Annotated in this window: 53 protein-coding genes (2 of these 53 running past the window's edge); 32 read left to right on the forward strand and 21 right to left on the reverse strand. The window is 71.2% G+C overall.

All coding sequences use genetic code 11. The annotated features are described in order from the left end of the window. The 3 genes from GTY96_RS13795 to GTY96_RS13805 all read left to right on the forward strand — a co-directional run. Positions 1-362 carry the end of a queuosine precursor transporter gene (locus tag GTY96_RS13795; RefSeq protein WP_143903153.1) on the forward strand. Its footprint begins 385 nt before the window's first position, so the window shows 362 of its 747 coding nt (coding positions 386-747); its start codon lies beyond the left edge, outside the window; its stop codon occupies positions 360-362. Positions 363-397: 35 nt separating this feature from the next. Beyond that, a complete protein-coding gene (locus tag GTY96_RS13800) occupies positions 398-1,393 on the forward strand; it encodes a hypothetical protein (RefSeq protein ID WP_143903151.1) in 996 nt (331 codons plus the stop codon). Between the two features lie 73 nt (positions 1,394-1,466). Then, a complete protein-coding gene (locus GTY96_RS13805) occupies positions 1,467-2,129 on the forward strand; it encodes a glutathione S-transferase family protein (protein ID WP_161664952.1) in 663 nt (220 codons plus the stop codon). A 65-nt stretch (positions 2,130-2,194) separates the two neighbouring features. On the opposite strand, the gene GTY96_RS13810 is transcribed toward GTY96_RS13805, so the two are convergent. Together GTY96_RS13810 and GTY96_RS13815 are read right to left on the reverse strand one after the other, a co-directional pair. Further along, positions 2,195-2,533: a hypothetical protein gene (locus GTY96_RS13810; RefSeq protein WP_161664953.1), complete on the reverse strand. Its 339-nt coding sequence runs from the start codon at positions 2,531-2,533 to the stop codon at positions 2,195-2,197. 86 nt (positions 2,534-2,619) lie between these two features. Continuing rightward, the gene (locus GTY96_RS13815; protein ID WP_161664954.1) at positions 2,620-5,229 is read right to left on the reverse strand and encodes a peptidase U32 family protein; all 2,610 of its coding nucleotides are present in this window, start codon (positions 5,227-5,229) and stop codon (positions 2,620-2,622) included. Positions 5,230-5,502: 273 nt separating this feature from the next. Between GTY96_RS13815 and GTY96_RS13820 the strand changes: the two genes are divergently transcribed. From GTY96_RS13820 to GTY96_RS13835, 4 genes are all read left to right on the forward strand, one after another. After that, entirely contained in the window at positions 5,503-6,648 is a 1,146-nt protein-coding gene (locus GTY96_RS13820) for a heparan-alpha-glucosaminide N-acetyltransferase domain-containing protein (RefSeq protein WP_143903143.1), read from the forward strand. A 72-nt stretch (positions 6,649-6,720) separates the two neighbouring features. Then, positions 6,721-6,999: a glutaredoxin 3 gene (gene grxC, locus GTY96_RS13825; RefSeq protein ID WP_161664955.1), complete on the forward strand. Its 279-nt coding sequence runs from the start codon at positions 6,721-6,723 to the stop codon at positions 6,997-6,999. Positions 7,000-7,137: 138 nt separating this feature from the next. Then, entirely contained in the window at positions 7,138-9,096 is a 1,959-nt protein-coding gene (locus tag GTY96_RS13830) for a PAS domain S-box protein (RefSeq protein WP_328700866.1), read from the forward strand. Between the two features lie 10 nt (positions 9,097-9,106). Next, the gene (locus tag GTY96_RS13835; RefSeq protein WP_143903139.1) at positions 9,107-11,008 is read left to right on the forward strand and encodes a GAF domain-containing sensor histidine kinase; all 1,902 of its coding nucleotides are present in this window, start codon (positions 9,107-9,109) and stop codon (positions 11,006-11,008) included. Positions 11,009-11,020: 12 nt separating this feature from the next. Here GTY96_RS13835 and GTY96_RS13840 read toward each other — a convergent pair whose 3' ends face one another. Further along, positions 11,021-11,893 carry a GspE/PulE/PilB domain-containing protein gene (locus GTY96_RS13840; protein ID WP_143903137.1) on the reverse strand — a complete coding sequence of 291 codons (873 nt, stop codon included), beginning with the start codon at positions 11,891-11,893 and terminating at the stop codon, positions 11,021-11,023. Between the two features lie 314 nt (positions 11,894-12,207). On the opposite strand from GTY96_RS13840, the gene GTY96_RS13845 reads away from it, so the two are divergent. The 4 genes from GTY96_RS13845 to GTY96_RS13860 all read left to right on the forward strand — a co-directional run bounded on the left by GTY96_RS13845 (position 12,208) and on the right by GTY96_RS13860 (position 14,966). Further along, on the forward strand, positions 12,208-12,948 hold the full coding sequence (locus tag GTY96_RS13845) for a MotA/TolQ/ExbB proton channel family protein (protein ID WP_143903135.1): 741 nt from the start codon (positions 12,208-12,210) through the stop codon (positions 12,946-12,948). A 161-nt stretch (positions 12,949-13,109) separates the two neighbouring features. Continuing rightward, positions 13,110-13,598 carry an ExbD/TolR family protein gene (locus GTY96_RS13850; RefSeq protein ID WP_143903133.1) on the forward strand — a complete coding sequence of 163 codons (489 nt, stop codon included), beginning with the start codon at positions 13,110-13,112 and terminating at the stop codon, positions 13,596-13,598. A gap of 16 nt (positions 13,599-13,614) precedes the next feature. Next, on the forward strand, positions 13,615-14,193 hold the full coding sequence (locus GTY96_RS13855) for an ExbD/TolR family protein (protein ID WP_143903131.1): 579 nt from the start codon (positions 13,615-13,617) through the stop codon (positions 14,191-14,193). 113 nt (positions 14,194-14,306) lie between these two features. Further along, positions 14,307-14,966, forward strand: coding sequence for an HAD family hydrolase (locus tag GTY96_RS13860; protein WP_161664956.1), 660 nt, complete (start codon positions 14,307-14,309; stop codon positions 14,964-14,966). Between the two features lie 84 nt (positions 14,967-15,050). Here GTY96_RS13860 and GTY96_RS13865 read toward each other — a convergent pair whose 3' ends face one another. Further along, positions 15,051-16,166 (reverse strand): fatty acid desaturase family protein, encoded by a 1,116-nt coding sequence (locus GTY96_RS13865; RefSeq protein ID WP_255442309.1) that lies wholly within the window; start codon positions 16,164-16,166, stop codon positions 15,051-15,053. 380 nt (positions 16,167-16,546) lie between these two features. Here GTY96_RS13865 and GTY96_RS13870 point away from each other — a divergent pair, with 380 nt between their 5' ends. Together GTY96_RS13870 and GTY96_RS13875 are read left to right on the forward strand one after the other, a co-directional pair. Further along, entirely contained in the window at positions 16,547-16,753 is a 207-nt protein-coding gene (locus GTY96_RS13870; protein WP_143903125.1) for a cold-shock protein, read from the forward strand. 94 nt (positions 16,754-16,847) lie between these two features. After that, complete coding sequence (locus GTY96_RS13875) at positions 16,848-17,039, forward strand: hypothetical protein (protein ID WP_143903123.1); 192 nt, start codon at positions 16,848-16,850, stop codon at positions 17,037-17,039. Between the two features lie 97 nt (positions 17,040-17,136). On the opposite strand, the gene GTY96_RS13880 is transcribed toward GTY96_RS13875, so the two are convergent. Then, on the reverse strand, positions 17,137-17,358 hold the full coding sequence (locus tag GTY96_RS13880; protein WP_143903121.1) for a hypothetical protein: 222 nt from the start codon (positions 17,356-17,358) through the stop codon (positions 17,137-17,139). Positions 17,359-17,569: 211 nt separating this feature from the next. Between GTY96_RS13880 and GTY96_RS13885 the strand changes: the two genes are divergently transcribed. After that, positions 17,570-20,041, forward strand: coding sequence for an MASE1 domain-containing protein (locus GTY96_RS13885; protein ID WP_328700867.1), 2,472 nt, complete (start codon positions 17,570-17,572; stop codon positions 20,039-20,041). A gap of 7 nt (positions 20,042-20,048) precedes the next feature. Here GTY96_RS13885 and GTY96_RS13890 read toward each other — a convergent pair whose 3' ends face one another. Next, positions 20,049-20,642, reverse strand: coding sequence for a YqaA family protein (locus tag GTY96_RS13890; RefSeq protein ID WP_143903117.1), 594 nt, complete (start codon positions 20,640-20,642; stop codon positions 20,049-20,051). A gap of 117 nt (positions 20,643-20,759) precedes the next feature. Here GTY96_RS13890 and GTY96_RS13895 point away from each other — a divergent pair, with 117 nt between their 5' ends. The 5 genes from GTY96_RS13895 to trxA all read left to right on the forward strand — a co-directional run bounded on the left by GTY96_RS13895 (position 20,760) and on the right by trxA (position 25,670). Continuing rightward, complete coding sequence (locus GTY96_RS13895) at positions 20,760-21,416, forward strand: LON peptidase substrate-binding domain-containing protein (protein ID WP_143903115.1); 657 nt, start codon at positions 20,760-20,762, stop codon at positions 21,414-21,416. A gap of 126 nt (positions 21,417-21,542) precedes the next feature. Then, entirely contained in the window at positions 21,543-23,435 is a 1,893-nt protein-coding gene (gene nadE, locus GTY96_RS13900) for an NAD(+) synthase (RefSeq protein ID WP_161664957.1), read from the forward strand. Between the two features lie 191 nt (positions 23,436-23,626). Next, the gene (locus tag GTY96_RS13905) at positions 23,627-24,772 is read left to right on the forward strand and encodes a hypothetical protein (RefSeq protein ID WP_235685581.1); all 1,146 of its coding nucleotides are present in this window, start codon (positions 23,627-23,629) and stop codon (positions 24,770-24,772) included. A 180-nt stretch (positions 24,773-24,952) separates the two neighbouring features. Then, positions 24,953-25,276, forward strand: coding sequence for an FKBP-type peptidyl-prolyl cis-trans isomerase (locus GTY96_RS13910; RefSeq protein WP_143903111.1), 324 nt, complete (start codon positions 24,953-24,955; stop codon positions 25,274-25,276). A gap of 10 nt (positions 25,277-25,286) precedes the next feature. Then, positions 25,287-25,670, forward strand: coding sequence for a thioredoxin (gene trxA / locus GTY96_RS13915; RefSeq protein WP_143903108.1), 384 nt, complete (start codon positions 25,287-25,289; stop codon positions 25,668-25,670). A 37-nt stretch (positions 25,671-25,707) separates the two neighbouring features. Here trxA and GTY96_RS13920 read toward each other — a convergent pair whose 3' ends face one another. Then, entirely contained in the window at positions 25,708-26,595 is an 888-nt protein-coding gene (locus GTY96_RS13920; RefSeq protein ID WP_161664958.1) for a hypothetical protein, read from the reverse strand. Positions 26,596-26,713: 118 nt separating this feature from the next. Here GTY96_RS13920 and GTY96_RS13925 point away from each other — a divergent pair, with 118 nt between their 5' ends. Genes GTY96_RS13925 through GTY96_RS13935 form a run of 3 tightly spaced genes read left to right on the forward strand, consistent with a single transcriptional unit; the run spans position 26,714 to position 30,860 of the window. Next, complete coding sequence (locus GTY96_RS13925) at positions 26,714-29,152, forward strand: TonB family protein (protein WP_161664959.1); 2,439 nt, start codon at positions 26,714-26,716, stop codon at positions 29,150-29,152. Then, on the forward strand, positions 29,149-29,970 hold the full coding sequence (locus GTY96_RS13930; protein WP_186001954.1) for a hypothetical protein: 822 nt from the start codon (positions 29,149-29,151) through the stop codon (positions 29,968-29,970). Before GTY96_RS13925 ends, GTY96_RS13930 begins: the two co-directional genes overlap by 4 nt. Before the next feature lie 41 nt (positions 29,971-30,011). Continuing rightward, positions 30,012-30,860, forward strand: coding sequence for a hypothetical protein (locus tag GTY96_RS13935; protein WP_161664960.1), 849 nt, complete (start codon positions 30,012-30,014; stop codon positions 30,858-30,860). 16 nt (positions 30,861-30,876) lie between these two features. On the opposite strand, the gene GTY96_RS13940 is transcribed toward GTY96_RS13935, so the two are convergent. The 6 genes from GTY96_RS13940 to GTY96_RS13965 form a co-directional block, all read right to left on the reverse strand. Then, positions 30,877-31,413: a Uma2 family endonuclease gene (locus tag GTY96_RS13940; protein WP_161664961.1), complete on the reverse strand. Its 537-nt coding sequence runs from the start codon at positions 31,411-31,413 to the stop codon at positions 30,877-30,879. A 114-nt stretch (positions 31,414-31,527) separates the two neighbouring features. Next, positions 31,528-32,499 (reverse strand): hypothetical protein, encoded by a 972-nt coding sequence (locus tag GTY96_RS13945; protein WP_161664962.1) that lies wholly within the window; start codon positions 32,497-32,499, stop codon positions 31,528-31,530. A 107-nt stretch (positions 32,500-32,606) separates the two neighbouring features. After that, complete coding sequence (locus GTY96_RS13950; RefSeq protein WP_161664963.1) at positions 32,607-33,356, reverse strand: putative metal-binding motif-containing protein; 750 nt, start codon at positions 33,354-33,356, stop codon at positions 32,607-32,609. Positions 33,357-33,480: 124 nt separating this feature from the next. Beyond that, positions 33,481-34,125 carry a hypothetical protein gene (locus tag GTY96_RS13955; protein ID WP_161664964.1) on the reverse strand — a complete coding sequence of 215 codons (645 nt, stop codon included), beginning with the start codon at positions 34,123-34,125 and terminating at the stop codon, positions 33,481-33,483. A gap of 118 nt (positions 34,126-34,243) precedes the next feature. Continuing rightward, positions 34,244-34,849, reverse strand: coding sequence for a hypothetical protein (locus tag GTY96_RS13960; RefSeq protein ID WP_235685582.1), 606 nt, complete (start codon positions 34,847-34,849; stop codon positions 34,244-34,246). Continuing rightward, the gene (locus GTY96_RS13965) at positions 34,846-35,583 is read right to left on the reverse strand and encodes a hypothetical protein (RefSeq protein WP_161664965.1); all 738 of its coding nucleotides are present in this window, start codon (positions 35,581-35,583) and stop codon (positions 34,846-34,848) included. Before GTY96_RS13965 ends, GTY96_RS13960 begins: the two co-directional genes overlap by 4 nt. Positions 35,584-35,814: 231 nt before the next feature. On the opposite strand from GTY96_RS13965, the gene GTY96_RS13970 reads away from it, so the two are divergent. Next, positions 35,815-36,678, forward strand: coding sequence for an exonuclease/endonuclease/phosphatase family protein (locus GTY96_RS13970; protein ID WP_143903090.1), 864 nt, complete (start codon positions 35,815-35,817; stop codon positions 36,676-36,678). A gap of 6 nt (positions 36,679-36,684) precedes the next feature. Beyond that, complete coding sequence (locus GTY96_RS13975) at positions 36,685-38,397, forward strand: carboxypeptidase regulatory-like domain-containing protein (protein ID WP_161664966.1); 1,713 nt, start codon at positions 36,685-36,687, stop codon at positions 38,395-38,397. Positions 38,398-38,504: 107 nt separating this feature from the next. On the opposite strand, the gene GTY96_RS13980 is transcribed toward GTY96_RS13975, so the two are convergent. The 5 genes from GTY96_RS13980 to GTY96_RS14000 form a co-directional block, all read right to left on the reverse strand. Then, on the reverse strand, positions 38,505-39,044 hold the full coding sequence (locus GTY96_RS13980; RefSeq protein ID WP_143903087.1) for a MarR family transcriptional regulator: 540 nt from the start codon (positions 39,042-39,044) through the stop codon (positions 38,505-38,507). A gap of 772 nt (positions 39,045-39,816) precedes the next feature. Beyond that, positions 39,817-40,449 (reverse strand): EcsC family protein, encoded by a 633-nt coding sequence (locus GTY96_RS13985; RefSeq protein ID WP_143903085.1) that lies wholly within the window; start codon positions 40,447-40,449, stop codon positions 39,817-39,819. Positions 40,450-40,486: 37 nt separating this feature from the next. Further along, complete coding sequence (locus GTY96_RS13990) at positions 40,487-40,924, reverse strand: hypothetical protein (RefSeq protein ID WP_143903083.1); 438 nt, start codon at positions 40,922-40,924, stop codon at positions 40,487-40,489. A 116-nt stretch (positions 40,925-41,040) separates the two neighbouring features. After that, positions 41,041-41,433, reverse strand: coding sequence for an aspartate 1-decarboxylase (gene panD, locus GTY96_RS13995; protein ID WP_161664967.1), 393 nt, complete (start codon positions 41,431-41,433; stop codon positions 41,041-41,043). A gap of 99 nt (positions 41,434-41,532) precedes the next feature. Further along, positions 41,533-42,378 (reverse strand): LEA type 2 family protein, encoded by an 846-nt coding sequence (locus GTY96_RS14000; RefSeq protein WP_143903079.1) that lies wholly within the window; start codon positions 42,376-42,378, stop codon positions 41,533-41,535. A gap of 87 nt (positions 42,379-42,465) precedes the next feature. Between GTY96_RS14000 and GTY96_RS14005 the strand changes: the two genes are divergently transcribed. From GTY96_RS14005 to GTY96_RS14025, 5 genes are all read left to right on the forward strand, one after another. Further along, a complete protein-coding gene (locus GTY96_RS14005; protein ID WP_370456591.1) occupies positions 42,466-44,028 on the forward strand; it encodes an alpha/beta hydrolase in 1,563 nt (520 codons plus the stop codon). Positions 44,029-44,043: 15 nt separating this feature from the next. After that, positions 44,044-44,778 (forward strand): ABC transporter ATP-binding protein, encoded by a 735-nt coding sequence (locus GTY96_RS14010; RefSeq protein ID WP_143903077.1) that lies wholly within the window; start codon positions 44,044-44,046, stop codon positions 44,776-44,778. Further along, positions 44,775-45,947 (forward strand): ABC transporter permease, encoded by a 1,173-nt coding sequence (locus tag GTY96_RS14015; RefSeq protein WP_143903075.1) that lies wholly within the window; start codon positions 44,775-44,777, stop codon positions 45,945-45,947. Before GTY96_RS14010 ends, GTY96_RS14015 begins: the two co-directional genes overlap by 4 nt. 94 nt (positions 45,948-46,041) lie before the next feature. Continuing rightward, positions 46,042-47,115, forward strand: a complete 1,074-nt coding sequence (locus tag GTY96_RS14020) for a DUF2804 domain-containing protein (protein ID WP_143903073.1) — start codon at positions 46,042-46,044, stop codon at positions 47,113-47,115. A gap of 144 nt (positions 47,116-47,259) precedes the next feature. After that, entirely contained in the window at positions 47,260-48,345 is a 1,086-nt protein-coding gene (locus GTY96_RS14025) for a zinc ribbon domain-containing protein (protein ID WP_143903071.1), read from the forward strand. Here GTY96_RS14025 and GTY96_RS14030 read toward each other — a convergent pair. Beyond that, complete coding sequence (locus GTY96_RS14030) at positions 48,337-49,695, reverse strand: DUF6986 family protein (protein WP_201756036.1); 1,359 nt, start codon at positions 49,693-49,695, stop codon at positions 48,337-48,339. The genes GTY96_RS14025 and GTY96_RS14030 overlap by 9 nt on opposite strands. A gap of 19 nt (positions 49,696-49,714) precedes the next feature. Then, positions 49,715-52,267, reverse strand: coding sequence for a M1 family metallopeptidase (locus GTY96_RS14035; protein WP_143903067.1), 2,553 nt, complete (start codon positions 52,265-52,267; stop codon positions 49,715-49,717). A 297-nt stretch (positions 52,268-52,564) separates the two neighbouring features. Between GTY96_RS14035 and GTY96_RS14040 the strand changes: the two genes are divergently transcribed. The 3 genes from GTY96_RS14040 (at position 52,565) to GTY96_RS14050 (ending at position 55,165) form a co-directional block, all read left to right on the forward strand. Next, positions 52,565-53,407, forward strand: a complete 843-nt coding sequence (locus GTY96_RS14040; RefSeq protein ID WP_143903065.1) for a hypothetical protein — start codon at positions 52,565-52,567, stop codon at positions 53,405-53,407. A 155-nt stretch (positions 53,408-53,562) separates the two neighbouring features. Continuing rightward, on the forward strand, positions 53,563-54,267 hold the full coding sequence (locus GTY96_RS14045) for a CHAP domain-containing protein (RefSeq protein WP_161664968.1): 705 nt from the start codon (positions 53,563-53,565) through the stop codon (positions 54,265-54,267). A 13-nt stretch (positions 54,268-54,280) separates the two neighbouring features. Further along, positions 54,281-55,165: a biosynthetic peptidoglycan transglycosylase gene (locus tag GTY96_RS14050; protein WP_235685583.1), complete on the forward strand. Its 885-nt coding sequence runs from the start codon at positions 54,281-54,283 to the stop codon at positions 55,163-55,165. Between the two features lie 61 nt (positions 55,166-55,226). Here GTY96_RS14050 and GTY96_RS14055 read toward each other — a convergent pair whose 3' ends face one another. Then, a protein-coding gene (locus tag GTY96_RS14055) for a hypothetical protein (protein WP_161664969.1) crosses the window boundary here: on the reverse strand, positions 55,227-55,433 show its 3' end. Its footprint extends 378 nt past the window's final position; the window shows 207 of its 585 coding nt (coding positions 379-585); the start codon falls outside the window, past its right edge; its stop codon occupies positions 55,227-55,229.

Raw genomic sequence — 55,433 nt, forward strand, 5'->3', positions numbered from 1 at the left:
CGTATCTGGTGGGGCAGTTCTCGGACATCGCGGTCTTCAACCTGCTCAAGCGGGTGACGAACAATCGGATGTTGTGGCTGCGGGCCACGGGTTCGACGGTGGTGTCGCAGCTCATCGACACGGTGGTGGTGCAGTTCGTCGCGTGGACGGGGGTGTTGCCCCGGGAGGTCATCTTCCGGATCATCTTCACGTCGTACGCGGTGAAGCTGTTGATAGCGATTGGCCTCACGCCGCTCGTCTACCTGGGGCACACGCTGGTGGAGCGCAAGCTGGGCATTTCGCCGGTGGTGCTGGGCGCGGACGGTGAGCCGGTGAACCTGACGCCCGCCAGCCCCGAGCCCCCGCCAGCGGCCATGGCCTGACATGCGGTAGACTGCGGGGGACAGGAGGGAGTCCCATGCAGTTCACGCTGACAGACGATCCGCCGCCCATGTTCGGGTTATTGGCAACTTTTCTGCTGATGTTTCTCTTCCTGGTGCCGTGGGTCGCGCTGCCGCTGGTGCTCTGGCTGAGGCGGGGCGCTCGGGACAGTCATGACGTATTGAGCCTGAAGGCTCCGTCGCCGTGGACCCGCACCCTGGGCATCCGCGAACTCATGGGTTGGGCCTGCTCGGGCGCCGTATTCATGGGACCGCTGTTGTGGCTTGCCATCATCGTTGTGAAGGAATACCGGAAGCTCGGCCTGGGCGAAGCACGCTTCGACATCCAGCCGTGGAGCATCGAGGCATTCTTCTCGGGCCTCGTCGTGGCCACGCCGGTGATCGTGTTGCTGTTCATGCGTTGGCTGGGGCAGGGGGCTGGAATGTCCCGAGACGGCTCTCGTGGACGCGTCAGTCTCGCGCAGCGTTTGGGTGACCTGGTGGGCTGGACTGGAGTGACGGCGATGCTCGTCGTCCCCAGCTTGTTCAGTGTGCGGGCTCTTATCGGCGTCTTGGTCACGATCGGGCAGTGCTACTACTTCCAGTTCGGACCGCCGCCGGCTCGGATCCTCGTGCTCCTGGGACTGGATCGTGCCGGGCCTTGGGATTTCGCGATGATTCTCGTCGTCTTTGTGACCACTGCGATTCTGCTCGCGTCGTGGCGACGACTGGATGTCTCCCCTCAAGATGTCCTGCGGTCGGTGACGCAGTCGGGTCGAAGCTTCTTTTCGGCCTTGCAAGACTTCATGTCATGGGCCTGCATCGCGGCCCTGTTCATCGGGCCATTGCTGCTCGGCATGGCGTTTCTCATCAACGTGGATGGCATGTTTCTGGACCACTTCGACGAGACGCTTGTTGGCGTCGAACCCAACTCCTGGGGCTGGTTCGCCGCGATGACGCTGCTGCTCGGCCTGCTGCGCGTGCGGTGGCTGCGCACGGCTTCGACGCGTCAGGACGTGCTCCACATCGCGTGAGTCAGCAGCGGCGCAGGAGCCGGAGCGAGGTGATTCCTCGACAGCGGGCGGGTCCGCCAAGGAGAATGATCGAATGATCACGCTCTACGGCTTCGGCCGCGTCAACTCGAAGGTCGTGGGGCTCACGCGCGACTTGCGCGTCCTGTGGACGCTCGAGGAGCTGGGTGTGCCCTACCGGGTGCATGGCGTGGATCACCCCGCGGGGGAAACCCGGAGCGAGGAGTACCGGCGGCTGAACCCCTTCGCTCAGGTGCCGGTGCTCGAGGACGAAGGCTTCGTGCTCACCGAGACGGGGGCGATCCTGCTGTACCTGGCGGAGAAGACGGGCCGCTTGATGCCCGCGGATTTCCAGGGCCGGGCCCAGGTGACGCGCTGGTGCTTCGCCGCGCTCAACACCGTGGAGCCCCCGCTGTTCCAGATCGTGATGATCGATCTGCTCGGCGACGCCGACCCCACCGGCGCGCAGCGGCGTCCCGGGATGGTGAACCATGCCGAGCTCCATCTGACAGCGCTCGAGGACTGGCTTCGGGGGCGTCCGCATCTCGCCGGTGAGGCGTTCACCGTGGCGGACATCCTGATGACCACGGTGCTGCGCGAGGTGCGCAACGCGGGCGTGCTCGACCGCTTCCCCCGGGTCTCCGCCTACCGCGAGCGCTGTGAGGCACGGCCCGCCTGGCGGCGGACCTTGGATGCCTATGAGCAGCGGCTCGGGGCCCCGGCGGGCAGCGCGCGTTAGCGTGTGCCCGCGAAGGACCTCCTCGCCGGGCCCCCTCGACCTGTCTCGCGGAGATGCCCTGGGGCCTAGCACGGCTCCGGCGCATCCACGCAGCACTGCTCCGGCTCATCCACGCACTTGCCGGCGGGGTGATTCAGACAGCAGAGCAGGCCCGAATAACAGTACATGGTCCCATTCGGAGTGCTCTCCCTGACGCCACAGGGCAGATCGTTCGGCGTCACAGGCCTGCACGCGGAGTCGATGCAACCCAGGCCCTCCTCACAGTCGTCGTTGTCCGCGCAATACTTCAGGCCCTGCTCCACCGAGGCCGTCTCCGGCGCGGCGCTGTCCTTCACCCCGCCACAGCCCGTCAGCGCACCGAAACCCAGCACCGCGAACATCACCAGTCCACGCAGCTTGTTCATGCCCATCTCGCTTGTCCTTGAAGGAGGGGCTGACAAGTCTAGAGGGCCGGGTCTGCCATTGATAGGGGACCCGGCCCCCATGAACCTCAGCGTGTGTTTGGAGCTGGGTGCTTGAGGACCTGCATGGTGCCGCGCGTGACCCCGAACTGCTCATGCACCGCCGCGCGCTTCACCGCCTCCGCGGGTGCCAGCCGGCCCGCGAGCAGCTCCTGATACGCGGCCAGCACGCGCGCGGCCTCCTCCCGCGTCTCGCGCACGAACTCCACGCGGAAGCGCCGCACGCCGCGCTCCAGCAAGCGCGGCACCAGCGACGCCGCGCTCTGGGCCTGCGCGTTGAACACCGTGTTGCGGCACCCCACGTCCACGATGACCGGGTGCTCCAATCCCAGCCGGTCCTTGAGCGCGATGGCGTGCTTCTCACAAGGCCGCCCACAGGCCTTGTAGTCGCGCCCGTTGGACAGCGTGTGCGAATACACGCAGTGCTCCGTGTGGAACGTGGCGATGTGGTGATGCAGCGCCACCGCGAACCGGTGCGCTGGCGCCTTCTCCAACAAGGCGAAGAGCTGCTCCGAGTCCAGGTCGTGCGACACCGTCAGCGTGTCCAACCCCAGCCCCAACAGGTGGGAAGCCGTCAGCGAGTTCGTGACGTTGAGGGAGAAGTCCCCGTGCAGCACCGGCCGCGCCGCGCCCGCCGGCTGCTCCAGGAAGTGCATCATCGCGCCCCAGTGCCGCACCAGCACCGCGTCGGGTCGCAGCCGGTCCAGCCGCGTGTCGTAGCCCTCCTCGCCCGGCTTCTGCACGCGCACCGTCGCGATGGTGACGCGCAGCCCCGCCGCGCGCGCCCGCTCCACCGCCTTCTGGAGCCCCACCATCTCCATCCAGTCCAGCTCCACCTCGCCCAGCCCGGCCGCGATGGCCGCCTCCAACTGCGCCGCGTTCCGGCACAGCGGCAGCAACCGCGGCGCCTCCGGCTCCGGCCGCGCCACCACCCGCGCCAGCAATCCCTGGCGCACGCCGTCCTCCACCGCCTCCGTGCTCACGGTCCGCGCGGGCCCGCGCTCCACGTCCGCCGTCAGCTCCGCCACCAGCTGCCGGCGCAGCGCCTTCAGCTCCGACACCGGCAGGTGCAGCCCCGGCGCCAGTCCAGACGCGTCCAGCGCCGCCAGATGGAACGACGTCCCACCCAGCGCGGCCAGCTTGTCCTTGAGCAGCGCCGCATCCACGCCCGCGCCGCGTGAAGGCGCCAGCAGCGTCGTTCCCACCGCCTCCCGCGTGTAGCGCCCGGTGCTCATCCGCACGCGCAGCGGGGTGCCCTCCGCGCCCGTCACCCAGAGCGACAGCGCGATGCGGCCCTCGGGCTCGCCCTCCGCGAGCAGCCCCTCCGTGCGCCGCGCGAGCGCCGGGTCGCTGTTGAGCCACACGCGCTGCCCCGGCGCCACCCGGCCCAGGTCCGGCCCGGGATGGCCGAAGCCCAGCACCCACGCGTCGCCCTCGCGCTCCACGCGGAAGATGGGGCCGCCCGGCTCGTGCTTGTCCTCGGGCGCGCCCGCGTCGAACACCACGCCCATGCCCGGGCGCGGATCCACGTCCGCGGGGTCCGGCTCGCCGGTCAGCGGCGCCGACACCGCGCCCGAGGGCGCCTCCGGCCGCGCATCCCCCAGGCCCAGCGCGCCCGTCCACGGCCGGTCGTCCGGCACCACGAGCACGTCCTTGCCCGCCACGGCGTGCACCCGGCCCAGGTACAGCCCCCGGTGCTTGGGAAAGCGCCCCTCCACCAGCGTCTGGTGGTCCGACCCCGCCAGGAACCCGTGCGAGAACCCCCGGCTGTATGACAGCGACATCTCCGCCAGGTCCTTCGCCAGCCGCGCCCCGTCGGGCCTCCCCTCCATCACCCCGTCCAGCCACCGACGGTAGCCCTGCACCGTGCTGGAGACGTACTGCGGCCCCTTGAGCCGGCCTTCAATCTTCAGGCTGTGCACGCCGATGTCCGCCAGCTCCGGCACCGCCCTCACGCCCGCCAGGTCCTTGGGGCTGAGCAGGTACTTCACCTCGCCCAGGTCGCGTGTCTCACCATCCACCACCAGGTCGTACGGCAACCGGCAGGACTGCGCGCACTGGCCCCGGTTGGCGGACCGGCCCCCCCACGCCTCGCTCGTGAGGCATTGGCCGCTCCACGACATGCAGAGCGCCCCGTGGATGAAGACCTCCAGCTCGATGTCCGTCTGTGACGCGAGCCGGCGAATCTCCGCCACCGACAGCTCCCGCGGCACCACCATCCGCGTGAAGCCCAGCCCCGTGGCGAACCGCGCCCCCTCCGCGCTGGACAGCGTCATCTGCGTGGACGCGTGCAACTCCAACTGCGGGCACACCGCCCGCGCCAGCAGCGCCACCGCGGGGTCTTGCACGATGAGCGCGTCCACTCCCGCCCGCGCCACCCCGCGCAGCAGGTGCTCCACCACCGGCAGCTCCGGCTCGAACACCAACGTGTTCAGCGTCACGTAGGCGCGCGCGCCCGCCCGGTGGATGAGGCCCACCGTCTCGGACAGCCGCTCCAGTGAGAAGTTTTCCGCGCGGGCCCGCGCGTTGAACCCCTCGTCGAGCCCGAAGTAGACAGCGTCCGCGCCACTGGCGAGGGCGGCACGCAACGACTCCAGGTCACCGGCGGGGGCGAGGATTTCGGGGCGTCGGGGAGACATGGCTCCTACCTAGCACGACCTCCGCTGTCCCTCTCCCCCCGGTGTCTGCCCACCCCCCAGACAGGCGTCCGGCGCACCCCGTCAATCTCCACCCAAAGCGATACGGGTGATTGGCGCGACAATGATTCCAGTGGGAGAGGTTTAGCAGGCCAAATGTTTGTCATTAATCATGGGGGTGATATCCCCTGAGGCAGGCGCGCCGGGCAGGCACCCGCGACTTGCGGGTGGGGGATGCCATCAACGCCGCGCGCCATCTTCCGAAAGGGATAGCCAATGGAACGCGAGCGGATGTCGGGGGCGCGGTCCGCCTCTGGACGGCTGGAAGCGGTGGATGCCATGCGGGGCACGGTGATGTTGCTCGTGTTCCTGTCGCACTTCGCGGATGCGTATCTGTATCCGCTGGGCGGCGAGGCCGCGCACCTGCGCGAGCGGATGAACCTGCTGACGATGATGGCCACGCCCGGCTTCATGGTCATCAGCGGCCTGATGCTGGGGCTGCTGCACTCGCGAAGCCGGGACTTCGGTCCCCTGCGAGAGCGGCTCCAGCGCCGGGGCCTGTTCCTGCTCACCGTGGGCCACCTGCTCATCGTGCCCACCTGCCGCTTCTGGGCGAACGAGCCCCTGTACCTGCTGCGCATCCTGCCGGTGACGGACACCATCGGGCTGGCGCTGCTCGTGGGGCCGTGGGTGGTGACGCGGCTGGACGGACGCGCGCGCGCCTGGCTGGGCGTGGGCCTGTTCGCGCTGAGCTGGACGGTGAGCCTGTGCTGGTGGCCGGAGGCGGCCGTGGCCCGCACCCTCAAGGAGGCGCTCTTCGGGCAGCGCGAGCTGTCCGTGCTCCTCTCCAGCTTCCCGGTGGTGCCGTGGCTGGGCGTGTACCTGGTGGGCAGCATGTTCGGGGAGTGGCTGGGGACCTGGGGCCGCGCGGACGTGAAGGGCGTGGCGCGGCGCTTCGAATTCGTGGGCCTGGGCATCGCCACCTTCGGCGGCGGCCTGGTGGTCCTCCACATCGCGGTGCGCCACCTGTGGCAGGGCGCCGGCTTCACCACGCTGATGGCGCTCACCTCCCAGGCGCAGAAGTACCCGCCGGGGCCCGCCTACGTCGCGCTCTACGGCGGCACGGTGCTCGCGGTGATGGGCCTGCTGATGCGCGCGGAGCAGGCCGGGTACCTGTCGCGCTACCTGCGCGCGGCGAGCGTCATCGGTCGGCACTCGCTGTTCGCGTTCATGCTCCAGTTCTACGTTTACTACGTGGGCCTGTACCTGCTGCGCCTGCACTACACGCCGCTGTGGCCGCTGCTGTTCGTCTTCAGCGCGGTGCTCCAGTGGAGCGCGCTGTACGCGTGGGACCTGCGCGGCCGTGCCCGCGAGGCCTCCGCGCGTCTGCCGGCGGGTGTCCCCGTGCCCGGCGCTCGCTGAGGCGGGCAGGCAGGGGAGCGAGCCCTGGCGAAGGGCCTCGGGCGTCCCCATCCTTCGGGACAGGAGGCCGTGATGCTCGAGGTCGTCGTCTACATGAAGCGCACCTGTCCCTATTCGCGCCAGGCCATGGACCTGCTCAACGAGAAGGGCTGCGAGTTCCAGAAGGTGGACGTCGCCGCGAACGAGGAGCGGCGCGCGGAGATGGAGGAGCGCTGCGGCCGTCACACCGTGCCGCAGATCTTCATCGCGGGCCGCCACGTCGGCGGCTGCGACGACCTGTATGCCTTGGAGGAGCGCGGGGAGCTGGACGCGCTGCTCTGCGGGAGCGCTGAGGACTCCACCGCGCCCTGACGCGTGCCTTGAAGCCGTGCCCCGGGCGGGAGCCATCCCGGGGGCGCGGCGCCGGACCCGGGGCTTTCGAGGCGGGCTGCCCCTGACCCCGGGGGTTGTGTAGACTCCGGGGCCCCTCGCTCCGGAGTCCTCCGAACCGTGTCGGCCCCGTCGGAACCCGCCTTCGGCATCGTCCTGGTCCCCCCGGGCTCGGTGGCCCGAGAACCCCTGAACGCCGCGGCCGAGCGCGCGGGCCTCCGCGTGGTGGACGACCCGGACGACGCCGCCCTCGCGCTGGTGGACCTCACCGCCCCCGGCTGCGGCCCCGCCGTGGTGGAGCTGCTCACCTCGCTCAACGGGCCGCACCTCACGCTCATCGCGCTGGTGTCGCCGGATCCGCGCGGCTTCGCCGCCGTGGACACGCTGCGCCCCACGGACATCCTCACCCACCAGGGGCTGCCGCACGAGCTCACCTGGCGCCTGCAGCGCGCCGCGGAGCGACACCGCGAGCGCGAGGAGCAGGCCCGCAGCCAGACGGACCTGGCGCTGCTCCTGGAGCTCACCGCCGACTACGCGGAGAGCTCCGACGTGGAGGCGCTCCTGCACGGCGTCACCCGGCGCCTCGCGGAGCAGCTGGACATCGCGCGCGCCACGCTGGTGATGGTGGGCGGTGGCGTGGACGAGGGCGTCATCGTCGCCGCCAGCGACGACCCGGGCATGAAGGACCTGCGCATCGACCTGGCGCGCTACCCCGAAATCCGCGAGGTGGTCCGCACCGGCAAGCCGGTGGTGATGCAGGAGGCGGCCACGCACCCGCTGCTGGGCGACCTGGAGCGCCGCGCCGTGGCCGCGCGAGGCATCCACGCCATCGCCGCGCTGCCCCTGCCCATCCGGGGCGAGGTGCGCGGCGTGCTGCTGCTGCGCGCGGCCGGCCGCCGGCGGGCCTTCAGCACGCGCGAAATCGACTTCCTCACCACGGTGGCGCACGCGACGGCGGTGGCGCTCCGGAGCGCGTCGGTGCTCCAGTCGGTGCAGACCGCGCGGCTGGCGGCGGAGGAGAAGGCCGCGTCCTTCAAGCCCTACCAGCTCTTCTTCGCCCACGTGAGCGAGGGCGTGGCCATCCTCGACGACGAGGCGGGCGTGCTGTCGCTCAACCCCTCCGGCGCGATGATGCTGGACACGACCGCCAGCGAGGCGCGGGGCAAGCACCTGAATCAAATCACCCAGCCGGTGGACGACGGGGTGCTGATGGAGCTGGTGACCTCCGCGTCGCGCGGCGAGGCGCGCATGGGCGTGGACGTGGTGGTGCGCACGCCGGCGGGCCGCTGCCTCACGCTGTCCATGTCCGCGGCGCCCCTGCGCGACGAGGACGCGGCCACCATCCTGTCCTTCCGCGACGTGACGCACGCGCGCAAGCTGGAGGACGAGCTGCGCAACACGAAGGACTTCCTGGAGCGGCTCATCGACTCGTCGGTGGACGCCATCATCGCCGCGGACCTGAAGGGGCGCATCATCCTCTTCAACAAGGGCGCGGAGGCGATGTGCGGCTACACCGCCCAGGAGGCGCAGGAGAAGCTCACCGCCCTCCAGCTGTACCCGCCCGGCGTCGCCCAGCGCATCATGGCGCAGATCCGCAGCCCGGAGATGGGGGGGCGCGGCCGGCTGTCCCTCACGCGCCAGGAGCTGATGCACCGCTCCGGCGAGCGCGTGCCCGTCAACATGACGGCCTCCATCGTCTACGAGGGCGGCCGCGAGTCCTTCAGCGTGGGCATCTTCACGGACCTCCGGGACCGGGTGCAGCTGGAGCGCAAGCTGTCGGACGTGGAGACGCGCCTGGAGGAGAGCGAGAAGAGCGCTGTCATCGTCGCGCTCGCCGGCACCGCGGCGCACGAACTCAACCAGCCCCTCACCTCCGTGATGGGCTACGCGGAGCTGCTCAAGCGCAAGCTCAAGGAGGAGGACTTCGCCTGGAGGCCGGTGGACATCATCTACCGCGAGGCGGAGCGCATGGCGGAGATCGTCCGCAAGATTGGGAAGATCACCCGCTACGAAACGAAGTCGTACGTGGGCGCGCAGCAGATCCTCGACCTCGACAAGGCGACCTCCCATGAAGAGTGAGGTCCGTGCCATGCGTCCCTCCGGAACCCTGGCCCCCGACGCCTTCCAGGCCTTCTTCGACGCGCTCGACGAGCCCGTGGCGGTCTGCGACGCGGCCCTGCGCATCGCGGCGGTGAACCCCGCGCTGCGCCGCTTCTGCGCCGAACACGACGTCACCGTGGACGGGATGGCGGAGGCCCTGGTGGGCGCCACCCCGCCGGAGGATGGCGAGTCCCACGAAGTGGACCTGGTGCTCCCGAGCGGCACCTCCCTGGTGCTCACCCTGTCGCGCAAGGCGGACACCGTCGCGGTGCGCGCCCGGCTGGACACGGAGATCATCAGCGGCCGGCTGGTGGTGGCGGAGCGGGCCCTGCTGGAGCAGGCGCGCACCGAAGGCGTGCTCCTGGACCTGGGCCGCAGCGTGGCGGAGGCGGGCGGCGAGGAGGAGCTGGTGGCCGCGGTGGCGCGCGGCGTGAAGGAGCTGTTCCCCGCCCGCGCCTTCTGCATCCGCATCGTGGATGCGCGCACCGGCGGCCTCACGTCGCTCTACGCGGAGGGGCGCCTCAAGGAGGGCGCGCATGAACCGCTGGTGCTCTTCCAGCGCTCGGTGGAGAAGACGAACCTGACGGTGACGTCGCTGCCGCAGGGCCGCGTGACCATCTCGGAGGAGGTGCCGCTGCTCTTCCACGGGAGCACCCGCGCGGTGAGCGCCCCCCTGGTCGCGAGCGGCCAGCTCTTCGGCGCCATCAACATGGAGTACCCGGAGGGGCTGGACGCGGACCCCGCGCACGACGAGCGCGTGCTGCTCCAGCTGGCCAGCCAGGTCGCGGTCGCGGTGAAGAACGCGAAGCTCATCGACGAGCTGACGTTCGTGCGCAAGTACCTGGAGGAGCTGCTGGAGAAGGCCAACGCGCTCATCCTGGTGGTCAACCGGGACAAGCAGGTGGTGGTCTTCAATCAGGCCCTGAGCGCGCTCACCGGCCTCTCCAAGGAGCAGGTGCTGGGGCGGGACCTGTCCTCGCTCGTGCCGGACAGTGAGCACCTGCGCATGGCGCCCGTGCTGGCCGCGGCCATGCGCGGCGAGTCCGTGAACAGCTTCGAGACGCGCCTGCTCACCCGCGACGGCGGCGAGGTGCGCGTGTCCTTCGCCACCTCCTCCATGCTCACCCAGCCCGGGGAGGTGGAGGGCGTCATCGCCATTGGCCAGGACGTCACGGTGGTGAAGGAGCTGGAGAAGCGCATCATCCACGCGGAGAAGCTGGCCTCCATTGGCCAGCTGGCGGCCAGCGTGGTGCATGAAATCAACAACCCGATGACGGCGGTGGCCACGTACGCGGACGCGCTGCTCCAGCGCTCGCGGCTGACGCCGGGCGCGAACCCGGCGGACCAGGAGAAGCTGAAGAAGATATTGGAGAGCAGCCACCGCATCCTGCGCTTCACCCGCGACCTGGTCAGCTACGCGCGGCCCGCGCAGGACCGGCCGGAGCGGGTGTCGCTCAACGCCGTCGTGGACATGGCGGTGGGCTTCTGCGAGCACGTCGTGTCCCAGGCGCGCGTCACCGTGCACCGCGACTACGCGGAGGACGTGCCGCCGGTGGCCGCCGTGAGGGCCAACCTGGTGCAGGTGTTCGTCAACCTGGTCACCAACGCCTGCCACGCGATGCCGCCGGGCGGACAGGTGCACCTGTCCACGGTCCAGGAGGGGCAGGAGGCGGTGGTGCGCGTGCGCGACACCGGCACCGGCATCGAGCCGCGCAACCTGTCGCGCATCTTCGAGCCCTTCTTCACCACCAAGCCGGAGGGGCGCGGCACCGGCCTGGGCCTCTCCATCTGCCAGGGCATCGTGGAGAACCACGGCGGACGGCTGAGCGTGGAGAGCACCGTGGGGCAGGGCACCCTCTTCACGGTGCGGCTGCCGCTGGCGGAGGACTGAGCGGGCGGGGCCTCAGTCCTCGCCGGCTTCGTCGTCCAGCTCGCGCCGGAACTCCTCGTTCGTCAGCAGGCCCTTGCGCGCCATGATGCGCATCAGCGCCCAGAAGCGCCGCTCCAGCTCCTCCAGCCGGTCCGGCTCCTCGCGCGCCGCCTGGCCGAAGAGGTAGTCCAGGTCGTCCAGCACGCCGCCCCCGGAGGAGGCCGGGCGCGCCTTGGCCTTGTCCCCCGCGGCCCCCGCGCCGCCGCGCTTGCGCTTCGCCTGCTCCTCGCGCTCGCGGATGAGGTCCGCCAGCGACGTGCGCTGCGTCTTCTCCGACGCCGGCAGCTCCTCGCCGACGATGACCTCCTCGTCGTCGTCCTCCACCGACGAGGGGCGCGCGGGCGGCGGAGCGGGCCGGGCCGGCCGCGCCGGGGACGGGCTGGGACGGGGGCCCGTAGCCACGGGCACCTTGTGGTAGTAGCGCAGGATGGCGCCCCGCACCGCGGACAGCGCCGTCACCCGGCCGCTCACCTTCATGCCGCTGGTGAACTCGATCTCCTCGATGGCGGTGATGTTGAGCGGATCCGCCATGGCCACCACCAGCTGGCGCCGGCCGCCCACGTTCTCCAGCGCGTAGGGGAACAGGTCGTGCTGCTCGCAGAACCGCGCGCGCAGGAAGTGCACCGCCGCCCAGTCCGGGGTGATCGCCGCCAGGTCCACCTGGGGCATCTCCAGCGCCTCGCTCAACGCCTGCGCGAGCGTCGCCTCCGTGATGGCGCCCTGCCCGATGAGCGTCACGCCCAGCCGCTGCCGCGTCTGTCGCTGCGCCGCGAGCCCCGCCTCCAGCTGGGCGGGGGTGATCGCGCCGCGTTCCACCAGCAGCTCGCCAATGCGCTTTCGGGCCATGGTTTCCTCGCCTAGCACGCCGCCTGGAGACGCCCAAAGGGGTGGCACGCGCGTTGCGCAATCAACGGTGGAGTGCCCGCCATGTGCCCTGTCCAGCGACTTGGCAAGCCGCGCGCCAACGCAAAATTCCTGTGAGATTTCAGTAACTAACGCAGAGGGTGGCTGCCTTGACACGCTTGGGAGCGGTTCCTAGACTCGCCGCCACCGTGATCCAATATTCCTGCCGCTGACCTGGGTGGATGTCCACCCGGCTGGCAGCAGTCCGGAATGGTTCGCAAGCGCGAGCCGCGCCGGCCATCTGGAGGCCATCAGTGATGAACCTGGGGTTTGTGACCAATCTGTCCGTTCTCGCCAACGCCGCCAGCGGCAACGAAACCTTCTTGCAGGAACTGGGGCGCCGCTGGGAGTCCGGTCAGGCCGGCATGTACCCCATCGCGGTGTGCCTGGTGATCGCGCTGTCCATCATCATCGAGCGCAGCATCGTGCTGTTCTTCAAGGCCTCCATCAACAAGGAGGGCTTCCTGCGCGGCCTCAAGAAGCACATCTACGCGGGCGACCTGGACAAGGCCATCAACTACGTGGCCGGCCAGAAGAACACGCCGCTGACCAACGTCATCAAGGCCGGCCTGATGAACGTGCCGAAGGGCCAGGACGAGGTCCAGGCGGCGCTCGACGAGGCCAGCCTGCGTGAGACGCCGCGGCTGGAGGCGCGCACGGGCTACCTGGCGATGCTCGGCAACGCGGCGATGCTCGCGGGCCTCCTGGGCACGGTGAACGGTCTCATCACCTGCTTCGAAGCGGTGGCGAACGTGAACCCGGCCGACAAGGCCACCATTCTGGCGAACGGCATCTCCGAAGCCATGAACTGCACGGGCTTCGGTCTGCTCACGGCCATCCCGGCGCTCATCGCCTTCTCCGTGCTGATGGGCCGCACCCAGGGCCTCATCAACGACATCAACGAGACCAGCGTCTCCGTGCTGAACCTCATCGTGGCCAACCGCGACAAGTTCAAGAACCTGAACATCCCGGCCTCCGCCCACCACGCCGAGGAGTAGTCCTCCTCCGGCAGGCGCGGTCCGCGGTGGATGTGGAACCGGAAGCACCGGCGCGCTGTCTGGACGCCCCGAAGCCGGGGAGCCGCCAGCGCGCCTTTCCTGTAGCCTTCTTGAAACGTCGTGCATGCGCGAAGCGCGCTGTCAGCTAGGAGGTAGTCGCCATGGCCGGCGGAATGGACCTGGGCAACTCGGGCAAGGGTGGCAAGAAGCCGCTCGATGTCGCCATCAACCTGGTCCCCTTCATTGACCTGATGGCAGTGACCATCAGCTTCCTCATCATGACGGCGGTCTGGACGCAGATTGGCCGTCTCCAGGTGTCGCAGGCCGGCGGGGCCTCCACGGAGGAGCAGCAGGAGGAGGAGAAGACCAAGACGGTCCAGCTCACCCTCCTGGTGTCGCCCACGGAGATGCGCCTCACCGCGGACCAGAGCGCCTTCGACCCCATCCCCCTCACCCGGGACGACAAGGGCCGGCCGGACCTGTCCAAGCTGGTGGCGCGCTTCAAGGAGTTGAAGGCGCAGCTGCCGGACCAGTCCGCCATCACCCTTCAGACCGAGGACCTGGTCCGCTACGAGGACCTGGTCCGCATCATCGACGAGTGCATCGGCTCCGGGTTGCCCCAGGTGTCGGTCTCCGCGGCGATGGGCTAACAGGAGCACTCAAGCCATGGGCATCAAGGTTCCCGGCAAGCGGTACGGCAAGCGGCTGGAGCACTCCAAGGTCTTCGGCCACGGCGGGCACGGCAAGAAGAGCGGGTTCGCGGACCTGCTCATCACCCCGCTCGTCGACATGTTCGTCATCATCGTGCTCTTCCTCATCGCGAACTTCTCCGCGACGGGTGAGGTGCTGATGATGACCAAGGACATCGTCCTTCCCGAAGCGGTCAACGTGAAGGAAGTGGAGATGCACCCGGTGGTGATGGTGTCCAACGACCAGGTCAGCGTGTCGGGCACCATCGTGGGCCGGGTGGAGGACCTCACCAAGGACGAGTACCTCAACATCCCCGCGCTGGAAGAGAAGCTGCGGGACATGAAGAAGCAGTTCGAGGACCTCCACTCCATGGCGGGCGGCACGGACGGCTTCAAGGGCGACGTGAACATCCAGGCCAACAAGGACGTCCAGTTCAAGGTCATCAAGCGGGTGATGTTCAGCTGCGCCACGGCCGGCTACAACAACATCAACTTCGCCGTCATCCAGGGCGGTGGCGCCGCGAGCGGTGAGAAGGCCGCCGCCGCCACGCCGTAGGCTTCTCGCGGCGGACCCCGGCCGGTTCCGGGGTCCGCGCTTTACAAAAGACGCCCTGACCCTGCATGGGTCGGGGCGTTCGCGTTTCTTCCGATGAAAGGCTTCCCGCCGTCATGCCCCTGCGCGCCGTGCTCTTCGACCTGGATGGGACGCTGGTGGACTCGCTGGGGGACATCGCCACGGCGATGAACCACGCGCTCGTCGCGCACGGCCTGCCGCCGCACCCGGAGGCCGCCTACCTGCGCTTCGTGGGCGAGGGCGTGGCGATGCTGGCGGAGCGGGCCACGGGGGGCGCCATCCCGGAGCTCCAGCGCCGCGTGCTGGCCACCTACCACGCGTACTACGACACCCACCTGTTCGACCGGACGGTGGCCTACCCGGGCGTGGCGGACGCGCTCCTGGCGCTGGCGCGGGACGGCCTCCGGCTGGGCGTGCTCAGCAACAAATCCGACGACTTCGTGAAGCGGCTGGTCGCCCGGTTCCTGCCAGGCGTGCCCTTCGCGGGCGTGTACGGGGAGCGGCCGGGCATCCCGCGCAAGCCGGACCCCACGGCGGCGCTGGCGCTGGCCCGAGAGCTGGGCGCGGCGCCAGACGCGTGCGGCTTCGTGGGGGACACCTCCGTGGACATGGACACCGCGAGGGCCGCGGGCATGTACGGCGTGGGCGTCACCTGGGGCTTCCGCACGGAGGCGGAGCTGCACGCGCACGGGGCGCGGGCGGTCGTCTCCTCGGCGGACGCGCTGCTCACCGCGCTGCGGACCGCGGCCCCTTGAAACGCGGCAGGGGCCGCCTCCCGGACACCCGGAGGACAGCCCCTGAGGTGGAGCGCCACGGGGCGCTCCGTGCCACGGCGCGAATCAGGCCGCCACGGCGAGCTTCGGCTTGGGCTGCTCGGGCACCGCGGCCGCGGCGGGCGCGCGGCCCAGCCGCTTGAGCATCCGGTAGTGCGACGCCACGGCGCTCCGGAAGGTCTCCGCCTCCAGGTAGGGCAGGCCGTGCTCGTGGGCGGTGGCCTTCACGATTTCACTGAGCGCCGGGTAGTGGATGCTGCACACCTTGGGGAACAGGTGGTGCTCCACCTGGAAGTTGAGCCCGCCCACGTACCAGCTCAGCAGGCGGTTCTTGCGGGCGAAGTTCGCCGTGGTGCGCAGCTGGTGCACCATCCACGCGTCCTCCACCTTGCCGTCCGTGTCCGGCACGGGGAACTCCGCGTCCTCCACCACGTGGGCCAGCTGGAAGACGATGCCCAGGATGAAGCCCGCCGTCAGGTGCATGGCCAGCTGCCCCAGCACGAACTGCCACCAGGTGACGTTCAGCACCATCCACGGAATCACCAGCGTCCAGGCGTAGTACAGGGCCTTCATCGCGATGAGGCGGCCCCACTCGCCGGCCGCGTGCTTCTTGTCCTTGTAGGGGCCCAGGTCCTTCTGGAAGAAGTACTTGTAGTCCTTCGCGAACACCCAGAAGACCGTGGTGAAGGAGTACGCGGTGAACGCGTACAGGTGCTGCAGGCGGTGGTACGGCTTCCACTCGGAATACGGCGACAGCCGCAGCTGCGGGCTCACCGTCAGGTCCTCGTCCATCCCCTGGATGTTGGTGTACGTGTGGTGAAGGACATTGTGGGTGATCCGCCACATGTAGCTGTTCGCCCCGATGAGGTCGAACGCGAGGCCCACCACGCCGTTCACGCGCGCGTTGTCGCTGTACGAGCCGTGCACGCCGTCATGACCGATGCAGAACCCGATGCCCGCGATCGCCACGCCCATCAGCACCGCCAGGCCCAGCATGGCCCAGAGGCCGAACCGCCCGCTGAGCAGCAGCCCATAGACGCCCGCGGTGAAGCCCAGGATGCAGAGGGCCTTCACGTACATGGCCCCGTTGGCCCGCTGCGAGAGGTTCCGGGTCTCGAAGTATTCGGAGACCCGCCGCTTCAGGTCCTCCGCGAAGGAGGCATCGCGTTGGCCAAAGGTCACACGGGTAGGGTTTGTCACTGGGAGGGACGCCTCACGAAATGGAAACGACGGGGAGGTGGAGCGGGACGGGCGGCCCCACGATAGGACACGTCCAGGCGGAAGTGTTCAGGGGTGGAAACTATTCCGAAACACCGGGGGGCCCCCGGGCCTGTCACCCCTGGCTGCTTGGAGCGTCACCCAGCGGGAAATGCCCCGGCCCGCGAAGGCGTTTCACCGCGAGATCGAGGTTGTTACCTTCGACGACGTGAAGGAGGGGCCGGGAGTGGTTCCCGGCTCGACTTCATGCCTGTTCAGGGTTAAGGCGCGGTCTTCGCCCCAAAATATGGGGGCGGGCAGTCCGGCGATGACGCCGGGTTGCCAGTGGGACAAGGAAGCAGATCATGGCAAGTGGTACGGTGAAGTGGTTTAACGATGCGAAGGGCTTTGGCTTCATCACGCAGGACAGCGGTGGTCCGGACGTGTTCTGCCACCACACGGCGATCCAGGCGGATGGGTTCCGCACCCTGGCCGAGGGCCAGAAGGTGGAGTTCGACGTGAAGAAGGGCCCCAAGGGGCTCCAGGCGGAGAACGTCCGCCCGGTCGGCTGAGCCCTTCCCGGCTCGGTTGCTTTTCACGCATCCACGAGGTCCGGCCTTGACGGGGCCGGGCCTCTTTTTCGGTCAATATTTCCCCGGAGGCTCCATGCAGGGAAGGTCCACGAAGCGGCAGAAGGAGATGGCGCGCCAGCAGAAGCAGCGCGAGAAGGACACCAAGAAGGCCGAGCGCAAGACCGAGAAGGAGCAGCGTCCTGCGCGCATGCCGGGCGAGGAGGATCCCGACATCGCCGGCATCGTTCCGGGCCCGCAGCCGCTGCCCGATGCGTTCAACACCTGACGCAAACGCGGCACCGCCCCGGTCCATCAGGGCACCGGGGCGGTGGGGTTGGGGCCGGTAAGGCCCTTTTTCATGTCCGCGAGCGGGACCGGGCGCTTCAGCCCATCCCGTATCTCAGGCGTTCCTTGTCCTCCGCGCGGTTGTACGCGGTGGCCGCGGCGATGACGTGGCACACCCAGCCCAGGATGCCGCCCGTGCCCAGCCAGAAGCCGGGCGTGATGATGAGCCAGAAGACCCCGCGCAGGATGTCACCGTTGTAGATCTGCCCCACGCCGGGGATGAAGAACGACAGCAGCGCAGCAAGACCGGGACGCGACATGGATTCGTTCCTCCTTGTCCTCATCCTACGGTCCCGTGGGGCGCCCATTGCATCCTCCGACGGACACGCCTGTCTGCCTGGTGTCCCTGCGCGGTGGATGGGGTGCAACGCCTCGCGGTCCCCGCTAGCATGACGCATGTTCCTCCAGCCCCGGGGTCACGGCGCGGAAGGGACGGGGGGAGTCATCATCCAAGGTCGGCATCCAGCCCGTGTGGCGGCGTTCCCGGTCCGGGGCCTCGTGGAGGTCCTGGCGTTGGCGGGCGTGTACCTGCTGGCCGCGCGGGGCGCGCTGTCGCTGGCGGCGGAGGACAGCCACATCTGTCCCGTGTGGCTGCCCTCGGGGGTGGCGCTGGGGGGACTGCTGGTGCTGGGCGTGTCGCGCTGGCCCGCGGTGCTGCTGGCCTCCTGGGCGGTGACGCTGTCGATGGACGTGTCGCCGGGCGTGGGGCTGGGCGTCGCCGTCGGGTCCACGCTGGAGGCCGTGCTGGGGGCCCTGCTGCTGCGGCGCGTGGAGTCCTCCCAGGAGCTGCACAGCGTGCGGGACGTGGCGTGGCTGGGCGCGGCGGCGGCGCTGGGGGCCCTCCTGGGCGCGGGGCCGGGCGCGCTGAACCTGGTGCGGGGCGGGCTGGTGCCCGGCGAGCAGTGGGCGCCCGCGGCCTGGCTGTGGTGGATGGCGGACCTGCTGGGGATGCTGCTGGTGGCGCCCGTGCTGCTGCTGGTGCGCAGGGGGCGGCTGGGGGCGCGCTCCTGGGAGGCCGCGGTGCTGCCGGCGGTGACGCTGGCGGTGAGCGTGGGCGTCTTCGCCTTCCCGCAGCCGGGCTCCAGCATGGCGCACGCGCTGGCGTTCCTGCTCTTCCCGCTGTCGGCGTGGGCGGCCCTGCGCTTCGGCCTGCGGGGCGCGGCGCTGTCCTCGCTCTTCGTCGCGCTGGCGGCCATCGCCGGCACCGCGCGGGGGCTGGGGCCGTTCGCCACGCCGGACTCGCCGCCGCGGGGCCTGGTGGTGCTGCAGCTCTTCATCGGCATCACCACGCTGACGGGCCTGCTGCTCGCGGCGGCGCGCGCGGAGCGCCGCCAGGCGGTGGCGCTGCTGGAGCTGCTGGCCACCACCGTGCGCGCGGTGCACGAGGGCGTGCTCATCTGCGAGGTGCGCGAGTCCGGGGCCCTGCGCACGGTGTTCGTCAACGAAGCCCTGTGCGGGTTGGTGGGCCGGCGGCGCGAGGAGCTGGTGGGCGCGGCGCCCGGGGCGCTGCTGGCGTCCGACGATGACGGGGAGCGGCAGCGGCTGGCGGAGGCGCTGCGCGAGGAGCGCTCGCTGCGCGCGGAGGTGGCGCTCACGCGGCCGGACGGCACGCGGGTGTGGAGCGAGATGCAGCTGTCCCCGGTGCGCGCCGACGGCCGGGGCGTGACGCACTTCGTGGCCACCCACCGCGACGTCACCGCGACGAAGGAGCTGCAGGCCCGGCTGGTGGCCGCCGAGCGCGTGGCCGCGGTGGGCACGCTGGCCGCGGGCGTGGGCCATGAAATCAACAACCCGCTGGCCTACCTGGCGCTGAACCTGGACGCCGCCGAGCGGAGCCTGACGGCGGAGGGCGAGGCGCCTCCCCCGGCCATGCGCGACGCGCTGGACAGCGTGCGCCACGCCCAGGAGGGCGCGGAGCGGATCCGCCTCATCGTGAAGGACCTGCAGGTGTTCAGCCGGGAGGACGCCCCGGAGCGGGGACTGCTGGACCTGAACGCGCTGGTGCCGCCCGCGGTGCGCGTCGTGCTCCATGCGCTGCGCTCGCGCGCCCGGCTGGTGGAGGACTTCGGGCCGGTGCCCCGCGTGCTCGGCAGCGAGGCGCGCCTGGGGCAGGTGCTGCTCAACCTGCTGGTGAACGCCCTGCAGGCCATCCCGGAGGGCGAACCGGGCCGCCACGAGGTGCGCGTGCGCACCGGCACGGACGCGTCCGGTCAGGCGCGCGTGGAGGTGGAGGACACCGGCGGCGGCATCCCCCCGGACGTGCTGCCGCGCATCTTCGACCCGTTCTTCACCACCAAGGGCCGCGAGGAGGGCACGGGCCTGGGGCTGGCCATCTGCCAGCAGATCGTCCGCGCGCACGGGGGCGAGCTGCGCGTGCACAGCGTGCCGGGGCAGGGCGCCACCTTCACGCTGCTCCTGCCACCCGCGCCGGTGCGGAGCGCCGGGCCCGGCTCCTCCGCGCCTTCCCTGCGCGCGGTCTCGTGGAGCGGGGCGGCCTGCCGGACGGAGTTCGCGTCCTCCGGGCGGCGCGGCCGGGTGCTCATCGTGGACGACGAGCCCCGGCTGGCGCAGTCCATGCGCCTGCTGCTGGAGCCCGCGCACGACGTGGTCACCGCCACGCGCGGCGAGGACGCGCTGGCGAGGGTGGCGGCCGGGGAGGCCTTCGACGTGGTGCTCTGTGACCTGCAGATGCCGGGCATGGACGGCATCGCGGTGTACCGGCGGCTGGTGGAGGACGCGCCCGCGCTGGTGGCCCGGCTGGTGTTCATCTCCGGCGGTGCGTCGTCGCCGGAGGCGCGGGCGTTCGTGGAGACCCTGGCCCACCGGGTGCTGGAGAAGCCGGTGCGCCCGGACGTGCTGCTGGCCACGGTGGAGGCCATGCTGGCGGGCGGCCTCCCCGGGGAGGCCGCGCGCGGCGCGGTGGGCGGCACGCGCCGCGGCTAGGCGGGCGTCAGACGCGCAGCCACTTGCGGGCGGTGGGGCCGAAGAAGCGCACCACGCTGCCCACCAGGAAGAAGCGCACCGACCGGCCAATGACGGACGCGAGCAGGAAGCGCTCCAGCGGCACGGACACCAGACCGCTGCCGATGGCGACGATCTTGAACGGCGTGGGCAGGATGGAGCACAGGAGCGCCAGCACCCAGAAGTTGCGCCCCAGCAGCTCGCCCACCGTGCCGGACACGCCGAAGCGGTCCACGCGCACGTTCAGGTCGATGTGCAGCAGCTGCGTGATGCCCTCGCCCACGCCCGCCCCCAGCCCGTAGCCGATGAGGCCGCCCACGAGGCTCGCCAGGGTGCCCATCAGGCAGTAGCGCACCCACTTCTTCGGCTGGGCGAGCACCATGGGGACCAGGACGGCGAAGGGCGGGATGGGGAAGACGGACCCGTCCACCACCGACACGGCCATCATCGTGGCGAGCGCGTGCGGCGTGGAGGCGGCGGCCTCCACGCGCAGGTACAGCCGGCGGTACCAGGACGACTTCGGGGCTTCGGCGGCGGCCGGGGTGGCTGGAGAGGACGGGGCAGGAGGCTCGGTAGGGGACATGCGGTGGCGCACCCTAGCGGAACCCGGCGCCCTTGCCAGTGGGACACCGGGCCTGGATGCCTGCCTGATTGGAATGCGCCCTGGACCCTGGGGGCTTACAAACGTGGAAGGGTGACCATGACCGCTCTTGAAACCGTGGAACGCGCCGCCAGCGCGCTGAAGGTGTTCCCCCTGCCGTCGGCGGTCCTGTTTCCCCACACCGTCATTCCCCTGCACATCTTCGAGCCGCGCTACCGGGCGCTGGTGAAGGACGCGCTCGCCACGGACCGGGTGCTGGCGCTGGGCCAGCTGGAGCCCGGGTGGGAGGGGAGCTACGAGGGCCGTCCGCCCCTGCAGCCCCTGCTCTGCGCGGGCGTCATCATCTGGGACGAGCAGGTGGAGGACGGGCGCTACAACATCCTCCTCCAGGGCGTCAGCCGGGTGCGGATGGTGGAGGAGCTGTCGCCGGACACGCTCTACCGCCAGGTGCGGGCGCAGGTGCTGCCGGACCTGCCCTACACCGGGCCGGAGGAGGAGCAGCTGCGCCAGGCCGTCTTCGAGCTGGCCGGCCGGGTGCCGCCCTCGTTCGCGGAGGGCCTGCTGCCGGTGGCCGCCCGCGCCGGCGGGGGCATGCTGGCGGACGTGGTGGCGTCCGCGGTGGTGCCGGAGCCCGGGCGGCGGCAGGAGCTGTTGGGGGAGCTGGACGTCCGGCGCCGGCTGGAGCAGGTGCTGGGGGACCTGAGCGACCTGCTGGGCCAGCTGCAGCCCGTGCGCCCCAGCGGCCCCCTGAACTAGGGCGGGGAGGGACGCGGAACGGCCGGAGGCGCCGGGCCGCAGCAAGCGCTTGCCCTGGCCGCCCCTCCCGCGCATTGCTCGGGCCACGGGGCGCTCCTTCAAGCCCTCCAGGGAGAGCGACGCACCATGCGGCTCGTGAAGATTGGCATCGCCAGCGTCAACACCACCGTGGGCGCCTTCCAGGCGAACACCGACCGGGTGCTGGACATGGCGCGGAGGATGGCGGCCGAGGACGTCACGCTGGGCGTCTTCCCCGAACAGGTCATCGCCGGCTACCCCGCGGAGGACCTGGTCCAGTGGCAGGGCTTCATGGACCACCAGTGGCCGGAGCTGGAGCGCTTCGCGAAGGAGACCGCGGCGCTGCCCCTGGTCAGCATCGTGGGCGTGGGCGTGGCCCACCAGGGCGTGCGCCTCAACTGCGCCGCGGTGGTGGCGGGGGGCCGGGTGCTGGGGCTGGTCCCCAAGGAGAAGCTGCCCACCTACAACGTCTTCTACGAGGGCCGGACGTTCGGCCACGGCCAGCCGGGCATGGCGGAGACGCACCGGGGCGTGCCGCTGGGGGACTTCCTCTTCCAGTTCGACTTCGGCGTGGTGGCGCCGGAGGTGTGCGAGGACATCTGGAGCGCGGACGGCCCCATGCGCCGGCGCGTGTACTCCGGCGGCGAGCTGGTGGTGAACCTGTCCGCGTCCCCCTTCCGCCTGGGCTTCTGGGAGACGCGCCGCGAGCTCATCGCCACGCGCGCGTCGGACCACCAGGTGACCATCGCCTACGCGAACGCGGTGGGCAGCAACGACGGGCTCATCTTCGACGGCGGCGGCTTCATCAACCAGAACGGCCGCCACGTGCTGGAGACGCCGCGCTTCCAGCAGGGCTACACCTGCGCCGTGGTGGACCTGGACCGCACGCTGCGCCTGCGCGCGGAGAACACCACCTGGCGCGTGGACCGCGAGTCCTGGGTGGCTGGCGGCGGCCCCAAGGTGCCCACCGTGGACTGCACGCAGGCGGTGACGACCCAGCGCCAGAAGCTGTCCTACCCGGTGCCCGCGCACCGCAGCTTCTTCCTGCCCGCGCCGGATACCCGCCGCACCCCGCGCGAGGCGCTGTGCGAGGACATCCTGGACGCGCTGGCCCTGGGCGTGGGCGACTACTTCGAGAAGACGCGCGCCTTCAAGCTGTTCGGCATCGCGCTGTCGGGGGGGCGGGACTCGCTGCTCACGCTGCTCATCGCGCACCGGTACGCGAAGCGCGCGCGGCCGGAGGACCCGGGCTCGCTCATCCAGGCCTTCTACATGCCCAGCCCCTACTCCAGCCAGCAGACGCGCGACGCGGCGGAGACCATCGCGCGCGAGCTGGGCGTCGGCTTCCAGGTGGTGTCCATCGAGGAGGCCTTCGAACGGGAGAAGGCCGCCGCCCAGACGATGCTGGGCGCGACGAAGCTCACCCCCATCACCGAGCAGAACATCCAGGCCCGCATCCGCGCCCAGCGCATGTGGAACTGGAGCAACTCCTGCGGGGGCCTGTTCCTCCAGACGGGCAACATGAGCGAGAAGTCGGTGGGCTACACCACCATCGGCGGGGACCTGATGGGCGCGCTCGCGGTCATCGCCAACGTGCCCAAGACGGTGGTGATGTACCTGCTGGACTACCTCCAGGAGACCACCGGCTTGGAAGGCATCCGCAAGGTGCTGGCCAAGCCCGCGGGGCCGGAGCTGGCGCACGACCAGGTGGGCGAGGAGGAGCTGATGCCCTTCCCCATCCTGGACGCGTGCTTCTACCTGCACGCGGGCGAGAAGCTCACGCCGTCGGAGATGCGCACCGCGCTCACCGCGATGTTCCCGGAGGTGGAGGCCGAACGGCTGGGCGGGTACGTGGACCGCTTCGTGCGCCTGTTCCAGCAGTCCATCTACAAGTGGGTGCAGTCGCCGCTGTCGCTGCACATCGGCAACCTGGACCTGGACCGTGAGCGCGCATTGCAATTGCCTGTCGTCACCGGTTCAGCGTGGCTGCGCGACGCCTGATGCGTGTCTGTCATTGACGGTGGACAGGGGGGCGGGCAGGCCCTCCGTCCCCGTGAAGTGGCTCTGAAACCACGCCTCCTCCCTTGGAGGGGGAACGGGCGGTTCGGCTTTCCTTGATGACCCACGGACGGCTTGCCGGATGTCCCTCGCACGACAACCTTCATGTCAGTCAGTCGACGGAGGAGGGTTGAATGAAAGCGAAAATTCTGGCGGGCGCCATCGCGGCGCTCATGTACGGGACGGGCGCGGTGGCGGAGGAGGCGGAGGGGCAGAAGGAGTGCCCTCCTGGACAGACCGCGGTCCACAAGAACAAGACGCACAAGAGCAGCTCGAGCAGCTCGGCGAAGGCGTCTCCTGGCACGGTCCAGGAAGAGGACCTCGTCATCGAGGAAGTGCCCGTGGACAACTCCCAGGGCACGGGGGGCAGCGGGTCGTCTGGCAGCAGCGAGCAGGGCCTGAGCAGCCCCAGCGGGGCCACGGGTGGCAGCGGCGCGGTCTACATGAACATGCCGCTGCGCTGCGAGCCGGTGGATCAGTCTGGCATGGGTGGCAGCGGCGGCAGTGGCATCACGCCTCCGCCTCCCGCGGCCACGCCTCCGCCTCCCGCGGCCACGCCACCCGCGCCTCCGCCTCCGCCTCCCGCGAACGGCGGCATGAGCCAGAGCGACAGCGGGCTGTCCGGCACGTCGTCCAGTGCGGACGCCACGGGAGGCAGTGGCCTCTCCACGCCGCCGCCGTCCTCGGACTACCGCCCCTCGGCGTCGTCCAATGAGGACATCCAGCCGCTGGAGGTGGAGAACAAGAAGAGCAAGAACGCGAAGAAGGGCCTGACGGTGCTCATCGGTGGCGGTGTGGAAGGCTACACCGGCGCCCTGGCTCCGCAGCTCTCGCCGGGTCCTACCGCGGGCGTGACGGCGTCGCTCAAGCCGACGTCCGTGCTGGGCATCGAGGTCGGCTACACCGGCGCCTTGAACAACATCCGTCACGCCGGTGACGCGGGCGCCTCCAGCGGCCCGGACCTGGTGCGCAACGGTGGCCAGGCGGCCATGACGCTCGCCGTCGCGCCCACGGCCATCCAGCCGTACCTGATGGGCGGTATCGGTATCAGCAACTACCACTTCCGAGGGGGTGAATCGCTGGGCTACAAGGACGACACCGTGGGCAACGTGCCGGCGGGCGTGGGTCTGCGCAGCCACATCGGCCACTTCACCGCCGACCTGCGTGGCTACTACAACTTCCTGTTCGACAAGGATTTCGCTCCGGACATCAAGAGCAACGGCAATCCGTCGGGCGGTGGTAGCTACACGACCTCGCTGAACGTGGGCGGTACGTTCTGAAGCTGAACCCTGCTTGAAACATCCATGGCAGGCGCTGGCGGCGGGTGTCCGGAAACAACCGGGCGCCCGCCGTCACTCTTTTTGTTTCCGGCGGGGGCTGGGCATTCAGGGAGGCAGGAGGCTGCGGCTGGCGTTAGAGTGCCCATTTTTCCATGGCGGATTCCCGCCAAGGAGCCGGGCATGAGTCTGAAGGTGGAAGACGTGAAGGTCGGGACCGGGGCCGAGGCGGTCGCGGGCAAGCGGGTGACGGTGCACTACGTGGGCACGCTCACCGACGGAAAGAAGTTCGACAGCAGCCGGGACCGGGGCCAGGGCTTCGCCTTCCCCCTGGGCGCGGGCCACGTCATCCAGGGCTGGGACCAGGGCGTCGCTGGCATGAAGGTGGGCGGCGTCCGCAAGCTCACCATTCCGCCGGAGCTGGGCTATGGCGCGCGCGGCGCGGCCGGTGTGATTCCCCCCAACGCCACCCTGCTGTTCGAGGTGGAGCTGTTGGACGTTCGTTAGGAGGCTGTTCATGGCGACGCTCGAAATCACGAAGGACAACTTCAAGGAGACGGTGGGCAAGGGCGGCATCGTCGTCCTGGACTGGTGGGCCACCTGGTGCGGCCCGTGCCGGGCGTTCGCGCCCGTCTTCGAGAAGGTCTCCGAGGTGCACTCGGACATCGCGTTCGGGAAGATCGACACCGACGCGCAGCCGGAGCTGTCCGGCGCCTTCGAGATCCGCTCCATCCCCACGCTGATGGTGTTCCGCGACGGCATCCTCCTGTTCGAGCAGCCGGGAGCACTGCCCCAGGCCGCGCTGGAGGACCTGCTCAAGCAGGTGCGCGCGCTGAACATGGACGACGTGCGGCGCGAGGTCGAAGCGCAGCGCGCCGCGAAGGAAGCCCCCAAGGCCTGACGTTCCGCCGGGGCCTTCCCCTCGCAAGGGGAGGGCCCTACGGCGCGGCGACGGTGCAGACGCCGCCGCCGTTCAGGTGCGCTTGATCCACGATGCTCTGGGTGACGAACTCCTGGAGTGTGCGGATGGCGTGGGCGCCGGGCTGGTAGACGACAGGCTGGCCCTGGGCATCCCGGAGCTCGCCGCCGTCCAGGCCCCGCAGGTCCAGGAGCTCCTGGGACGCCAGCCCCTCCGGCGTGATGGCGTGGTTCGCGTCCGCCGTGGCGGCGATGGCCTCGAAGCGCAGCTGCACGCCGCGGTGGGTGCCCAGCCGGTCATAGAACATGTGTTCGGCGTGGATGGTGACCTCCGCCTCCGCCACGGAGCCCTCCGGCACCACGAGGCCCTGGGTGCCGTCCACGCCGTTGATGCAGTCCACCATCCGGGCGTGGACGGGGAAGCCCATGCGGAACGTGTAGAGGCCCAGGGTGGGGTCCCGGTTCTGCGCGCGGCCCTCCACGAAGTAGCTGAAGCCGCGCTCGCGCATCAGCTCCAGATCGCCCGCGGACACGGAGTCCCCCGCCACGGTGCGCGCCTCCGGGGGGCCGACCTGGAAGGCGACCGAGTAGCGCCCCGCCGCCAGCCCCGTGAGGGCCGTGAGCGGCACGTCCCCCTTCTGCACGTCCACCACCACGTGCTCCGCCGTCGCCTGGACGTCCCCGCCCGCGGAGGTGAGGGTGAAGTCGCCCAGGGACACCAGGTACTTCGTGAACTGCACGGACCAGCCGTCCTGGAAGAGGTGGTCCGCGTAGCCTCGCTGCGTGCCGTCCCCGCCGCTCAGCGACACCCGCACGTCCCCCCGGGCCACGGTGTCGCCGCAGCCGGACGCCCCCAGGCCGAGCGCTCCCAGCAGCAGGCCCCGAAGCCACTTGTGTCGGATTCTCATGCAGTTGGTTTGTATTTGTAACCAAGTTGCAAGTCAAGCCTGGGTTGCGATATCCACCGGCCGCCGTTCGTGAGGGCCGCCCGTGCCGGGAGGACGTGGGCGGCAGAGGTCTCCGCCCGTGTTCATCCCGACGCTGGTGCTCTGGCTGTTGGGCGCGTCGCCCGAAGTGCCCGTGACGCCGCCCGTGCCCGTGGAGGCGGCGCCGCCGGTGCTGCCCCCGGATGCGCCCGCGTTGAAGGACGCCGTGCGGGTGCTGCTGCGCCTGACCCTGGACACGGGGGGCGCGGTGTCCTTCGTGGAGGTGCTCGAGTCAGGGGGCGCGGTGTTCGACCGGGCCGCGATGGCGGCGGCCACGCGGTGGCGCTTCGAGCCCGCGCGCCGGGGGGATGAGCCGCTGGAGGTGCGGGTGGACGTGCCGGTGACGTTCGAGCCGAGGCCCGGCGAGGAGGAGGTGGCGAGCCCCGAGCCACCCGCGAAGCCGGAGCCGCGCGGGTTCTCCACCACGGTGCAGGACCGCTCGGTGGCGCCGCCTCCGGTGGCGGTGGGGGACTTCCACATCCAGGTGGGGCAGCTCGCGGACGTGCCGCGCGGCTCGGCCACGGACCTGATGTTGCTGGCGCCGGGGGTGATGCTGGCGAACCACGGAGGTGAGGGGCACGCGGACACCCTCTACCTGCGCGGCTTCGACGCGGGCGAGGGCAAGGACGTGGAGCTGCGGCTCGACGGCGTGCCCCTCAACGAAGTCTCCCACGCCCACGGCCATGGATACGCGGACACGTACTTCATCATCCCGGAGCTGGTGCGGTCGCTGCGCGTGACGGAGGGGCCCTACGACCCGTCACAAGGCGACTTCGGCGTGGCGGGCACGGTGGAGTACCAGCTGGGGCTGGAGCGGCGGGGCATCACCGCGTCCGTCAGCTCCGGGAGCTTCGCGTCGCGCCGGCTGTCGCTGGTGTGGGGGCCTGCCGGGATGTCCGAAGCCACCTTCGTGGGCGTGCTGGTGCGGCAGGGGCACGGCTTTGGCCCCAACCGCGCCTACGCGAACGCGGGCCTGATGGCCCAGACGGAGTGGCGGCTGGGGCCGCAGACGCGGCTGCGCCTGTTCGGCGCGAGCTACGGCGCGCGCTACGCCACCGCGGGCGTGGTGCGGGAGACGGATGTCGTGGATGCGCGGATGCCGTGCGCCCGGGACGCCGACTCGCAGTTCTTCTGCCTCTACGACGCGAACCAGGGCGGCGCCAGCCAGCGGCACCTGGCCTCCGTGGAGCTGACGTCCCGGCTGGAGCGCGGAGGCCGCTTCGTCCAGCAGGCCTTCGCCATCGCCCGCCAGATGCGCGGCCGTGAGAACTTCACCGGCTTCCTCCAGGACACGCCTCCGGTGGGCGAGGCCCAGCGCGGCGACGACACGGAGCAGTCCTACCAGGGCACCACCGTGGGCCTGCGCGGGCGCTACACGCCGGGCCTCGCCGGGCCGGTGGAGCTGGGCTACGTGGCCCGCTACGACGCCGTGCACACCCGCGCGCGGCGCCTGCGTGACAAGGGCGGTGCGCCGTACGCCACCGTCTTCGACAACCAGGTGCGCACGACGAACCTGGGCGCGTACCTGTCCCTGCGCGGCGCGCCGCTGGACTGGCTCACGCTCCGGGGGGGCGTGCGCGTGGACACCTTCCTGTTCGGCGTGGAGGACCTGAACCGTCCGGACTCGGACCGGCAGGGCGCGCGCATCCCCGAGGAGGCGGTGGAGGCATATGGCTTCTTCGCCAGTCCTCGCGCCAGCGTGGACATCCGCCTGTCGCCGCGCCTCACGTGGCTCACCAGCGCGGGCCTGGGTGCGCGCTCCAGCGACGCGGCCGGCCTGTCCGACGCGGAGCTCGCGCCGTACGCGCGCGTGGCCTCGGGGGAGACGGGGCTGGGCTGGCGCTGGGGGGAAGGCCCCTCCACGCTGGAGCTCCGGGGCGCGGTGTTCGCCACGCGCGTGTCGCAGGACCTGGTCTTCAGCGAGACGACGGGGCGCAACCAGCCCATGGGGCCATCGCAGCGGCTGGGGGCCTTTGGCAGCGCGCGCTTTCAGTGGGAGCAGCGCTTGGACGTGCAGGCGAGCCTCGCGTGGGCGCGCGCCACGCAGCCCCTGCCCGGGGCATCGCCGTGGCGGCTGTGGGAGGGCACGGTGCTGCCGTACATCCCCCAGGTGCTGGGCCGGGTGGACGCGGCGTGGCGCGGCTCCGTCACCGTGGCCCACCAGCCGGTGGGGTGGAGCGTGGCGTTGGGGCACAGCGCCATTGGGCCCAAGCCGCTGCCCTTGGACCGCTTCAGCGAATCCATCTTCCTCTTCGACATGGCGGCGCGGGCGCGCTGGCGGGCCGTGGAGCTGGGCCTGTCCGTGGAGAACCTGCTGGACGCGCGCTGGCGTGAGTCCGAGTTCAACTACGTGTCCAACTTCCGGGGCCCGGACGCGCCCGCGTCCCTGCTGGCCACGCGTCACTTCTCCGCCGGTGCTCCGCGCATCGTGCGGGGCACCCTCACCGTGTACCTGGACCTCCAGGAGGAGCGGCCATGATGCGCCACACCCGTCGTGCCTTCACGTGGATGCTGGGCGGAGCGTTGGCGGCGGGCGTCCACGCCTGCGGGGGATCCGGCACCGGGGGCCGGAGCATCACCTTCCACATGGGCCTGCGCACGGCCCTCGCGCCCGACGAGGCCCGGGCCGGCGCCTTCACCTCCGATACCGGCTGGCGCGTGGAGCTCACCACCGCGCGTCTGGTGTTGGGGCCCATCTACCTGTTCGAGAAGGCCTCGCCCGTCCAGCCCCAGGCCCTGCTGCGCCGGCTGGGGAGCGTGCTGCTGCCCACCGCGCACGCGCACGAAGGGGACTTCTTCTCCGGCGGTCGCGTGCTGGGCGAGTGGGACCGGGAGGTGGTGTTCGACCTGCTCGCGGAGGGCGCGCGGGCGCGGGTGCTGGGGCGTTCCCCTGGCATCGCGGGCGTGGCGCGCTCGCTGTCGCTGCTGCTCCAGCCGCCCTCCCGGGCCCTGGGCGCGGAGGCGGACGTGATGGAGGGGCGCTCCCTGGTGCTGGAGGGCATCGCGACACAAGCGGGGGCGCGCGTGCCCTTCCGCGTCGCGATGGACTTCCCTCCGCCCGTGGAGCTCCAGCGCGTGGACTTCGTCCCCATCCAGGTGGACCTGGACGACGAGGGCCTCTTCGTCCTGGAGGCGCAGCCGCACCGCTGGTTCGCGGGCGCGCGGTTCGACCGGCTGCCACCGCCCGCGGACGGAGCGCGAGTGGACGTGGGGACGGACACCCAGGTGTACCGCGCGCTGAGCGTCAACATGCGGCGCTTCGATGCCTTCACGGGGGCGTGGGAGCCTCCCGCGTGAATCCGTCAGGGGAGGCTTGATAGAGTCGTCGCACCTCCGCGATGCCCCTCCACTTCCGCTTCCCGCTCTCCGCGCTCACGCGCCCCGTCGTCCTGTCCTCCGCTGCCCTGGAGGACCTGGGACTCGACGCGCCCGACCCCGCCCTGTCGCCCGAGCCCTCCGTGCTCGACACGCTTGTCGTCATGCCCCAGGTCCTGGCGAAGACGCTCGGGGATCCGGAGGTCTTCGGACCCTTTCCCGAGCCGTGGGAGCGGGCTGGCACCTATCTGCCCCGGCTGACGAGTGTGTGGGGGGAGAGCCCCGGCGTGCCGGAGCTGCTCGTGGCCCTGGGCGGTCAGCAGGTCGCTGGCTTCTCCTTCCAGTGGAACACGGACCCCTTCCGCTACTCCGCTTGGGTGGATCAGCTGATCCATGGCTACGGCGACCTGGACCTGCTCGGGTTCCTGCTGGCCAAGGCCTCGCGGTCGGACATGGACCGGCACTTCGAGCGAATCCCCGCCCCCGCGCGCCAGTTCGCGCTCGAAGCGGGAGCCCGCTGTCTTGCTCCCGTGGAGGGCCGCGCCCTGGCCGCCGCGCTGTCCGCCGCGGAGGCGGACGGCTACGCGAAGCTCCAGTCGCTCCTGCGAGGTGACGAGTCCAGGCGCTACGCCACCTTCCTCGCCCCGGCTCCCGAGGAAGGCCTCATCGACCTGCTCATCGGGAGCACCCCCCGCTACTCCGCGTCGGGCCACCCGGAGCAGCGGGGGAAGCCGCTTCGCGTGGAGCGGAAGACCGTGCTGGGCGTGAAGCGTCAGGCCTGGCTCGCGGCCGGGTTCCTCATCGCCGTCGCCGCGACCCTCGTGGGGTGCGGGTTGCTCATCGGCAGGGTGTCCGCGCTCTTCGGGCGCTGAGCGGGCGCGCGGGGCCTCAGCCCTGCGTCCAGAACGGCGACAGCATCAGCTCCACGTTGCCGAAAGGGTCCGCGCGAACGCGCTCCTCATCCACGAAAGCGCGCTGCAACACCCAGCGCTCGTGGTCCTGGCGGAACACCTCCACCACGCGGTGCACCGGGTTGACGACCCATGCGTGGCCGATGCCGGCGCGGGCGTAGCGCGGCAGCTTGATGCCGAGGTCCAGCTTCGCGGTGGCGGGGGTCAGCACCTCGCAGACCCAATCCGGCGCGCGTTCGATGAAGGCGCCGGCATCCGCCGTCCGAGGCCGTCCCCCCACCCAGCCCGCGAGGTCCGGCACGAGCACATCCTGGCCCAGCAGCAGCCGGGGCTCCGCGGTCCACCACCAGCCCTCGGGCGCGCGTCCGAGCAGCGGCGTCAGGCCCTGCTTGCGCGCGATGGGGGGCGAGGAGACGTAGAGGATGCCATCGAGCGCCTCGCCCACCAGATAGTGCGGCAGCGTCCGCACCTCCTCGTGGGGTTCGAGCGTCCTGCGGGGAGCGGCGTGGCGCATGCGGAGGCCTCCGTGAGAGACCTCCACCGTAACGGGGGCACCGCTTCACGGCAGTGGGCCGCCAGGGAGGGAGACCATGTGCTGGTGGACGCAGGCACCTCCCCGCTGGGCGGGCTACTCGCGCTCCAGCACGAACCGGAAGGTCTCCGCTGACACGGGGCCGAACCGGAGCAGATGGATTTGATCGCCCGGCTCCGACGTGAACGTCACCGTGTGCGTGATGCCAGCGCAGATGGACCGCGCGGGCGCGAGCACCGACGGGACGGGCGCTCCACCCGCCGTGTCGTTCGTCACCGCCGTGGCCACCTCCTGGTCCAGGTAGAGCGTGACGTGCTCCGGGTTCTCCGGATCGGAGATGAAGCCGGTGTAGCCCCCGAAGCCCAGGTCCCCCGGGCGCAGGGTAACGGCGTAGCGCACGTGGCCGGTGTTCGTATCGGGAGGGAAGTCGAAGGGGGTGCGGCCCGCGGTGACGGACTCTGGCGTGTTGACGAGCGTGTGCGTGCACGCGTGTTCCAGCGCCGGGTCGCGCTCGCCGGTGGTGAAGTCCAGCGACACATCACCGCCCAGGCCCACCGTGGAGGGTGCCAGCGCGCGTCCCGCCGCGTCCCTCAGCGCGTCCAGCGCCAGGGCGTAGTGCGTGGAGACCTCCAGCGGCCGGGTGCTCTCCTCGGTGCGAGGCACGGTGACGGTGAGCGTGCGAGCCTCTTCGGACCAGGTGCCGGTGAGCACGCGGGCGGGCGCGGTGGTGTCCGTGCGGTCATGCAGCGTCACCTGGGCCGCGGTCGTGTCCATGGTGTCGCTGAAGGTGAGCGTCAGCACCTTGCGGAAGGCGATGAGCGGCTTCTCTCCAGATGTGTCCAGGTGCATCTCCAGCGGGTAGACGTCCTTGTCGCCTTCGGCGGGAAGGGAGGCGGTGACGGTGGCGCTGGACAGCGTCGTGCCCGCGTCGGGGTTCGTGCCCGCGTCGGGCTTCGTGCCCGCGTCGGAGCCCGCGTCCACCTCCGGGGCAGGGGGGGCGTCGACGCAGCCGGACAGCGTGAGGGTGGCGCAGGCGGTGAAAAGGAAGACGGCGGTGGAGAGACGCATCGTGGGGAGTCCTTCGCGTGGAGAGAGGCCCGCGCTGGAGCACCCTTCCGAGGGAGGTGCTCCAGCGCGGGAGCGGACCGGTTCAGGTCCGCGTCAGCGGTCGGCGGTCAGCACTGCACTCCGTCGCAGTTGTCATCGATGCCGTTGCCGCAGATCTCCGTGGCGCCGGGGTTGATGCTGGCGCCGGAGCCCGGCGTGTCATCGCAGTCGAAGCGCTGCGTCGTGTAGCCGGAGGGCGGCGTGCAAGCGGTATAGACAGACACGGAGTTATTGCCGTACCCGTCGCCATCCGCGTCCTGGTAGTAGCGCGTGCGCGAGTCGTTGAGGAACTCCGGCACCACGGTGAGGGCGTTGCCCGCCGCGGGGCCCGTCGCGACGATGTACGTCGTACCCGCCGTCAGGTCATGCACGGACACGTGGGTGAGCGTGCAGCCGGAGGACGACACGGTGTGCCCCAGCGCGGCGGGCACCGTGGCGCTGGTGCCGCCGTTGATGACGGTGAAGGCCACGTTCTGCGTCCGGTAGAACGCGTACGAGCCGGTGGTGGCCGGTACGTACGTCACCGAGCCCTCCGCGCCGGACGGCAGCGCGAGGTCATAGGCCTTGTGCTTCGTGCTGATGGAGGGCGCGCTCGTCGAGCGCGTGGCGCCCGCCGTGAGCGACACGTGATCCGTCGGGTTGCTGGAGTGGACGCACGCGTGCGCCGTGATGCCCGTGCCCAGCGACGTGCAGCCCGCCTCCAACTCCTGCGAGTCCTGGGCCTCGAACAGGGCCTCGGGAGCCTCCTCCATCGGTCCGCAGGCCGTCAGGCCGAGCGCCCACAACGCGCCCAGCGCGATGCGCTTCTTCTTCAACATGGGTGATTCCTTTCGGGATGCCGGACGCGGGGTGCCAGGCGGCTTGAAGCCGCCGGTGCGCCCGGTGGTCCACTCATGCCTTAAATGAAACTGAGTTGCAATAATGGTCGTGCGAGTCAGGCCATCACTGGAGGTGTTCGATGACGAGCCCGAGCCCGGTGTTCGCGGTGGGCCCGAAGGTGACGGTGTATTGGACCTTGTCGGTCAGCTCGTAGCCGACCATCTGCTTCAGGCCGTCGCAGAACGGGCCGGTGGCCTGGGTGCCCACGGGCTCCAGGACGCGCTCGCCTTCCTTCACGGTGACGGGGATGTCGGGTGTGCTCAGGTAGAGGACGAAGTCGCCGGTGGCCCACGCCTTGAAACTGAAGGTGCCCACGGACAGTCCATGCTCCGGGCGCAGCTGGACGGTGTAGTGCGTGTGGAAGTCATCCACGCGCGGCTGCCGCTCCGGGGTGGCGGTGACGGTGGCGAAGGGACCGTTCGCGACGTGCCAGCAGGCGTGCGCGCCGTTGTCGCCGAAGTCGAAGCCGTCGCGCGGCACGTAGTGGGGGTCCGTCACGCACGACAGGCCCTGCTCGGTGGCCAGGTAGCCCCGGTCGCAGTGGCACCAGTCCGCGTCAGGCTCGCGGTGGAGGTGGCCGTGGGGCGCGCACGGGTCGGTCTGCTCCTGGGGTGTCTCATCGGGAGCGGGAGGGGCGGCGTCACCGCCACAGGCGGTCAGCGCCGCGACGCAACTGGCCAGGAGCAGGGGACGGAACGGGGAGCGCATGAAGGGCTTCCTCACCGGAGCGGTCAGGGTGATGGGGATGTCACGGAGCTGCAGGAGTGGCTGGATGGCGAAAGGGCCCGTGGACCTTGGAGGTGCCCACGGGCCCGGGTTCAGCGGCCTATTCGCCGGAGTGGCCTTCGTGCGCGGTCTCCTCGATGACGAGGAGGAACGAGTCGGACTGGGGAACGACGGCCGCGAAGTCCAGGCGGTAGTCGACCCCGCCCTCGAGGTCGGCGGTGACGGCGGTGCGCAGCGCGCCGCAGACCTCGCGCGGGATGGTGTAGCGGCACTCGAGTCCGACCTCCTCGTGGGTGGCGGCGTTGACGACGCGGAGGGCGCGGTAGGCGGACGTGAGGAAGGCGTACTCGGTGGACTCCTCGGGCGTGAAGATGAGGGAGCCCGCGTAGCCGAGCGTCCACTTCTTGAAGGTGATGGCCGGGAGCTTCACGTTGTACGCGGTGTGTTCGACGCTCACGTCCACGAAGGACGGGCCGCCGAAGGGCGCCGCGGTGATGGACTCGAAGGGGCCGTATTCGGCGTGGGTGCAGGAGTGCTCGGCGACCTCCGCGAGCGCCTCCGTGTCCTGGCAGGCGGCGAGCAGCTCCGACTGCTGGGTGACGGGGGCCTGGGGCTCGGGAGCGGGCTGCTCGGTGGGGCCACAGCCGGCGAGCAGGAGGACGGCTCCAGCGGCCAGCAGGGCACGGGAAGACAGGTGCTGCGTCATGGGGTGACTCCTTGGAGGGGTGCTGCGGGTGAGGGCTGGGGGCGGTCCGGGCGCAGGACGAGCCACGGGACGCGCACCTCGCCCGAGGGCAGGTGCTCGGGCGGAAGCTGGAGGTGGGCGCTGTCGGCGCTGGGGGTGAGCTCCGAGGTCCGTGCCCACGCGTCGCGGAACGACGCCTCGTCCGGGAAGGTGACGCGCGTCAGACAGCCGGCGGCGTAACAGCGGGCAGGCTCCGCCTGGAGGGTCCGCACGTCCTGATGGATGCGGGCCTGCCACGCGTCCAGCGCGGCGCGCGCTCCCCGGGTCCAGGGCTCCGTGCTGACGCCGGACGCCGTGAGCTCCGCCAGCACCGCGTCACGGCGGGCCTGGGCGCTGGGATGGTCCGCGCGCAGGGCCGCCACCAGCCGCAGGCGTGTGTCGGGCAGCACGCGGCGCGCACGGCCCCGCAGCTCTGGCTGGAGCGGTCCTTGGGTCGCCAGCGCCGCGTCGAGGAACGCCTCCGGTGAGGGTTCGGCTCCTTGGGTGGTGGACGTGGGCTCTTGCGCGGACAGGTCCGCGGGCGGAGCCGTCCGTACCCCTCGGGAATCAGGCCGGGCAGGCGCGGTCCGCCGGGAGCTGACCGACGCGGTGGGGACGGTCTCGAGGTGGACCATCACGGGCCGGTGGAGCCAGGCCAGCGCGATGCACGACAGCACCACCCCCGTGCCCCCGACACTCCAGACGATGCGGCTCATGGCGTCCCCTCAAGACGCACCTGTGGCGGTGCGTGGGCCGCCACGCCTTCCCGCGAGCGGCCCGGGATAGATGCCACAAAGAGTCAAATGCAATCAAGTTGCGTTTAATGGAGGAGTGTCCAGGAGTGGGAGCCATGGGGGCCTGGAGTCCATGAAGGAAAGCCGCTCCAGCCACCCGGGTTTGTCGTAGATGGGGCGCCATTCACCCCGCAGGCCCCGAGGTGCCGTGAAATGAGAGGGTCGTCCTTCGTGTCGCGTGTGCTGGTGTTGACGGTGCTGGTGCTCCCCGCGTTGGCGCAGGCGGGTTCCTATCTGCGGGTGGTGAGCTGGAACCTGCGTCACGAGGGATGGGCGGCGGAGCAGACGTACCTGGATGACGCGCGGCAGATCTGGAACCAGTTCGGTTCGAACAGCACGTCGAACAACGGCTGTGACCTGGTGTTCCTCCAGGAGGTGATGAGCACGGCGGCGGCGCAGGCCATCGCGCAGAACCTGACGCAGGTGTCGGGGGTGGCGTGGACGGCGGTGGTGACGCCGCTCCTCGGGCGTTCGTCCTACAAGGAGTCGTACGCGGTGCTGTACCGGACGGACACGGTGTCGCTGCTGTCCTCCACGGTGTGGAACGACACGGCGGACCTGTTCGAGCGCGAGCCGCAGGTGGTGAAGGTGCGCCACCTGAACACGGGCGCGGACTACACGTTCCTCAACTGGCACACGGTGTGGGGCACGGCGGCGGACCGTCAGCTGGAGGCGCAGGCCATCGACGACGTGTTCACGGCCGTGCAGTCCGACAGCAGCACCGACCAGGACGTCATCCTGGTGGGCGACCACAACATGCCCTGCACGCATGCGTCCTGGAGCCAGTTGAAGGCCGTGTCACCCGCGGTGACGTGCAAGCTGGACGTGCCCACCACGCTGAACACGTCCGGGGGCTTCGCCAACGCGTATGACCATTTCTGGATGCAGGACGCCTACGTGACGGAGTTCTCCAGCACGGGCCGCGACTACATCGCGGATACGAAGGACTACGTCACCCGGCTGTCGGACCACGCGCCGGTGTGGCTGTCCCTGTACTCCACCAGCGACACGGACTGACGCCGCATGCGCCTGAAGCGGATCCTGGCCGGGGTGCTGGCCGTCGTGCTCCTGGGCGTGGCGTGGTGGGCGGTGTCCAGCACGGCGTCCGCACCTCGCCTGTCGCCATCACCGCCGCCCCTGTCCTCGCGTGACGGGGACGCGGTCGTGCCCGAGGCCGTTCCTCCGGTGGAGGTCGCGGACGCGGGCCTGCGGCTGACGGCGACGCTCATGGGGGCGCATCCGTTCATCGGGGAAGCGCGAGTGGGCGCGGCGTTCGTGTCGGACGAGGATCGCGGGTGGTGGGAGGAGGAGGGACGCCGGCGCTTCGCGCGCACGGGGCCCTCGCGGCTGGAGGAGCTGGCCAACGTGCGGGAGTGGGTGAAGGCCCCTGTCATCGCATCCGAGCAGGGAGGCAGGGTCGGGCCGGTGGAGGTCCCGTCCGCGCCGCGCTACCTGCTGGCCGCCTTCGAGCCAGACGGGACGATCTGGTGGGCGGACCACATGCCCGCCACGCAGCCGGTGACGGGGACGGTGGACCTGGGGGTGCTGCGTGAGCAGCGCCCCACGGGCGTGCGCGTGCGGCTGGAAGGCGCGCGGGACGTTCAGGGGACCTTCTCCGTCCGGCTCCAACGCGTCGTGGAGCCTGCGGAGGTGGAGCAGGCCAGCGCCCTGTTGTCCGTGCTGGCGATGGCGGCGCCGGAGCTGATGCACGCCGTCCAGAATGATGACTTCATCCCGCTGGTGACGGATGGGGAGACGCGACTGGCGCCGCTGCCGCCGGACCGGTCGCTGCGTTTGTGGTTGCGCGCGCCGTCGGGAAAGCGGGGCCTGCCGGTGGAGGTGCCCCTGCGCGAGGGCTCCGTGGAGCCGGTGTCGCTCGACGTGGCGAAGGTGTTCCCCGAAGGGGTGGGAGGCTCGGTCACGCTGCGGGGCCGGGTGCTGTTGGGCAGCGGCGCGCGTCCCCTGGGGCCCGCGGTGTTGATTCGAGACGACGGCGAGCAGGTCCGGGTGGATGCGGACGGGCGCTTCACGATGCAGGGCGTGCCGACCTGGAAGCAGACCGCCTTCTCGGTGCGGCGGGAGCAGGAAGAGGAGGCGAGGCGGCCTGTGGCGCCTCCCTTCTGGGACTTTGGTTTCTCGCCAGCGGTGGCGATGCAGGGAACGGTGGACGTGGAATGGCGTGTGCCGGCGTACCAGTGGCTGGTCCTGCGGATGGATGGCTTCACGCGGGCACAACTGAAGGAGCGCTCCCTGCCGCTCTATCCGGTGTACCTGCTGGAGCGTCGTGACGAGCGGGGCGGGTGGAGCGAAGTGACCACGCAGGAGTTCATCCCCGAGGGTGACAGCGTCGCGGTGTCCCTGACGGAGCCCGGCACGTACCGGATCCAGGTGGCGTCGTCGCCATATGCGTCGCGTCCGAGCTCCGTGGCACGGATGGGAGAAGGGGATGGAGACGTGGAGGTGAGCCTTTCGCCAGAAGGCACTTCCGGGGCCTCCTGCGAAGTCCACGTCACCCGCCAGGGCCTTCCGGTGTCCGGAGCGCGGGTGACCGCGAGCGGGAGGGCCCGCTCGATGCCACCCGTCCACGGGGAGACGGACACCGCGGGACGATGGCGGCTGGGGCCCGTGCGGTCCGAGCTCCTCCTGCTGTGGGTGCAGGGCGCGGAAGGCGAGTCCTGGGAGGGCGATGGCGCGGAGGCGTGCCGCCGGTCGGGCGTCGTCGAGGTGGCGCTGTAGTCCCTCACCGTTTAGCGCCAGCCGTGACCCGCATCCCAGGCGAGCCCGCGGTCTGGAGCGCGCGGACCCGGCGCGGCCCAGGGGCGTCGAAGCGACGCCGTCGTCCGTCAGGCGGCCGAAGCCGTTAGAAGTTCGTCGCTGGGCGGGCTGGGCTCGGAGGCCTCTTCGCCGGCTTCCTCGGCGGCGCGGGCCTGGACGGTCAGGGCCTGCACCCACAGCTCCAGGATGTCCATCAGCGCGCTGCGCGTCTCGCCCTGGAGCGGCGACAGCAGCTTCGCCATGCGCTCCCGCACCTGGGCGTCGGTCTCTTCCGCGAGCGCACGGCCCGTGTCAGTGAGGCGCACGCGCACGCGCCGGCGGTCGTGCCGCACCGAGCGCTCCCGGCGCACGAGGCCGCCCTGTTCCAGGCGATCCACCAGCCGGCTCAGGCGGGGCATGGCGAGCCCTCCCAGGCGCATGGCGAGCACGCCCACGGGTAGCAGGCTCTCCGAGCGCAGCCACCAGAGGGCCTGGAGTTCCAGGGGCTCCCAGTGGGGATGGGTCAGGGCCGCCAGGGGGCTTGCCAGCGCGCCGCAACGGGCCGCGTCGACAAGGAGGTTCCGCCACCGTGCCACCTGCACGCGCACATCCACTGAAAGCTCCGTCATTCCACCCCTCCATCCCGTGGGCGCGAATCCGCGTCCGGCCTCGCATGGGGCGCCCAGGGCATCCCGCGGGCTTCCATCCCGCGAAGAGTCCAACGGGAATACGCGACGGGAATATCGCCCTGGTTGCTGACCTGATTATTTCCCGCCGCCGCCCGGGCTCAGCGGAAGGTCACGGCCCCAAAGGAGCCCCCGTCGGCGGAGCAGGCGAGGTGGTGGGGAAATACCGCCCACAGCCTCCCGCCCGCGACCTTCAGGCGAGCGAAGCCGGGGGCGGGACTGGGGACCTCCAGCGGGATGGGTCGTCTTCCCTCCACCCGAAGGACCCGGTCACGCACGCTGACGAAGACGTGACCTTGAAAGACGGCCATCGAGTGCGCCCGTCCGAAGCCGGACATGCCCCGGGGCTTCCCCAGGTGCGGTGTCGTTTCCAGGCCTTGCCGTCGTGGATCAGCAGGCGGTTGCAGTCCACTTCGCAGGTGGGCTCGAAGGGCAGGGCGGTGGTGAGCCGGTCCACGACGTGTTCGAAGCCCTTCGTCAGTTGCTGGAGGAGGGGTGGTTTCGCGGGCCGGGGTCGCTTCGCGCAGCCACGCGTGGAAGCCCTCGTCAGCGAAGGCGCTCTCCAGTCCCCGGAACGCGCAGGCGTGTGTGTCGTCGTGGAACGGGGACAGGGCCCCGCTCTCCTTGAGGAGGGCGGTATCTGCTTCCTTGAGCCGCGACGCGGCGGCCCCTGGCGATGACATGAACGCTGTCCATCGCGGGGCGCGGCCGATGCTCAGCTCCCGCTCGCCTTGCGCTGGGCGGACCGGGCCTTGGCGTGTGCCTTGTCGAAGCCTTCGTAGAAGCGCACGGCCTGCTCACCCACCATCTGGATGTGCTGGTTGTTGAGGTAGGCCGTGATGGGCGCCGCGACCAGCGGCATGGCCCGGCCCAGCGTGGACATGCCGCCCTTGTGCAGCAGCAGCGCGGCGAGCTTCCCCAGCACCTTCGGCCCCGAGCGGTGCAGCGGCCCCAGCCCGTTCGCGTAGCCGAACAGGTCCAGCAGCTCCCCCCGCGCGCGCTCCGTCTTGAGGTTCGCCTTGTAGAGCGTGGCCACGTCCGTCAGCAGGACGAGCTGCAGATACGCCATGAACGTCAGGTCCGCGGGCAGCGAGATGAGCCCGAACACCCCGCTCACGCCGCCCACCATCCCCGCCAGGCTCTTCTTCTCATCCACCAGCCGCTGCGCCAGCTCCTTGGTCGTCGCGGACGGGTAGCGCTTCTCCAGCGCCGCCACGCGCACGCGCGCCCGACCAATCTCCCCCTGGATGAGGTCCGACAGGCGCAGCGCCCCCAGCTTCTTCAGCTCCGCCGGGGACAGCTTCTTCATGAAGCCCAGCCGCTCCGTCACGCTGTCGTAGAAGGCCATGTCCTTCTCCTTGGGCCGCGCTCGCGGCCTGTCGTCTCTAGTAACCCCGCTCGGCCAGATACAGGTCCACCAGCGCGCCCTCTTCGTACCAGGCGTGCCGCATCTCCGACTTGAACCACCGCGAGTCCGGGCGCGCCTGCCGCACCTCCAGCTTCACCCGGTTGGGCCCCGTGTCGATGACCGCCGCGCGCGCCTTGCACGCCGCGCCGGGCTCGTCGCCGTAGCCACCCTCCAGGCACACCTCGTCGCCCACCGCCAGGCGCCGCGTGTACTCGCTGGCCAGATAGAGCGCGTCGTCGCAGCCGCCGCGCACCGACGCCTTCCCCAGCGCCGCGCAGCGGTCCTGCGAGGGCGCGCGGATGACGGGCACGTTCGAACTCACCGCGTCCTCGTCGTTGGGGTCACGCTGATACGGGCCCACCGACTTGCACCCCACCACCGCCAGGGCCAGCAGGCCCGCCCACGTCCACCTCATCGCGTCGTCTCCTCCGGGACGCGGGTTCCTTCCGCGCGTCCGCTCCAACAGGGAAAGAGCGGGAAGCATGGCAGACACGATGGGAGGCGGCAAAAGGTGCCGGAGCGCCCCGCGCCCTAGGCGATACGGCGCGCGGGCCCGGGGATTTCCTCGGTGATGCCGGGAACCGCCCGGTTCTTGCCGTCCACGAACACCACCTTGGGCTTCCAGTGGGCGAGCTCCGCCTCCTCGACCTCCGCGAAGGTGGCCAGGATGACCAGGTCGCCCGGCTGGTTCAGGTGCGCCGCGGCGCCGTTGATGCAGATGACTCCGCTGCCGGACTCGCCCTCCAGGGCGTACGTCTCCAGCCGGGTGCCGCGCGTGACGTTCCACACCGCGACCTTCTCGAACGGCAGGATGTCCGCCGCCTTCAGCAGGTCTCGGTCGATGGTCACCGAACCTTCGTAGTCGAGGTCGGCCTGGGTCACCGTCGCGCGGTGGATCTTGGACTTGAAGAGAATGCGGCGCATGGGGGCCCTCGGGAAGCGGCGCAACCGTAACGGCTCCCCTGGCCGGGGACAACATCCCCGGTGGCCCATGCACCGCCTGCCTCCTTGCATACCCTCCAGCTACTTCGTGAAATTCACGAGCTGGCTGAGGTTCAAGGGGACGGATTGCGCGTCCGACGTCAGGTTGCCCGTCAGGCTCACCTGCGCGTTGCCCCCCGAACGCAGGGCCATGGCCGCGGACGCGGCGCTCGCGAAGTGGATGGTCAACGGCAGCGTCACCTGCTTCGTCCCACTGCCGTCCAGCGTGCCCAGGTTGCCCGTGGACAGGTTGCCCACGTTCGCGCCCGCCACCTTCAGCGCCCCGGTGATGCCCGCCACCGGCAGGGGGAAGCTGTTGCGGTTGGTGATGGCCAGGGGGAACTCCACCGTGGCCCCGCTCAGCGTGACGTTCGTGATGCGCGGCGCCTGGAACTGCACCTGGGGAATCTTGGGGATGGGGAACGTGCCTTCCTTCTCCAGGGGGAACCGGATGACGCCGATGGGCGTCTGCACCCCGATGCTGCCCTGGGCCTTGAAGCTGGCAGCGTCCTTGTCCAGGAACGTCGTCACCACCGGCGCGATGTCCGCGAACTTCACGTTGGCGGGGAAGACCAGCTCGCTCTTGCCGTTGGACTTGAGGTTCAGCCCGCTCCGGGGCTTGCCGGCGACCAGCTGCTTGCCCTCCACGAAGAAGGCGTAGTCCACCGACGCCAGCTTCAGCCCCAGGCTGTTGGGATTGTCCAACTCATACACCAGGTCGACCGTGGCGTCGGACAGGGACGCATCCGCCAGCCGGGCCGTCTTGAAGTGCAGCGTGGGCTTCTTGAAGGCTCCGTTGAGCAGGCTCTGCAGCGCGGCGCAGCCGCTGAGCGTGGTGAGCGACAGGGCGAACAGGACCAGGAACGCGCGTTTCTTCATGGTGGGCATGGGCGTAGCAGAGGACGCCCCACGTTCGCGCGGATTCAATCGCGCGCGGCGGGGCCTCGGCGGGTGCACCTTCGGCACTCCAATGGTATGCGGCCAGCAGGACTCCCCCGTGCAGGAGGTTGGCCCGCCGTGACAGGTGGCACTTTGTCTCACCCCCCCGCCATCCCACAGGCCCCCCGCCCGGGGAGCTGGCTCGCGCTGGCGGTGGTGGCGGCGCTGTCCCTGGCGGGCTGTTCCCGGTCGCCCAGCGCGGAGGCCGGGCCGGTGCGGCGGATGGCCCTGACGCCGTGCCGGCTGGACGGGGTGGCCGCGCAGACGCTGTGCGGCACGCTGGAGGTCTTCGAGGACCGGGCCCGGGCGCAGGGGCGCAAGCTGTCGCTGCGCGTGGTGGTGGTGCCAGCGCTCGCGTCGCAGCCCAAGGAGGATCCGCTGTTCTTCCTCGCGGGCGGCCCCGGACAGGCGGCGTCGCGCACGCGCATCCTGCCCGCGCTGGAGCGCATCCGGCGTCAGCGCGACATCGTCTTCGTGGACCAGCGGGGCACGGGGGATTCGCACCCGCTGGATTGCGAGGCGCTCAATCCCTCGCGCGCGTCGCTGGCGGAGCGCTTCGAGGACCGCGAGGACGCGGACGTCATCCCCCAGTGCAGGAAGGGCTGGGACGCGGATGAGCGGCTCTACACCACGTCCATCGCCATGGATGACCTGGACGACGTGCGCGCGGCGCTGGGCTACGCGAAGGTGAACCTGTGGGGCATCTCCTACGGGACGCGCGCGGCGCTGGTGTACATGCGCCAGCACCCGGACCACGTGCGCACCGCCATCCTGGATGGCGTCGCCCCCATGGGGCAGTACCTGCCGCTGTACGCCGCGCGCGATGGCCAGCGCGCCCTGGACCTGCTGCTGGACGCGTGCACGAAGGACTCCGTCTGCGCGACGGCGTACCCGGACCTCCGGGCCCGCACGGAGGCGCTGCTCGCGAAGCTGGAGGCCACCCCCGCGAAGGTGCGCCTGCCGCACCCGCGCACGGGCGTGCCGGAGGGCTTCACCCTCACCCGGCGCGTCTTCCTGTCGGAGCTCTTCTCGCTGCTCTACAGCCCGGACGTCGCGTCGCTGGTGCCGCTGATGCTGGACCGCGCGGCGAAGGACGACTGGGCGCCCTTCGTGGCGCTGTCGCTGGGCCTCACCGACGAGGTCGCGCGCACCACCAGCCGGGGCATGTTCATGGCGGTGGTGTGCGCGGAGGACGCGCCCTTCTTCACGGAGGAGGACGCCGAGCGCGAGGCGAAGGGCACCTGGTTCGGCCCGCGCATGGCGCTGGACGTGAAGCGGGCCTGCGCGAAGTGGCCCCAGGCGAACGTGCCGAAGGGCTTCCGCGACCCGGTGACGTCGGACATCCCCACGCTGCTGTTGTCCGGGGAGCTGGATCCGGTGACGCCGCCCGCCTGGGGCGAGGAGGCGAAGCGCACCCTGTCTCGCAGCCTGCACGTGGTGGTGCCGGGGCTGGGGCACAACACGGTGGGCGCGGACTGCGCGCGCACGCTGATGGCGGAGGTGCTCGCGCGCGGCGGCGTGGAGGGCCTGACGCCCGACTGTGGGGCGGGCCTGAAGCGGCCGCCCTTCTTCACCTCCTTCGCGGGCCCCGTGCCTTGAGGAACCCCAGGCGCCATGATTGAAGCCAGGAACCTGCACAAGCGCTTCGGCGCCGTGACGGCGGTGCACGACGTGTCCTTCACCGCGGAGGACGGCGTCATCACCGGCCTGCTGGGCCCCAACGGCGCCGGCAAGACGACGACGCTGCGCATGCTCTACACGCTGGTGCGCCCCGACGGCGGCACCGCCACCGTGGACGGCGTGGACGTGGCCCAGCGGCCGGAGGTGGCCCGCCGCGCCCTGGGCGTGCTGCCCGACGCGCGCGGGCTCTACCCTCGCCTCACCGCGCGCGAGCACGCCCGGTACTTCGGGGAGCTGCACGGGCTGTCCGGCGCCGCGCTGGACGCGCGCGTGGAGGAGCTGGTGGAGCTCCTGGACATGAAGGAGATCGCGGACCGGCGCACGGAGGGCTTCAGCCAGGGCGAGCGCGTGAAGGTCGCGCTGGCGCGCGCGCTGGTGCATGGCCCGCGCAACGTGCTGCTGGACGAGCCCACCAACGGGCTGGACGTGATGGCCACGCGGTCGGTGCGCACGCTGCTGCGCAAGCTGAAGGCGCAGGGCTGCTGCGTGGTGTTCTCCAGCCACGTGATGCAGGAGGTGGCCGCGCTGTGTGACCGCATCGTGGTGGTGGCGCGCGGGCGGGTGGTGGCGGACGGGACGGCGGACGCGCTCCGCGCGAGCACTGGCAAGGACAGCCTGGAGGAAGCCTTCGTGAGCGTGATTGGCAGCGAGCAGGGGTTGCGCGAATGAGGGGGCAGGTCGGGACGGTGCTGCGCAAGGAGGTGCGCGACCACCTGCGGGACCGGCGCACGCTGGGCTCCGCGGTGATGTGGCCGCTGTTGGGCCCGCTCGTGTTCCTGGTGATGTTCAACATGATGGCCTCCTGGTACCGGCAGGACCGGCCGCTGGAGGTGCCGGTGGTGGGCCGCGAGCACGCGCCCAGCCTGATGGCCTTCCTGGAGCGCTACGGCGCGAAGCTGTCGGAGGCGCCGAAGGACTACGAGGCGCTGGTGCAGGCCGGCACGCTGGACCTGGTGCTGGTGGTGCCGGAGGACTACTCACGGGACTTCGCCCGGGGGCACACCGCCGCGGTGCGGCTGGTGATGGACAGCTCGCGCAACAAGGCGCGCCAGTCCGTGCAGCGCGCGCAGCGGATGCTGGCGGCGTATGCGCAACAGATGGGCAACCAGCGCCTGTTCGCGCGGGGCGTGTCCCCGGAGCTGGCGGAGCCGGTGCGCGTGGACGAGCTGGACCTGTCCACGCCGGAGCGCACCGCGGCCACGGTGCTCACCACCATCCCCCTGTTCCTGGTGATGGCGGCGTTCGCGGGCGGCATGCAGCTGGCCAGCGACACCATGGCGGGCGAGCGCGAGCGCGGCTCGCTGGAGCCCCTGCTGCTCAACCCCGCCCCGCGCGGCGCGCTGGTGGCGGGCAAGTGGCTGGCCACGTGCGCCATGGCGGCCACGGGGGTGGTGTTGTGTCTCGTGGGCTACTTCCTGGTGGTGAAGCGCGTGCCGCTGGAGGACCTGGGCGTGCGCGCCCGGTTCGACGCGCCCGCCGCGCTGGGCATGCTCGCCGCGGTGCTGCCGCTGGTGCTGGCCGCGTCCGCCGTGCAGATGTGGGTGTCCACCTATGCGCGGTCGTTCAAGGAAGCACAGACGTACCTGTCGCTCCTGATGGTGCTGCCCACGCTGCCCGGGATGATGCTCGCTCTGTCGCCCATCCAGACGCGGACGTGGATGTTCGCGGTGCCGGTGCTGGGGCAGGAGCTGCTCGCGGGCGAGGTGATGCGCGGCGAGTCCCTGGGCCCGGTGCCCTTCGTGCTCGCGCTCCTGTCCTGCGTGGGGGTGTCAGCGGTGGCCCTGCGCTTCACCACGCGCTTGCTCTCCCAGGAGCGCATCATCTTCGGACGGAGCTAGCAGGCAGGCACGCGCGCGTCGACTGTCGCCGGGGCGCCGCATGCGCAGCATGTTCTCGTGACAGGGGCGGCGAAGTGCCGTCCAATGTTTCGAGATGACACCCGAGCGAGAACAAGAATCCCTGCTGCCCTTCGCCCCGGCCTCGGTGGCCTCCACGCAAGGAGAGCCCCGGTTCGGGACGTACCAGGGGGAGCTGCCCGAGGTGGACCTGCCGCGCCTGCTGGGGAAGTGGGCGCCGGGGCGCGCCACGCGCCTGCTCAAGCGCAAGCGCTGGCACTACACCTTCGTCGCCACGCAGGAGGTGGCGGCCCTCTTCGCGGTGGTGGACCTGGGCTACACGGCCAACGCCTTCGCGGTGGCGGTGGACCTCCAGGAGATGAAGCCCCTGTGCGACGTGAGCTTCCTGGGGGTCCCCGGGCCGCTCGCGGAGGTGAGCGACAAGCCGGGGGCGGGGCTGGTCGCGGCCTTCCGCACGCTGGGCGGGCGCATGTCCGTCAAGCGCGGCGCCGCCGACGAGCGCTACCAGGTGGAGGTGGACGTCAGCCGCATGCGCACGCAGTCGCTCCAGAGCTTCCAGTGGAACGGCGAGCTGCTGGTGGCGGGCGGCCCGCCGGCCCTCACCGTCATCGCGCCGGTGGAGGGGGATGGGCTGGTCAACGTCACCCAGAAGCGCAGCGGCCTGCTGGCCTTCGGGAGCCTGGAGGCGGGCGGCAAGCGCTTCCGGCTGGATGGCGGCGTGGGTGGCATGGACTACACGCAGGGCTACCTGGCGCGGCACACCGCGTGGCGCTGGGCCTTCGCGGCCGGGCGGCTCCCGGATGGCACGCCCGTGGGCCTCAACCTCGTGGAGGGCTTCAACGAGGGCGTCACCGAAGCCAACGAGAACGCCATCTGGCTGGGGGACCGGCTCTATCCCGTGGGGCGCGCGCGCTTCGACTACGACGCGAAGGAGCTCCTGGACCCGTGGCATCTGACGACGGCGGACGGCGCGGTGGACCTGCGCTTCAAGCCCATCTACGTGCACCGCGATGAGCGCAACCTGCGCCTCGTGGTGAGCCACTTCGCCCAGCCGGTGGGCTTCTTCGAAGGCACCCTGCGCGTGGCTGGCCAGGAGCTGCGGCTGTCCAATGTCCCGGGCGTCACCGAGGACCAGGACATGCTCTGGTAGCAGGGCCCCGCGCGGCCTGTCCCGCCAGGAAGCGGCCGTGCGTGCGAAGGCCGTGGAGCCCCGGACGCGGCGCGATGGTTCATGGATGCGGCGGGGGCGCGGTGTAGGCTTCGCGCTCTGTTCGTCAGAGGAGGACTCCGCGCCATGTCCTGCCCGCACTGTGGTCAGCCGCTCCCTGAAGGCCTGTCGTCGCGGACGTGTCCCCACTGCGGCCGGGACGTGACGCGGACCGGGGACGCGCCCGAGTCACCCGTCATGGACGACGTGGCGGACAAGGCCCAGCGGGCGGCGGACTCGGCGGGCCGCGCGGTGCGCACCGTGCTGGATGATCCCCGGCTGCGCGAGCGGCTGCCGGGGGGCTCGCTGCCGCTGCTGGGCGCGGGGCTGGTCGCGGCGGCGGTGCTGGTGCCGGTGCTGCCCTTCGTCGGTGGAGGGCTGGGCCTGTCGTGGGCGGCGTTGATGCTGGTGGCCAGCGGCATGCTGGGCGCGCGCGAGTGGAGCGCCGCGGGCCGCGCGCTGCCGCCCGCGCTGGCCCCGGTGGTGAAGTGGGCCGAGCACCCGGCGTTCCTGCCCCTGTTCACGGCGCTCACCGTGACGCAGGCCTTCCTGTCGCTGGAGCTGGGCGTGGCGCCCCTCCTGTGGGTGCTGGCGGCGGTGGTGCTGGGCTCGGTGCAATGGCGGGCGTTCCGCGCCTCGCCCATGGGGGAGGCGTCGCTGCCCCGGCGGCCCGGGGAGGTGCGGCTGAAGCGGTGGGTGTTCGCGGGCGTGGCCGCGTGCGCGCTGGGGATGCTCCTGCCGTGGAGCGCGTCGTGGACCGGCTCGCTGGTGCCCACCGCCCGCATGGAGCGCCAGCGCGACATCACCATCGACAACAACTTCGCCTGGGACATCCAGGAGCACCACACGTGGAAGTTCAACACGCTGGTGTTCCCGGCCTCCACGCCCGGCGCGGGCACCGGGCGGGGCCGCCTGGGCGCGACGGGCGTGGTGCTGGGGCTCCTGGCGTTGGGCGTGCTGGCGTCCGTGCGGCGCGCGCGGGAGGCGGTGCCCTCCGCGCTGCCGGCGCTGCTCGCGGGCCTCATCACCCTCTGGGCCCTGACGGGCCTGTCCGCGCGGCCGGGACCGTGGCTGTTCCTGCTGGGCATCCTCGCGGTGGACGTGGCCGTCGCGCGCGAGGGGCTGGGGCCCCGGAGGGAGGCGCCTCCTCCGGAGCCGCCCGCGTCAGCGTGACCGCGCGGCGCGGCCCTGGACGATGGCGCGGAAGGAGCGGCTGTGCAGCTCCTCCAGCGTCAGGCCGCTGCCCCGGGCCTCCTCTTCGGTGAGCGCGCCGCACGCGAGGCCGCGCAGGAAGAAGTTGAGCAGGCCCTGGCCGGTGGCGGCGTCGTCGAACACGTCCCCCAGCAGGGTGGCCTGGGCGGCCTTGTCCACGAAGGCCTTGAGCCGCTGGGACGCCGGCTCCAGGCCCTCCAGGAAGAAGGCGTAGACGGCGGCATAGCGCACGGGCAGCTGGGCGGGGTGCAGGTCCCAGCCCTGGTAGTACGCGCGCTCCAGCGAGTGCCGCGTGTGCCGGTAGGCCACCTGCCACGCGCGGTGCACGGCGTCGGTGTTCTCCCGCTGCTGCGTGGGGAGCAGCGGCGCATCCCCCTGCTTGCGGTGCGGACCCACGGGCATGACGTTGGTGGCGCCGTCGGACAGGCGCACGCCGCTGCCCGCGAGCAGCACCTGCACGGTGTCGCGCAGGTGGTCGCAGGCGGGGTGGAGCATGCTCTGCGCGTGCGCGCTGACGTCCAGCGCGGCGGTGTAGTCGTAGACGCCCAGGTGCACGTGGGAGCAGCGGCCCTCGCCCGCCTCCACGAGCGAGCGCAGGTGGGGCCGGCCCCGCGCGTCGAAGAGGGCCTGGGGCGTCTCCACCATCAGCTCCAGCGCCAGCGCGCCGGAGGGCAGGTGGTGGGCGGACTCCAGCCCCGACAGCAGGTGGGCCAGGGCGGTCACCTGTTCGGGCACCGTGACCTTGGGCAGGGTGACGACGAAGGAGGGCGGCAGCCTGCCACCGGATTGCTCCAGCAGCGCGGTGACGAAGAGGTCCAGGGTGCGCGAGGCGCGGGCGTACAGCTCCTCGGTGAAGGACTTCACGCGGATGCCGATGAACGGGGGCAGCGCGCCCTGCTCCAGGCCGCGGGCCAGCTCCGTGGCGGCGGAGACGGCGTGGGCGTCCTCCTCCGCGTCGGGGCGGTGGCCGTAGCCGTCCTCGAAGTCGATGCGGAAGTCCTCCACGGGCTCGCGCTGGAGCTTGTCCATGACGCGGGCGTGGACGCGCTGGGCGAAGGCGCCGCGCTGGGGCAGGCCCAGGCCGTGGGCCAGGGCGGCCCCGTCGGGCGCGTACTCGCGGAGGGCCGCGAGCGCCAGGTCCCCCATCTTCCGCGCGGTGCCGGCGCGGAAGAGGTGGGCGCCGCCATACACGGTGTGCACGGGCTGGCGCCGGGAGGAGTCGCCCGGGTACGCGTGGCTGAAGGCCACGTTGGCGCGGCGCAGGGCTTCGCGGGAGGCGGCGGAGGCTTCGGGCGTGAGCGAGGTCTTCATGATGGCGCGCCGGATATCATCACGGCTGGCGCTTCAGCCACGCGGCCACCTCCGGGGCCACGCGCTCGCGCAGCGCCACGTCCTGCGACAGCCGCTCCAGCGTCTGCGCGGTGGCCTGCTGCGCCTCCGGGATCGGGTTCGCGTGGAGCAGCGCCTTCACCTGCTCCAGGTGCTCGCGCGTGCGCAAGAGGCCCAGGCCCTCCACCACCCGGCGCAGCAGCATGGGGGCCGCGCCCGTGCGCGTCACCAGGTCCTGCCAGCGCTTCTGGAGCTGCTCCCACCACGCGTCGCGCCCGGCGCGGTTGCCCAGGAGGCCCGTCGCGAAGCTCGCCACGTCCTGCGTCTTCACCGTCTCCGAGAACAACAGCGCCTGCGCCCGCGCCGTCAGCTTCGGGTCCTCGAAGGACGTGAGCGCCATCAGGTAGCGGCGCTGCGTCGCGGGGTCCGGCTCCTTGGGCATCCGCCGCGACAGGTCGTCGAAGAGCGCCGCGTCGCCCGCGCGCGCCACCATGCCCACCGCCGTGTCCAGCAGGTTGGCGTCCAGCGCGGACTTGTCCCCCTGGAGCATCCGCGCCACCAGCGGCCGGGCCTGGGCCAGCACCTCCGGACTGCGCGCCAGGCCGCCCACCGCGCGCACCAGCGCCGCGCGGCGCAGCCGCACCCGGTCCGGCTCGCCCTTCGCGGATTGCCAGCCCAGCTTCTTCAGGCCGCCGCCGAGCAGCTGCTCCACCCACCGGCGGAAGCGCTCCTGGTCCGCGCCCTCCGTCAGCCGGTTCTCGATGTACCCGAGCCGCCCGACCAGCTCGTCCAGCACCGCCTCGTCCTCCTCGTCCCCGAAGCGCGCCGCCAGGTCCAGCAGGTCCGCCACCGGCGCCTGCCCCGCGCGCACCAGCGCCCACGTGTCCGCGAGCAGCGAGATGCGCTCCGACGGCGCCAGCGTCCCCAGGTTCGCCGCCAGCCGGTCCAGCGCCGGCTTCTCGTACGCCACCCGGTAGAAGCCCGTGGAGCCGCCGTTGGCGCACAGCCACTTCACCTCGCCCGCGCCGTCCAGCGTCACCGTCGTCCGCGCGTCGCGCAAGAGCACGCGCTGCTCGCGCACGCCCGCGCCGTCCTCGAACCGGAGCACCATGGGCACCGGCCACGTCTCCGCGCTCTTCACCCCGGGCTCCGAATAGAAGCGCCGCTGCGACAGCGACACCTGGCGCCCCTCCACCTTCACCGCCACCAGCGGGAAGCCGCTCTGGCCAATCCACGCCGTGGCCAGCTCCGACACCGGCTGCTTCGCCGCCTCACCCAGCGCGTTCCACAGGTCGTCCTTCACCGCGTTCGCGCGCGCGTGCTTGCGCATGTACAGCCGGATGCCTTCGCGGAAGGGGCCCTCGCCCAGGAACCCTTCAATCATCCGCAGCACCGCGCCGCCCTTCTCGTAGGTGATGGCGTCGAAGCTCTCCCCCGCCTCGCCCGCGTTGCGCACCTCGCCGTGGATGGGGTGCGTGGACTTGAGCGCGTCCAGCGCCAGGGCGCTGGCGCGGTGCGAGTCGAAGTCCAGCCACATGCGCCACTCCGGCCGCCACTGGTCGACAATCTTGAACGCCATCCACGTGGCGAACGCCTCGTTGAGCCAGAGGTCGTCCCACCACACCATCGTCACCCAGTTGCCAAACCACTGGTGCGCCAGCTCGTGCGTCACCACCTCCGCCACGCGCTTCTGCACGGACAGGGGCGCGGTGGCCGGGTCCAGCAGCAGCGCCACCTCCCGGTAGGTGATGAGGCCGGCGTTCTCCATCGCGCCCGCCTCGAAGTCCGGGATGCCCACCTGGTCCACCTTGCCAAAGGCATACGGCAGCCCGAAGTAGTCCTGCAGCCGGGGCAGCACCTGCAGCGCCACGTCCTGGCCGAACTTCGCCAGGTGCGCCTTCTCCGGCAGCGCCCACGTGCGCACCGGCACCCCCTGCGCCTGCTCCTCCGGCGTGCCCACCAGCGGGCCCACCACCAGCGCGACCAGGTACGAGCTGAGCAGCTCCGTCTCCTGGAACGTCACCTTGCGCAGGGCGCCGTCCGCCTCGTCCTTCACCACCTTGCCGTTGCCCAGCACCGTGTGGCCCGGCGGCACGCGCACCGTGAGCGCCCAGCGGGCCTTGAAGGCGGGCTCGTCGAAGCAGGGGAACAGGCGCCGCGCGTCCGCGGCCTCGAACTGCGTCGCGGCCACCTGGCCCGCCGCGTACAGCCCGCGCAGGCCGTCGCTGAAGTGCCCCGTCCACAGCACGTCCAGCGTGGCGCTCCCCACGGGCAGGGGCGCGTCGAACGTGAGCACCACCGTCTCGCTCACCGGGGCGACGCGCTTGGACGCGGGCTTGCGGGTGTCCTTGCCGGCGCGGAAGGTGACGTCGCCCAGCTCCAGCGCGTTGGCGTGGAGGATGATCTCCGTGGTGGGCTGGGACAGCTCCAGCTCCACGCGCTGCTCGCCCGTGAAGGTGCGCCCCTCCAGGTCCAGGGTCACCGTCGCCGAGTAGCGGCGCGGGCGGAGGGAGGTGGGCAGGCGGAAGTTCTTGTCGTCGGTCGGATGCGCCATAGGGGCGGCAATCTAGCGCCGGCCGCGCCTTGTGCTCGTGCTCCATTTCCCAGTGTCCGCCGCTTCACGGGGTCACGCCCCGGCTGGCAGGGGCCCCACGGCCCCGAGTGGACCCGGCTCGCGCGGGACGGCGCCCACCGCGTGGAAGACGTCAGGCCCAGGCCCGGTGGCCCCGGATGGAGCGCCCATGTGGCGCCATACATCCACCTCCACCCGGCGACACGGCCGTTGTCCGGCGAGCAGGAGGGTGCCCGGGTGGATGGCTTTGGACCTGGGCTCTCGCGCAGACTGGGGTTCATGGGCTCCCGTTCCTTCCGAGTGGTCCTGTTCGCGGCCGTCACCGTGCTGGCGCTGTCCTTCGGGCAGGTGCTGGCGGAGTTCTCCGTGGGCCTGCTGGACGGAGGGCTGCGTCTGGCGGCCGTCCATCCGCTGTCCCTGGTGGAGCTGGGGGTGGTGCGCCGGTTGGCGGAGCTGGGGGCGTTCACGCTGACGGGCCTGCTGTTGGGGGCCGGGCAGGCGCGGGTGTTGAACCATCTGGGGCTGCGGGTGCCGGGCTGGGTGCTGGTGACGACGCTCGGCTACGCGGTGGGGATGCTGGGGTCGCGCATCCTGGCCACGGGCATGGGGTGGCCGCAGATGATGGCCCCGGTGGGGATGGGCGTGGTGCTGGGGGCGGCGCAGTGGCTGATCCTGCGGCGAGAGGTGCACGGCGCGGTGGTCTGGGTGGCGGCCTGCACGGTGGGGTTCGGTCTGGCGGGGCCCGCGGCGGCCTGGCGGGAGCGCGCGCTGGTGCAGGCCGTGCACTCCCACCGGGGCGGGACCGTGGACACCGTCTTCTTGATGGCGCAGGGCATGACCGTGATGGCGCTCGCGCTGTGTATTGCCATTGGCGGCGCGTTCATCTTCTCCAGCGTGCGCTCGCAGGTGCTGCCCGGCCCGGGGTCGCGGATGCCCGGCGCCCTGGCCCAGTTCGCGCTCCTGGGGCTGGCGGTGCCCCTGATGATCTGCGTGGAGGCCCGGATGCACTCGGTTCCGCGCACGAACGTGTTTCGGTGCGATCCGTTCTCCAGCAGGTCGCGGTCCATGGGGCTCCAGGCGCGGGTGTCGCCCTCCGACAACGACTGCCCCCCTGTGCCGTAGCGCCCATCCTCCAGCCCCGAGGGGCAAGGCGCGCGGTTGCCGTGCGTGGGAACTTCCTTGCCCAGCGCGTGAAGGGGCGGAAGGGCCGTCCGTCGTGAGGCGGACACGCGCAACGCCACGCAGGCCGGGCACGGCGGTTGCTCTGTCGCGGGCGCATGGGAAGAGGCGTGTGGGTCGGCGCGTGGGTGAGCGCGCTGTTGATGTGGGGGGGCGCGGCGCAGGCCGCGAACAGGGCACCGGCGACGAAGAAGGCCGCGCCGGTGGTGTTGGCGGATCGGGCGCTGTGGCGGGCGAGGTCCTGGGTGGGGCTGACGACGCTGGCGTCGGTGAACCCGACGGTGAGCGATGACTGCTCCGGGATGACGCGGCTGGCGTTCCAGCAGCGCCGGCTGGACCTGCTGCCCGACGACGTGTCGCCAGACGAGAACGGCGTCACCGCCATCCACCGCAAGGCGAGCGCCCTGGGAATGCTCACGGACACGCCCACGCCGGGCACGCTGGTGTTCTTCCAGAACACGTTCGACCGCAACCGCGACGGCCTGCTCAACGACGGGCTCACGCACATTGGCATCGTGGAGCGCGTGGGCGCGGACGGCACGGTGACGTTCGTGCACAAGTCGGGCGGGCGGGTGAAGCGCTCCCGCTTCAACCTCCAGCAGCCGGAGGTGCGCCGCGACGCGAAGGGGCAGGTGCTCAACGACTGGCTGCGCCGCCAGGGCAGGAAGACGCGCGGCTACCTGGCCGGTGAGCTGGTGGCGGGCTTCGCGGCGGTGGACGAGCGCTGGCGTTCGCCCGAGCCCCAGCGCGTGGCCTCCGCCCGGCTCGCCGTGAAGGATGACGCCCGGGGCGCGCGGCGCTAGACACGGCCGCGCGATGTCCACCGTCGAAGGTCCCTCCGAAGCCCCGCTCCCCGAGCCTGTCGCGCCTCCGGGCCCACCCCCACCGGAGGTCCCGTCCGCGCCGCCACGGCGGGGACAGTGGCGGCGCTGGGTGCTGGGCGGGGTGTTGCTGCTGGGGGTGGCGACCGCCGCCTGGACGTTCGCCGGGCTGCCGGACGCGGGGCCGCTGGCGAAGGAGAACCCGAAGACGACGGCGCTCATCGAGCAGCGGGCCACCGAGGCGCGCGAGGCGGGCCACAGGCCCCGCCGGAGGCAGCAGTGGGTGCCGTTGTCGGCGGTCTCCAAGTCCGCGGTGGACGCGGTGCTGCTCTCCGAGGACGCGAGCTTCTACCTGCACGACGGCGTGGACACGGTGGAGCTGGCGCGGGCGGTGGGGCAGGCGGTGGAGGCGGGGAAGCTGGGCCGTGGCGCGTCCACGCTGACGCAGCAGCTGGCGAAGAACCTCTGGCTGTCCACGGACCGCAGCCTGCTGCGCAAGTTGAAGGAGCTGGTGTTGGCGCACCGGCTGGAGGAGGCGCTCACCAAGCAGCGCATCCTCACGCTGTACCTCAACGTGGTGGAGTGGGGGAACGGTGTGTATGGGATTGAGGCGGGCGCGCACGAGCACTTCGGCGTGTCCGCGTCCCAGCTCTCCGTGGCGCAGGGCGCGGTGCTCGCGGCGATGCTGCCGTCCCCGCGAAAGCGCTCGCCGGCCAGTGGTTCGCGGGCGCTGTGGAAGCATGCGCACCGCGTGGTGGACGCGCTCAAGGTCACCCGGCGCATCAGCGCGGCGCAGGCGGAGGCCGCGCACGCGGAGGTGGACCGGCTGCTCGGACGCGCGCCCGCGGGCGGGGACGACGCGGACGACGACGGGCCCTGAGCGGGCGTACTTCCCGCCGGACCCCCATGGGAGGGCCGTCCCATGGAGGTCCGGCCCTGCATTAAAGCCCGCCCACCTCCAACGCCCCTCCCAACCCCGGGAAGGTCTTGGTGACGTTGGCGCTGAAGACGATGTCCTGGAGCACGATGTTCACCGGCAGCCCACCCGTGGGCAGTCCCGTCGTGCGCGTGACGGTGTTGTCCAGGATGAGCCACACGCGCTGCTTGCCCAGGGCCTGCTTCAGCGCGGGGCTGTCCACGGTGAGCGG

It is taken from the genome of Corallococcus silvisoli, from assembly GCF_009909145.1.
Lineage (GTDB): Bacteria > Myxococcota > Myxococcia > Myxococcales > Myxococcaceae > Corallococcus > Corallococcus silvisoli.

Coding starts and splice junctions, on each gene's coding strand:
- GTY96_RS13990 (WP_143903083.1), bottom strand. CDS start 40,924: ATGAGGTGGACGTGGGCGGGCCTGCTGGCCCTGGCGGTGGTGGGGTGC.
- GTY96_RS13930 (WP_186001954.1), top strand. CDS start 29,149: ATGATGCGCCACACCCGTCGTGCCTTCACGTGGATGCTGGGCGGAGCG.
- GTY96_RS13985 (WP_143903085.1), bottom strand. CDS start 40,449: ATGGCCTTCTACGACAGCGTGACGGAGCGGCTGGGCTTCATGAAGAAG.
- GTY96_RS13970 (WP_143903090.1), top strand. CDS start 35,815: ATGAGAGGGTCGTCCTTCGTGTCGCGTGTGCTGGTGTTGACGGTGCTG.
- GTY96_RS13845 (WP_143903135.1), top strand. CDS start 12,208: ATGAACCTGGGGTTTGTGACCAATCTGTCCGTTCTCGCCAACGCCGCC.
- panD (WP_161664967.1), bottom strand. CDS start 41,433: ATGCGCCGCATTCTCTTCAAGTCCAAGATCCACCGCGCGACGGTGACC.
- GTY96_RS13940 (WP_161664961.1), bottom strand. CDS start 31,413: ATGCGCCACGCCGCTCCCCGCAGGACGCTCGAACCCCACGAGGAGGTG.
- GTY96_RS13860 (WP_161664956.1), top strand. CDS start 14,307: ATGCCCCTGCGCGCCGTGCTCTTCGACCTGGATGGGACGCTGGTGGAC.
- GTY96_RS13955 (WP_161664964.1), bottom strand. CDS start 34,125: ATGCGCTCCCCGTTCCGTCCCCTGCTCCTGGCCAGTTGCGTCGCGGCG.
- GTY96_RS13855 (WP_143903131.1), top strand. CDS start 13,615: ATGGGCATCAAGGTTCCCGGCAAGCGGTACGGCAAGCGGCTGGAGCAC.
- nadE (WP_161664957.1), top strand. CDS start 21,543: ATGCGGCTCGTGAAGATTGGCATCGCCAGCGTCAACACCACCGTGGGC.
- GTY96_RS14000 (WP_143903079.1), bottom strand. CDS start 42,378: ATGCCCACCATGAAGAAACGCGCGTTCCTGGTCCTGTTCGCCCTGTCG.
- GTY96_RS13905 (WP_235685581.1), top strand. CDS start 23,627: ATGAAAGCGAAAATTCTGGCGGGCGCCATCGCGGCGCTCATGTACGGG.
- GTY96_RS14015 (WP_143903075.1), top strand. CDS start 44,775: ATGAGGGGGCAGGTCGGGACGGTGCTGCGCAAGGAGGTGCGCGACCAC.
- GTY96_RS13975 (WP_161664966.1), top strand. CDS start 36,685: ATGCGCCTGAAGCGGATCCTGGCCGGGGTGCTGGCCGTCGTGCTCCTG.
- GTY96_RS13965 (WP_161664965.1), bottom strand. CDS start 35,583: ATGAGCCGCATCGTCTGGAGTGTCGGGGGCACGGGGGTGGTGCTGTCG.
- GTY96_RS13880 (WP_143903121.1), bottom strand. CDS start 17,358: ATGTCGCGTCCCGGTCTTGCTGCGCTGCTGTCGTTCTTCATCCCCGGC.
- GTY96_RS14050 (WP_235685583.1), top strand. CDS start 54,281: ATGTCCACCGTCGAAGGTCCCTCCGAAGCCCCGCTCCCCGAGCCTGTC.
- GTY96_RS13960 (WP_235685582.1), bottom strand. CDS start 34,849: ATGACGCAGCACCTGTCTTCCCGTGCCCTGCTGGCCGCTGGAGCCGTC.
- GTY96_RS13875 (WP_143903123.1), top strand. CDS start 16,848: ATGCAGGGAAGGTCCACGAAGCGGCAGAAGGAGATGGCGCGCCAGCAG.
- GTY96_RS13890 (WP_143903117.1), bottom strand. CDS start 20,642: ATGTCCCCTACCGAGCCTCCTGCCCCGTCCTCTCCAGCCACCCCGGCC.
- GTY96_RS13840 (WP_143903137.1), bottom strand. CDS start 11,893: ATGGCCCGAAAGCGCATTGGCGAGCTGCTGGTGGAACGCGGCGCGATC.
- GTY96_RS13810 (WP_161664953.1), bottom strand. CDS start 2,533: ATGAACAAGCTGCGTGGACTGGTGATGTTCGCGGTGCTGGGTTTCGGT.
- GTY96_RS14020 (WP_143903073.1), top strand. CDS start 46,042: ATGACACCCGAGCGAGAACAAGAATCCCTGCTGCCCTTCGCCCCGGCC.
- GTY96_RS13870 (WP_143903125.1), top strand. CDS start 16,547: ATGGCAAGTGGTACGGTGAAGTGGTTTAACGATGCGAAGGGCTTTGGC.
- GTY96_RS13935 (WP_161664960.1), top strand. CDS start 30,012: ATGCCCCTCCACTTCCGCTTCCCGCTCTCCGCGCTCACGCGCCCCGTC.
- GTY96_RS13805 (WP_161664952.1), top strand. CDS start 1,467: ATGATCACGCTCTACGGCTTCGGCCGCGTCAACTCGAAGGTCGTGGGG.
- GTY96_RS13895 (WP_143903115.1), top strand. CDS start 20,760: ATGACCGCTCTTGAAACCGTGGAACGCGCCGCCAGCGCGCTGAAGGTG.
- GTY96_RS13945 (WP_161664962.1), bottom strand. CDS start 32,499: ATGCGTCTCTCCACCGCCGTCTTCCTTTTCACCGCCTGCGCCACCCTC.
- GTY96_RS14035 (WP_143903067.1), bottom strand. CDS start 52,267: ATGGCGCATCCGACCGACGACAAGAACTTCCGCCTGCCCACCTCCCTC.
- trxA (WP_143903108.1), top strand. CDS start 25,287: ATGGCGACGCTCGAAATCACGAAGGACAACTTCAAGGAGACGGTGGGC.
- GTY96_RS13815 (WP_161664954.1), bottom strand. CDS start 5,229: ATGTCTCCCCGACGCCCCGAAATCCTCGCCCCCGCCGGTGACCTGGAG.
- GTY96_RS13980 (WP_143903087.1), bottom strand. CDS start 39,044: ATGACGGAGCTTTCAGTGGATGTGCGCGTGCAGGTGGCACGGTGGCGG.
- GTY96_RS14010 (WP_143903077.1), top strand. CDS start 44,044: ATGATTGAAGCCAGGAACCTGCACAAGCGCTTCGGCGCCGTGACGGCG.
- GTY96_RS14045 (WP_161664968.1), top strand. CDS start 53,563: ATGGGAAGAGGCGTGTGGGTCGGCGCGTGGGTGAGCGCGCTGTTGATG.
- GTY96_RS13800 (WP_143903151.1), top strand. CDS start 398: ATGCAGTTCACGCTGACAGACGATCCGCCGCCCATGTTCGGGTTATTG.
- GTY96_RS14005 (WP_370456591.1), top strand. CDS start 42,466: ATGCGGCCAGCAGGACTCCCCCGTGCAGGAGGTTGGCCCGCCGTGACA.
- GTY96_RS14040 (WP_143903065.1), top strand. CDS start 52,565: ATGGGCTCCCGTTCCTTCCGAGTGGTCCTGTTCGCGGCCGTCACCGTG.
- GTY96_RS13950 (WP_161664963.1), bottom strand. CDS start 33,356: ATGTTGAAGAAGAAGCGCATCGCGCTGGGCGCGTTGTGGGCGCTCGGC.
- grxC (WP_161664955.1), top strand. CDS start 6,721: ATGCTCGAGGTCGTCGTCTACATGAAGCGCACCTGTCCCTATTCGCGC.
- GTY96_RS13820 (WP_143903143.1), top strand. CDS start 5,503: ATGGAACGCGAGCGGATGTCGGGGGCGCGGTCCGCCTCTGGACGGCTG.
- GTY96_RS13920 (WP_161664958.1), bottom strand. CDS start 26,595: ATGAGAATCCGACACAAGTGGCTTCGGGGCCTGCTGCTGGGAGCGCTC.
- GTY96_RS13835 (WP_143903139.1), top strand. CDS start 9,107: ATGCGTCCCTCCGGAACCCTGGCCCCCGACGCCTTCCAGGCCTTCTTC.
- GTY96_RS13850 (WP_143903133.1), top strand. CDS start 13,110: ATGGCCGGCGGAATGGACCTGGGCAACTCGGGCAAGGGTGGCAAGAAG.
- GTY96_RS13910 (WP_143903111.1), top strand. CDS start 24,953: ATGAGTCTGAAGGTGGAAGACGTGAAGGTCGGGACCGGGGCCGAGGCG.
- GTY96_RS14030 (WP_201756036.1), bottom strand. CDS start 49,695: ATGAAGACCTCGCTCACGCCCGAAGCCTCCGCCGCCTCCCGCGAAGCC.
- GTY96_RS14025 (WP_143903071.1), top strand. CDS start 47,260: ATGTCCTGCCCGCACTGTGGTCAGCCGCTCCCTGAAGGCCTGTCGTCG.